Genomic DNA, 41,915 nt, shown 5'->3' with positions numbered 1-41,915 from the left:
GTGGGTCTCGACGTCCGCGTCGGAAGCGTTCCCGTCGGTGGACGCGTTCCCGTCGTCGGAAGCGTTCCCGCTGAAGTCGGAGCCGGCGAGCGTCGCCTCGGGGTCGATCGACGCGCGGCCGTCGGTCGAGCCGCCGTCGAGCGCCGTCGAGAGCCGCGCCTCGGCGGTCTCGGCGTCCGGGTAGCGCTGGACGTACGCCGGAACGCCGTCGAGTTCGCGGGCCCAGCCGCGGAACGTCTCGCTGGGCCGGTTCCCCGCGGGTGGGCGCTCCGCGAACGCGACGAACACCTCCTCGACGCGGTCCGCCGGCTGCGGGATCGGGCCGAGGCGAGCGCGCAGTTCGCGCCGGCGCTCGGGAGAGAAGGCGTCCCCGTAGATACGCGGGATCCGGTCGCGGTCGATCGTGTCGCGATCGTACGGTCGGTGCGCGAACGTCGCAAAGTTCCGGCTCGCGACGGCGAGTTCGACGAGCGTGCCGTTCGTGACGCGGCCGCGCTCGCGGTCGTCGGTCGGCAGGGGCGCGAGCAGCCGCCGGAACAGTCGGTTGTGGATCGGATTACGGGAGAACTCCGCCTCGACGTAGAGCGCGGTCCCGATGCTCGCGAGTTTGGTGCGGATCCGGTCGAGCTCCTCGAGGGCGCGGTCGACGTCGCCGCGGGGCGCGAACGTCCGCAGCGTCTCGACGTGGCGCTCGACGCGGCTGCGGATCCGCGGGCCGGGCGAGAAGTGGGGTTCCAGGGCCTCGCTCGCGCGGTCGACCGCCGCGCGGATCGCGGCCGCGACCGCGTCGACCTGTGCGGCCGTGACCGCCGCCTCGTCGTCGACGGTCTCGCGGACCGAGCGGACCGTCGCGACCGCCTCGGCGATCGCGTCGCGGTAGGTCGCCACCGCGTCCGGGTACTCGGTCGCGAACCACACCGCGTCGTCGACGACTTCGCGGGTCGCGGCCGCCAGCGCGGCGTTCGTCACCGGCGGGTCGGCGTCGGTGTCCGGCGTCTCGTCGGGAGGGTCGTCTCCGGCGGGGTCGTCCCCGTCGCCCGGCGCGTCGGCGTCCGCGGCGGCGTCGGGGTACTCGACGCCCTGGACGCCGAGACACCCGGCGGTCCCGACGAGGGCCGCGCCGACGCCCAGCAGGGACCGTCGCGTCCGTTGCATGACACGCACTCCCCGCGGCAGGAACTTAAATGTGGTACGCCGATTCTCGCGGCTGAATCCGCCCCGGGAGCGCGGCGGTCGGCCGCCGACGGTCCGAACCGCTCCGCGCGAGCCCCGAGCGCGTCCCTTTTGAGGCCGGCACCCCGAGCCCCGCGTATGTCAGCGCCATCGCGCAGCGACGTGCCGCCGACCTCGATCGGCGTCGACCTCCGGGAGGAGGGCGTCGTCGTCGAGTACCTCGACGGCCGGACGACCCTCTACCGGGGCGTCCCCGAGTCGGCCGAGGGATCGGTGACCGCCGGCCCCGGCAAGGAGACCCACGTCCTCGTCACCGACCCCACCGAGACGGAGGGCGTGATGACGTACGTGAACGACTACAAGACCGACGACGAGATCCTCGAGGAGTCCGGCGTCGGTCGCGTCATCGTCGAGGACGGCGACCGCGACGAGGTGTTCCCCGGCGTGATCGTCGGCCGCGACGGCAAGCGCAACGAGGTCGTGGCCGACCCCGAGATCGCCGGCGGGCGCGTGTTCGTCTTCGTCGAGGACGGCTGGACCGAGGGGAGCTACGAGATCGTCGCGGGCCCCGAAGACGGCCTCGACGCGCACCGGTGAGCCCGACGCCGACGGGACCGCTCCGATGAGCCTCGCGAAACCCTGGCGCGACCTCGACCGGTCGACGGTCGGGAGCGCGCCCGACCGCTACGCGCTGTACGAGCTCGGCGACGCCGACGGCGGCACGGTCGGCTTCGGGGCGGGCGTCCTCCGCGACGAGCTGAAGGAGGCGCTCGCGTACGGCGACGCGGCGAAGGTGCGGTGGGAAATAGCCGACTCGCTCGACCACGCCGAGCGGCTGCTCGCGGAGCACACGGACGGGTAACCGGCCCGCTCCTTGCGAGCGAGAACGACCGACAGACGAAAGTCCCGCGACCGCCGAGGGGTCGACATGAGCGACGAGGCCGAGACCGACGGCGGCGACGAGGTGCTCCGCGCCAGCGACATCGGCGGCGAGGGGCCCCCGATCGACGAGAAGCCGTACAAGATCGTCTTCGAGGCGAACAAGTGCTTCGGGGCGGGGAAGTGCGCCGAGGTCGCTGACAACTGGGTGATGGACGTGATGAGCGGGATGGCGAAGCCGGAGGCGTACTACATCGGCGAGGAGGACCTCGCGGAGAACGTCCGCGCGGCCGAGGCGTGTCCCGCGAAGAAAGAGGCGGGCGTGATCCACGTCGTCGACCGGCGGACGGACGAGGAGATCGCGCCGGACCCGCACGGCGACGGGACGCTCTCGGTCGACTGGTGAGGGCGGGTCCGGATTTCCGAAAGGGGTTTCACCCCGCCGCGGGTAGCCCGACTCGCGCGGGGGTGGCTGAGCCTGGCCAAAAGCGGCGGACTTAAGATCCGCTCCTGTAGAGGTTCGAGGGTTCGAATCCCTTCCCCCGCATTGCTGCTGCGAGCACTTCGCGAGCAGCAGCAATCAGACGAGAAGGGTTCGAAACAGCGAACGGAGCGAGCGCAGCGAGCGGAGTGAGTGAGGTTCGAATCCCTTCCCCCGCACTCCTAGGGCGAGCACTCCGCGAGCCGCAGGTGTTCGATTGGGAAGGGTTTCGAATCAGGGAGGTCGCGCGCAGCGAGCGGTGTGAACGCCCGGGAACGACCGCGATCGATACCGATCGCCGCCCGACCGACAGTCCGTCCCGAACGCCCGACCCAAAGGCGCTACACCCGCCCGATTATCGACCCCGAGAAAACCGTCGGTAAGACTTTTTACGCGAACCCGAGACGGGGTTCATGGACACGTCAGCGCTCGTGAAAGAACGGCTCGGAGTCCCGATTATCATCGGGCTCGGCGGAGCGCTGTCGCTGGTACACGTGTGGCACGCCGTGGGGGAAGAAGAGGACCTGCTGACGTTCGCGTTGGGGATCGGTGGTCCCCTTCTCCTCACCGGCGGCGTGTTGCTCGGCGGCGTCTGGCTGTGGAACCGGGACACGGACGGCCGACACGCGCTCCGGATCGGGGCCTGGAGCTGGCTCGGCGCGGCGCTCGTCGCCGGCGGCGCCGCGCTCCTCATCCTGTACCAACAGCAGTACGGCGTGACGATGGACGAGCAGCTGTTCGTCGTCATCGACGGGGCGTCCGGCGGCGCGTTCACCGGGTTCATCGTCGGCGTTTACGACGTCCGGCAGCGGCAGGCCGAGGCGCGGGCCACGGAGCTGACCCGGCAGCTGACGATACTCAACCGCGTCCTGCGCCACGACATCCGCACCAACGCCAACATCATTCAGGGGAACGCGAATCTGCTCACGAGCGACGCGGTCGACACCGACGAGAAGGCAGACGCCATCAAGCGACAGGCGACGGACCTCGTCGAACTCGGCGAGCAGGCGCGGGACATCGAGCGCGTCCTGATCGACGGGGAGTCCGACCGCGACGAGAGGGATCTCTCGTCGCTCGTCGAGACGTGCTGCGAGCAGGTCCGCCAGGACCACCCGTCGGCGGAGGTCGACGTCTCGCTGCCGCCGACGCTGACGGTCGCCGCGCACCCGCTGCTCGACTCCGCGGTGGCGAACGTCGTCGAGAACGCGGTCGAACACAACGATAAGCCGACGCCGCGCGTCGAGATCGAGTCCGCCGTCGTCTCCCGGGACGGAACCGACTTCGTCGACCTGCGGATCGCCGACAACGGGCCGGGGATCGACGAGGCCGAAGTGGAGGTGCTAAAACGCGGGTACGAGACCGACCTGGAGCACACCAGCGGCCTCGGCCTCTGGCTCGTCAGCTGGATCGTCGCGCGCTCGGGCGGGGAGGTCCGGTTCGACGAGAACGACCCGGAGGGGAGCGTCGTCACCCTCCGATTGCGGCGCGGCACGGATCGCGTCGCGCACGCCTCAGAGTCGAACGCCGCCGGAGCGGCCGCGTAGCGCGCCGCGAGGGGGACGCCGGACCGAGTTCGCGCGTCGACGAAGCCGAGGGCGAGGACGCCCGGCGCTCGCGACCGCGGCGCTAACAGCAGAACATGAAGGGGTAGACCAAGGCGACGCGGTCGCCCGCCTCCAGCTCCGTGTCGAACCCGTTTTCGTTCTCGTTGAAGTGGCCGTTCACGAGGATCCGGGCGTACGCGATGGTCTGTTCGCCGACCGGGTTCTTCGACCACGTGCCCGGCAGCTCCTCGGGCGTCGGAGCCCAACCGCTGTGGGTCGCGTCCGCCTCCGACTCCGCGATCAGCATGTCCTGGAGCTGCGGGTACTCCGCGAATAGTTCGTCCAGGAACGCGCGGAGCGTGTCGCCCTCGAAGGCGAACTCGAACTCGTGGACGTCGAGTTCCGTGCGCACGTGGCCGGTACACCGCACGGTGACGGTCGTCTCCGCCTCGGTTGCGGCAGCCGCCGCCTCGTCCGGGTCCGCGTCCATATCCGCTTCGGTCGGGGGCGACCCCGAGATCTCGCTGGTCTGAGCCATGTGTCGGCGTACACACCCCTCACCGGTAAGACGGATTGCGAACATGTTCGCTGAGATTCGCCCCGCGGCAGGGCGTGCGGCCGTTCGGGAGTCGTGCCGCGCACGTCGCAGGGGAGGGAACCCCGACGCACGGGGTGTACCGTCCGGGACTCACGAAAGAGGCGACTCCGGAGGAGATCGTGGGTGACGACGACCCGCGACCGACGGCGGCCGCTCCGGCCCGCCCGTCGGCCTCACTCGTCGAGCCGGTCGGAGCGCTCCGACCACCCCGTGGCGTCCGTCGCGAGGTCGCGGACCTCCTTCCGGATCCCCGCGTAGTTGTCGACGACGTCCTGCGTGGTGACGATCCCCTCCGGCGACATCCCGTCGACGACGACGAGCTTCTTTACCCCCTCCGACCGCATCCGCTTCGTCGCCGTCCGGAGCGTCGCACTGGGGCGGACCGTGACGAGCGGGGCGCTCGCCGCCTTCCGGACCGGAATCGTCGACAGCGGGTCGTCGGTGGCGTAGCCGGCGCGGAGGACGTCGCTCTCGGTGAGTATCCCGGCGGGCGTCCCGTCGTCGGTGACGACGACGCTGCTGACCCGGTTGCGGAGCATCCGCTCCGTGGCGTCGCGGACCGTGGCGTCGGCGTCGCAGGTGACGAGGTCCGTCGTCATCACCGCCTCCACGAGCATACGCTGGGTACTGCGCCGGCGCACTTGTAGGTGCCCCCGCCGCTCAGTAGTGCCAGGGGTAGTCGCGGAACGCCGGCTCGCGGCCCTCCAAGAACGCGTCGCGGCCCTCCTGGGCCTCTTCCGTCATGTACGCGAGCCGCGTCGCCTCGCCCGCGAACACCTGCTGGCCGACCATCCCGTCGTCGGCCATGTTGAACGCGTACTTCAGCATCCGCATCGCCGTCGGCGACTTCCGGGTCATCTCGTCGGCCCACTCTAGGGCCACGTCCTCTAACTCCTCGTGCGGGACGACCTCGTTGACCATCCCCATGTCCGCCGCTTCCTCGGCGGAGTAGGTCTTCCCGCGGAAGAACACCTCGCGCGCCTTCTTCTGGCCGATCTGCTTCGCGAGGTAGGCGGAGCCGAAGCCGCCGTCGAACGAGCCGACGTCGGGGTCGGTCTGGAGGAACTTCCCGTGCTCCTCGCTGGCGAGGGTCATGTCGCAGACGACGTGGAGCGAGTGGCCGCCGCCGACCGCCCAGCCGGGGACGACCGCGACGACGGGCTTCGGCATGAACCGGATTAACCGCTGGACCTCGAGGATGTGGAGCCGCCCCGCCCGCGCCTCGCGGACGAGGTCGTCGTCGTCGTCGCCCGCCTCGTCGTCGTCGCGGTACTCGTAGCCGGAGCCGCCCCGGACGGACTGGTCGCCGCCGGAACAGAACGCCCAGCCGCCGTCTTTCTCGGAGGGGCCGTTCCCGGTGAGGAGGACGCAGCCGACGTCGGCCTGCTTCCGCGCGTGGTCGAGCGCGGCGTACAGCTCGTCGACCGTGCCGGGCCGGAAGGCGTTGCGGACCGCGGGGCGGTCGAAGGCGATCCGGACCGCGGGGACGTCAACGGCGCGGTGATAGGTGATGTCGTCGAACTCGTCGGTGACGGACTCCCACGCGTCGGGATCGAAGATCTCCGAGACCATACCGGCCCGTACGTCCGGCCCGCTGATAAACGGCGTCGGATCGAGAGGAGGAGACGGTCGGTTCAGCAGGGTGCGCGCTCGGTGCGCCGATTAACGAAAACGGGAAGTCGGGGGCGGCGTCTGGGGCGGACGCCGGCGGCGCGGCGCACCCGTCGGGATCGGTCAGTCGTCCTGCGCGTGCGCACCCTTCGGGTGGCCCTTGTGCTGGAGGTTGCGGTTGTCGCGCTTCCGCGTCGCGGTCGCGGGGATGACCTCGCGGGACGGGTCGATCTCCGACCGCGGCATCCCGGTGTACCCGTGGTCCGGATGCTCGGAGCAGTGTGCCATCGCGTCGTGCGAGCCCTCCCACGGGCCCTCGTCACAGCCGTCCGCCGTACAGACGAACACTATCTCCTCTGACATGCTAACCGGGACTTCCCGACCGGTGTATAAAAATCTCGCACCGCGATTATCAGAGTTGATTCTCTGATGAGGTGGTAGCGTCGACCACCACCGCGGCGAACCGATCAGTCGCCCGCGGCGGGCGCGCCGAACAGCTCGACGCTCGTCCCGGCGTGCCGGCAGTCCTCGAGGGCGTGTTTGGCGGCGAAGCCGGCCTCGTGGGCGGACGCGCCGCGACCGACGCCGACCTGGAGCTCGATGTCGACGTCGGACTCGACGTGCGAGACGGCCGAGGAGAACGCCGACTCGGGGAGGTCGGGACAGACCGCCACGACGTTGTCACCGCCGACGAAGAAGGAGAGCGCGCCGTGCGCCTCGCGGAGGTGGCGCATCAGCGAGCCGAACGCCCGTTCGATGTTGATGAACGTGTCGTACTCGTTGAGCCGGTCGGTGTACTTCCCGGTCGCGTTCACCACGTCGAAGTGCGCGATCTGGAGGTCCGAGCGGTCCGTCTCGGAGAGGTACTCGCCGGCGAGCACTTCGGTCCGACTCTCGTCTTGGGCGCTCCCCGCGGTCTGGAGCCGCCGGTTCGCGGCTTCGAGGGCGTCGACGGGGCGCTCGGCAACGGCGGTGCCGAGGCTGACGCTGACCGGGTAGCGGTTGCCGATCGACTCCTGGAGGGTCGCGTGGGCCGCGCCGTCGACCCCGTTGGTCACCGCGATCATGTTGTCGAAGCGCGTAAAGAAGACGTAGGCGTCGCGGTGCCCGAGAAACTGGGCCACGTCCGCGAAGAGCCGCGACTGGAGCGTCTGGAGGTCCATCTCTCGGCGCGGCTCCGGCGTCGTCGTCCACGGCCCGTAGTTGTCGATCTGGACGAGGGTCACCTGGGTCGTCGTCACAGTGGAGACCGATACGGAGCGCTGCCGTTTTACCCTTCCGTTATCCCGAAGGTGTGAACGGTACCGTATTCGTGATCCTGGACGCCGTCGGGGACGGCCCCCCTCGCGTCCCCTCGTCCCCCGGGCGCAACCCCTACGGCCGTGGCGCTCGCACGTCGGGTATGGACTTCAGCGGGGCCGTCATCGACGTCGACGGCACGGTCGTGCGCGGCGACGATCCGATCCCGGGCGCTCCGGCGGGGTACCGGCGGCTCCGGGAGGCCGGGATCGAGCCGCTGTTCGTCTCGAACAACCCGACCAAGGCGCCGCCGGCGTACGTCGACCGCCTCGGCGCGGCGGGGTACGACGTCGACGCCGACCGCGTCTTCACCGCCGGCAGCGTCACCACGCGGTACCTGCGGGAGCACCACCGCGGCGACGACCTCCTCTGTATCGCCGAGGCGGGGCTGCTCGACCAGTTCGCGGCCGCGGGGCTGTCGACGACCGACGACGTCGACGCGGCGGACGCGCTCGTCGCCTCCATCGACCGCGAGTTCGACTACGACGACCTCTGTACGGCGATGTGGGCCCTCGAACGCGACATCCCGTTCATCGGCACCGACCCCGACGTGGTGATCCCGGCCCCCGAGCGCGACGTCCCCGGATCGGGCGCGGTCATCAACGCCGTCGCGGGCGTCGCGGAGCGCGAGCCAGACGCCGTCCTCGGCAAGCCCTCTGACACCGCGATCGAGATGGTGCGCGAGCGGCTCCCCTACCCCCCCGAGGAGTGTCTCGTGGTCGGCGACCGGCTCGACACGGACATCGCGCTGGGCGAGCGCGCCGGGATGACCACCGTCCTCGTCCGCTCCGGCGTCACCGACGAGGCGACCCTCGAGGCGTCCGCGGTGACGCCCGACCACGTCCTCGACCACCTCGGCCAGATCGACCGCGTCATCGGCTGAGCGCCGCCGCGAGCGCGGGAATAACGTTCACTGCGTGGAAAACAGTTATATGTGAGCGAGTGTACCGCACTCACATGAGAGAGGTTGACTCACACGAGGGCCGGACCGGAGACGACGAGGAGGATCCGGAGGAGTCGGTGCGCGTGCTGGAGGGACACGCGGTCCAGTTCAACGAGTACCGGTACTGACGAGCGGTAGCTTCTGCGGTTCGGACCGCGTTCGACTCCCCGCGACCACCCGACGGCTGTCGGGACCGTTAAGTGGGCGTCGCGGGTAGCCGAGGGTGTGATACGGAGGCTCCGACGCGCGGGTATCTTCGCCGCGGTCGCGGCCGTCGCGGCCCTCGCGCCGGCGCTCGACGAGGCCGCGGCGGTGCCGTTCTTCGCCGTCGCCGGGGCGGCGTTCTTCGGCGTCCGCGACGGCGAGTGGTTCGAGACGCTCGCGCTCCCCGGCGACCGCGAGGCCGAGCGACTCTACGGGTTGGTCTCCTTCGCGCTCGCCGGCGCGGGCCTCGCGCTGTTCGCGTCGCTGCCGCGCGCCCCGCTGCCGTACGAGGCGTTCGCGGCCGCGGCGCTCGCCGTCGGCGTCGGCCGCCTCGGGCGGACGCTCGTCTCCCGCCGGACCGGCGACGAGTTCCCCCTCGTCGCCGGCTACGTCGCGGCCGGGACGGTCGGCGCGCTCGTCGGGCAGATCGCGGTCCGGCTCCAGACCGGTGCGCCGGTCGACGGCGCGACGGTCCCCCTGCTCACGTTCCTCGCGGCCGCGGCCGCGCTGACGGCCGCGCTCGTCCGCTCGCTGGTGTTCTCCCGGGACGCGCACATCACGACGATACTCGTCGCGTTCGTGACCTGGGGGTTCATGGCCCTCGAACCGACCGTCGACGCCCCCCTCATCGTCGTCGGCCTCGCGGTGACCGGCGCGCTCGGCTACGTCTCCTTCGCCATCGGCACCGCCTCGGTCGCCGGGATGCTCACCGGCGTGGTCTCGGCGCTGCTCGCGGTCGTCCTCGGCGGCGTGGGGTGGTTCCTCACCCTCATGTCCTTCTACGCGTTCGGCGGGCTCGCCTCGAAGTACCGGTTCGACGAGAAGGCGGCCCGCGGGGTCGCCCAGGAGAACGAGGGGGCCCGCGGCACGGGCAACGTGCTGGCGAACTCGGCGGTCGCGCTCGCGGCGGTGATCGGCTACGCGGTCGCGCCGCACCTCGCGGTCCCGGCCGCGCCGCTCGGGTTCGCCTTCGCCGGCGCGACCGCGACCGCGATGGCCGACACGCTCTCCTCGGAGATCGGCGGCCTCTACGACGGACCGCGGCTGGTGACCACCCTCCGCCGCGTCGAGCCGGGCACGGACGGGGCGATCACCTGGCAGGGCGAGCTCGCCGGCCTCTCCGGCGCGCTGCTCGTCGGCGTGCTGGCCGCGGGCGGCGCGCCGCTCCTCGATCCCGTCGTCCCCGGCGGCGTCGCCGCGGGCGGCGCGGTCGTCGCCGCGGGCGTCGCCGGCATGACCCTCGACAGCCTCCTCGGCGCGCTGATCGAGGGGGACCGGATCGGCAACCAGACCGTGAACTTCCTCGCGACGCTCGGCGGCGCGGTCGTCGCCGTCACGCTCTGGGCGGTGGTGTGAGATGGCGGGCGAGCGCGACTCCGACGCCGGGGACGGACGCGACGGCGACGGGACGGACGCGGGCGGACCGAACGGAGACGGACGGGACGGTCCCGACCCCAGAGTCCGTCCGGGGCGCACCGCCGACGCCGACCGGATCCGCGAGCTCCAGTCGCACCTCCGCCAGCCGAGCCCGGACCTCTTGGAGTACGGGCTGGCGGTGGGGGCCGCGCGCGTCAGCGTCGCCGAGGGGCGCGTCGTCGGCTACCTGCTCCCCGTGGACGCGCCGAACCGGCCGGGGGTCCACGTCGCGGAGCTCGTCGTCGCGCCCGAGTTCCGGCGGGAGGGGCGCGCCCGCGGGCTCCTCCGCGCCGCGATCGCGGACGCCGACGGGCCGGTGACGCTCCAAGCGCATCCGGAGAACGACGCCGCCCTCGCGCTGTACGAGTCGCTCGGCTTCGCGGTCGTCGAGCGCCGGCCGGACGCGTACGCCGACGGCGACGCGCTCGTGTTGCGGCGCGGGTAGCGCAGGCACAAGGACTATTCGAGCGCCACGCCTCCGGACAGCCATGAGTGACGCCGACGCGGAGACGGGGTCGATCGAGGTCGACTTCGGCGAGAGCGGGCTGGTCCCGGCGGTCGCCCAAGACGCCGACTCCGGCGAGGTGTTGATGCTCGCGTACGTCTCGCCCGAGGCGCTGGCGCGCACCCGCGAGACCGGCGAGGCGCACTACTACTCCCGATCCCGAGAGGAGATCTGGCACAAGGGGAGCACCTCGGGCCACACCCAGTCGGTCCGCGAGGTCCGGGTCGACTGCGACGCCGACGCGCTGCTGTACCTCGTCGACCAGGCGGGCGGGGCCTGTCACACCGGCCACCGGTCGTGTTTCCACCGGACAGTCGACGGCGAGAACGTCGGCGAGCGCGTCTTCGACCCGGACGAGGTGTACTGACCGATGGCCGAAGCCGTCGCCGAGGACGAGGCGGACGACCCCGTCCGCGAGGCCGGGGAGGCGGCCGCGCGGCTCCGCGAGCGCTACGACGAACTCCGCCGGATCGAGTCGCGGATCGACGGCTACGGCCGCGACCGCGTCGAGGCGGCGGCCGACGCGTACCGCCGCGCGAACCGGATCCTCGACCGGTACGAGGAGGACGCGGTCGGGTCGGGCGACTTCGAGTCGTACGTCCGCTTCCGGGGCGAGTTCGGCGACGCGGTCGACGTCGACGACGACCTCCCCGCCGCCGAGGCGTTCGAGGCGGCCGACGAGGCGGTCGACAAGCGCCGCCTCTCCGACGAGGACTTCGCGACCGCCCGCGAGGCGCTGGAGCCGGCGGGGGAGTTCGTCGACCTCCTGGAGGCGTACGACGACGCGGTCGACGACTACCGGGCGGGCCGGAAGGCGGCCAAGGAGGCCCGCAAGCGGCTGGAGTCGCGGCTGGAGGAGCTCCGGGAGGTCGCCGACATGGCCGACGCGGACCTCGACGCGGACCTCGACCGCCTCCGCGGGCCGATCGATTCGTACGACGAGGCGGTGATGGAGGCGTTCCGGGAGTTCTTCAACTCGGCGTCCGCCCGCGAGGTGTTCGGCTTCCTCGACCGCGCGGACGCGACTCCCTTCGTCGACGTCGACGTGCCGCCGACCGACCTCGCGGAGTACGTCGAGACGCACGCGGCCGGCGAGGAGCCGCCCGCGACGCTGCTGGAGTACGCCGACTACACGAACTCGAAGCTCGACCACTACGTCGACGACCCGGGCGCGCTCCGCACGGCGGTCGCGGTCCACCGGACGTACCTCGAACGGCTCGACGGCGAGCCGCTGACGCTCGACTGGCCGCCGAAGCCGGGCGACGAGCTCGCCTACGAGATCGACGAGCTGGTCCCGCTCGTCGGGCGGATCGCGGACGACGACGCGGTCGCGACCCTCCGCTCGGTCCGCGAGCTCGCGCGGACCGACGAGTACGAGCGCCTCCGCCGCGCGGCGGAGGTGCGCCACGCGCTCGACGACGGGGACCTCGCCCTGATCGAGCGCGGCGAGGCCGACGAGCGGCTCGCAGAGGCCGAGCGGACGCGCTCGATCGTCGGCGACGTGCTGAGCGAGACGGAGCGGGAGTAAGCCCGGCTCGGCCCGCCGACGGCCGCGGAGTCCGGATTTTTAAGCCCCGTCGCGGCCGAGCGTGGGTATGACCCGATTCGACGCCGCGTCCGAGGACGAGCGGCTGAAGCTGTTCGCCGACGCCGCGGCCGCGCACCGCGCGCGCTCCGGCGACGTGATGACCGTCGACGTCGACCCCGACAGCGACGACACCGACGGCGGCGAGGTTCCGCCGTGGATCCAGCTCGCGGGCACGGAGCTAATTCTCGACTGTACCGACGAGGAGCTGGAGCGGCTGAAGGCCCTGCTCTCGGAGTTCCCGGAGTTCCGCATCGACGAGCTCGTCAGTCCGGAGGAGGCCGAGGGGACGAACGCGGTCGTCACCGCGCGGTCGGACGCGAACCGGGTCGCCGGGTTCGTCGAGCGCGCCTTCCGAGAGGTGTACGAGCTCGACGCGGAGTACCGGGCGTGGGTGACGGCGATCTGAGGCGGCGAGGTCGTCGCCGACCGCGGGTCACTTCGCGAAGTAGCTCGTGAAGTAGCCCGAGAGGAAGGAGCTGATCGCGACCGCGAGGAGGAGGTCGGTGGTGTCGTGGTCGCCGTCGTCGGCCGCGAACCAGGTGACCGCGACGCCGATGCCGAGCGAGATCAGGCCGTTCGCCGTGTCTTCTTTGACACTCATACGCCTCATTGGCGGCGGAGCGACAAAACCGATGCGGCGGGTCCGACGTCGCTCGGCCCGCCGCGGCGCGCGGGAGTCCCGCCGCCGCTCAGTGGAACCCGCGGTCGACGTCGTCGTCCTCGATCAGGTCGTCGAGCTCGCTGGTGAGCAGCTCCTCGGCCTCGTCGAAGGTGTCGGAGAGCTCGTCGAGTTCGTCGGGTCGTCCGTCGAACTCGTACTCCATCGGGCCGAACGCGGGCGACTCGACGGCCTCCATCACGTCCTCGAAGAGGTGGTCCGGGTCGGTCGGCGCCTCCGCGTGGACCCGCAGCGTCTCGGTGAGCCGGGTCGCCATCTCCTCGGCGTGGTCCTCGTCCTCCGGGGCGGACCGGACCGCGAACCGGCCGTCGCTCTCGGCGTCCGGGAGGAGCGGGTCGAGCCCGTCGTCGACCTTGCGGGCGACCTGCGCCCCGACCCCGCGGAGGTCGCGGGGGTTCTTCGCGTACGTCTTCAGGTGGTAGAGACCGACGCTCGGGTGGCCGAAGTAGAGGTCCTCCCCGAGGCCGCCGCGGCGGGAGCCGGCGACCGCGCGCCAGCCGTCGGGGTCGGTCGAGTCGCTCGCGACGTCCGCGAGGATGTCGTCCCAGTCTCGTACGCGCATGTCCGTCGCTAGTTCGGGAACGCGAGCGCAAGAGCGTGTCGGTGGCGGCGGGGCCGACTGGCGTTCGCGCCGCGACCCGTCGACGGCGTCCGTCGCCTGCCACCCCGCCCACCGACAGCGTTTTTCGGTGCGGCCGCCGAGCGGGGACGTGAACGTTCGGGGACCGATCGTCTCCGTCGGGGAGGCGCGGACGGTGTCGACGTCGTACGGCGAGCGCGACCTCCGCGAGGTGCGGATCCGGCCCGACCGCGGCGCGGGCGACCCGGTCGACGTGACGCTGTGGGGGAAGTGGACGGAGACGGCCGGGCACGCCGAACCGGGGATGGAGCTGCTCGTCACCGATCCCGAGGAAGACGAGTATCGGGGAGAGACGGGGTACGCGACGACCGACGAGTCGTGGGTCGTCCTCGAGCCCGACTTCCTCGTCGACGTGACGGGGATCCGCTCGTGGGTCCAGTGCCCGCGGATGTACTACCTGAACAAGCTCTCGGGGATCCCGCTCAACTACCCCGTCGTCAAGGGGACCGTCGTCCACGAGGTGTTCGGCGACCTGCTCCGCGGGATGGAGCTGGAGGCGTCGGTCGAGGAGCGCGTCGCCGAGGCCGGCCTCGAACTCGGCCTCCTCGGCTACGAGACCGCGGAGGTCGAAGACGAGGTGCGGCGCAACGCCGCCGCCGTCGAGGGGTGGCTCGCGCAGGGCACCCTAAGCGACGACGACACGTGGCGCTCGGAGTTCACGCTCATCTCGCCCACCTTCGGGCTGAAGGGGCGAGCGGACGCGCTTCGACGCGGCACGCCGGTCGAACTGAAGACGGGGAAGAACACCAAGCGGGAGCCGCGGTTCCACGACAAGGTCCAGGCGGCCTGCTACGCGCTCATGCTCGACGAGCGCGGCGTCGACCCGGACATCGGGACGCTGCTGTACACGAAGAACACCGCCTTGGACCGCAACGAGGAGTCGGGCGACCTCGCGCCCGCCAAGGAGTTCACGGTCGGGCGCGGCTTCCTGGAGTTCGTCGTCCGCGAGCGCAACGCCCTCGCCGCGATGGAGTGGCGCGGCCTCAACGACCCCGGGGAGCGCCCCACGGTGCCGACGGGGTACGAGGCCGACGCGACCTGTAGCTACTGCTTCGAGCAGGACGCCTGTATGGTCGTCTCCGGCCGGCTCGACCAGGAGTCGAAGGCGGGGCAGATCGGGACGGCGATCCCGGACGAAGAGCGCGACTACTTCGACCGCTTCTACGTCGCCTTGGAGGAGGAGCGCCGCGAGACCCACGCGGAGTACCGGAAGCTGTGGGAGCAGACGCCCGAGGAGCGCGCGGCCGACGACCGCGCGCTGATCGGCTTGGAGCCGGTCGCGCAGACCGAGATCGACGACGCCCGCTGGGAGCTCCGCGCCCGGAAGCCGGGCGACGCCGTCTCGAAGCTCCGCGAGGGCGACGTGGCGCTCGCGAGCGACGGCGACCCCGTCTCCGGTCACGCCGAGCTCGGTCGGATCACCGTGCTCGGGAGCGACGAGGTCGTCGTCGAGACGGACGAGCCCGTCGAGCTGCGTCGGCTCGACGTCTACCCCTCCGAGATCTCCGTCGACCGCTCGCTGACCGCGCTCCACGACGCCGTGCTGAAGGGGGACCCCGACCGCAAGGACGTGATCTTCGGCCGGCGAGACCCCGAGTTCCGGGAGCCGGCCGACCGCCCCGCCGACGCGCCCGACGCCTACATCGACAACAACGCGGCGCAGAACGAGGCGGTCGAGCTCGCGGTCGACGCCGAGGACTGCGCGCTGATCCACGGCCCGCCGGGCACCGGGAAGACGTACACCATCGCCCGGGCGATCCGCGCGCTGGTCGCGGAGGGGAACCGGGTGCTGCTATCCGCGTTCACCAACCGCGCGGTCGACAACGCGCTGGAGGCGCTCCGCGGTCAAGGGTTCGAGGACGTGCTCCGGGTCGGGACGGAGACCGGCGTGCGCGACGACATGCGGGACGTGCGGCTCGTCCAGCGCGGCGAGCCGAACGCGAAGGCGGCCGAGCTGCGGGACGCGTCCGTCGTCGCCGCGACGACCGCGGCCTGCGGTTCCCGCGTCATGCGCGAGTGCGAGTTCGACGTCGCCCTCGTCGACGAGGCCTCCCAGCTCACGGAGCCCGGGACCCACGCCGCGATCAACCTCGCCGACCGGTTCGTCCTCGTCGGCGACCACGAGCAGCTCCCCCCGGTCGTCCGCGCGGAGAACGACCTCCGGACCTCGCTCTTCCAGCGGCTCATCGAGGCGTACCCCGACGCGAGCGTCATGCTCGACCGCCAGTACCGGATGAGCCAACGGATCCAGGCGTTCGCCTCCGCGGAGTTCTACGACGGCGCGCTCCGCCCCGCGACCCCCGAGGTGGCCGGGCAGACGCTCGCCGACCTCGGCGTCGACCCCGACGCGCTCGCGCCCGACCTCACCGGCGGCGTCGGGTTCGTCGACCCGGACGGCGAGCGCGACGGCAACCGGAACGTCCGCGAGGCCGAGCGCGTCGCAGCGATCGTCGACGCCTACGTCGCCGCGGGCGTCGACCCGGACGACATCGGCGTGATCGCCCCCTTCCGGGCGCAGGTCGCGGAGATCGGCCGCCGGACCGACGTGACGGTCGACACCGTCGACCGCTTCCAGGGCTCCTCGAAGGAGGTCATCCTCGTCTCCTTCGTCGCGACCGGCGACCTCGACGGCCCGATCTTCGAGGACCACCGCCGCGTGAACGTCGCGCTCACCCGTGCGAAAAAGCAGCTGACGATCGTGGGCGACGCCGGCGCACTCGGCTCCGACCCCTTCTACGCGCGGATGCTGGACTGGGCACGGCGGTGAGGCGAAGGTGGCGACGCGACGGCGAGTCGAGAGCCGGCTCGGCTACTCCCCGTCCGCGTCCGTGACGATCCCCGGCTCCTTGCTCGCGATCACGACGATCCGGTCGGTGAGGTCCTCGATCGTGTTCGCGAGCTCGTCCAGCAGGATCGCGAGCTCGCGGTAGACGAGCGGCTGGTCGACCGCGTCGTCGGCGAACGCGGTCGCGATGGCGTCGTTGCGGAGGTCGTCGCACTCGCTCTCGAGCGCGCGGATCGACTCGATCCCCGCGGCGAGCGTCTCGGTGGCGTCGGCGCGCGCGAGCCCCCTGACGAACCCCTCGACCACGTCGCCGAGGACCGCGGTCATCTCGGCGATCCGCGTCGCCATCTCCCGCATGTCGGCGAACGGTTCGACGCCCGCGTCGGGGCGCATCATCGCCACCTCCTGGACGATCCGCTCGGTGTGGTTCGCGACCACGTCGAGCTCGTTGTAGAAGTCGAGCAGCGCGGACTCGTTGAAGTTGATCCGCGTGTTCAGCAGGCCGATGTCGTCGGGTCCGGCGTCGGTGATGAGCGCCGTGAGCCCGCGGACGAGCTCGTCGCACTCGCTCTCGACGGCGGCTATCTCGTCGACCGTCTCGTCGTACGCGCCCCCGCTCGCGTACTCGTCGAGCGCCCGCGGGAGGAGGGCGACGCAGTCGTCGATCCGGTCGAGGTACGCGACGGTCCGGGTCTCCAGCTGCTCCCCGAAGTCGGCGTCGGTGGACATGCGCGAACCCACGCGCGTCGGCGGTAAAGAGGTTCCCTCGCGTGTCTTCGATCGTGAGGGTTCGAGGGTCGCCCCCCTGTTCTCGGGAGCGTCTTATAGATCGTCGACCGCGTCCAGCGCCGCCCCGACGTCGGGGACGTCGAACCACCCGCGGTCGGTGTACGCGTTCGTGCCGGCCGCGTACAGCGCCGAGACCGCGTCGACGACCGCCGGCGGGAGCGGGTCGGGGTCGGCCTCGCAGAGCTCGCGCCAGTCGTCGATGTCGCGGTCGGCGACCGCGGCCTTCGCCTCGGTCACGGCCTCGACCCAGCCGGGGTCGTTCGCCTTGTACCACTGGCGGACGACCTCCTTCGAGATCCCGCGGCCGCCGTACGAGAACCGGTTCTCGTCGAAGGTGCCGACGACGTCCGCGACCCGGAGCTCGCCGTCGGCGTAGAGGCACTCGATCTTGCCGTCCTCGTGGACGAACCCGGCCGCCTCGGCGCGCTCGGTGACGACGCGGTTCACGTCGCGCGCGAGGGCCTCGAGCGCGTCGACGTCGGCGGCCCCCGCGATCGCGTCCGCCTCGGCGCGGGCGAGGTAGCGGTCCTGCTGTTCGTACTTCGTCGAGAACTCCACGACCGGCTCCGGGAGGTCGACCGGCTCGTCGGGCCACTCGCCGTCGGACCCGCCGAGGTCGTCGAGGCCGAGGTCGGCGGGCTCCGCGCGCTTCCGCAGGCTGGAGCCGACCGGGACCCGGTTGCGGAAGACGACCTCCAGCGGGACGAGGTAGTTCTCCCCGCCCGCGGCGTGGAAGGCGTCGTAGTCGTATCCTGCGTGGGTGCCCTCGTACGGCAGGTCGGGGACCTGCGTCAGGTCGATGGCCATCTCGGTCGGCGGCGCAGTCGCCTCGACGAGCGGGACGGGGTCGGGCTCGGCCCCGTCGTCCGCGGCGGCGCCCGGGTCCGCGACCCCGCGGTAGTGGGTCGGAACGCCCGCGTTATCCAGCAGTTCGAAGTTGAACGCGCCCATCGCGCAGAGGCTCGCCCCCTTGCGCGGGATGGCGTCGGGCATCTGCCCCCAGTCGAACACCGAGTAGGCGTCCGTGAAGACGAACCGCCCCCGACCGAGTCCGTCGGCGGTCGCCGGCTCGTCGACGCGGAACTCCTTGACGCTCGTCATGCGTCACACCGCGACCGCCTCCCACATGAAGCTTTCAGTTACGTGGTTACCTCGCCCGGTTTCGGATCAGTTCGATCCACGTCTGCGGATCAACTTGGCGACTCCGGCGCGGACCCGAGGGGTCGACCGCGGGGCGCTCGCATCGAAAGCGACACCCGGGTCGGCCTCCCAGCCCGTGGCATGAACGATGCGCGCGAGGTCGTCGTCCTCCGGTACGGCCATCGGCCGGGGCGCGACGACCGCATGACGACGCACGTCGGGCTCACGGCGCGGGCGCTCGGGGCCGACCGGGTGATCTTCCCCGACAACGCCGGCCAGTCCGCCGAGACGGTCCGGGACATCACGGGCCGGTTCGGCGGGCCGTTCGCGGTCGAACTGCGCGAGGACCAGAAGGCGATCGTCCGGGAGTTCGAGGGGGTCGTCGTCCACCTCACGATGTACGGCGAGCGCGTCCAAGACGTGGAGGGAGCGGTCCGCGAGGCGGTCGGCCTCGACGAGCCGGACGTGCTCGGGGAGGCGTCGCCGCCGCGCGACCTCCTCGTCGTGGTCGGCGGCGAGAAGGTGCCGTGGGCGCTGTACGAGCGCGCCGACTTCAACGTGGGCGTGACGAACCAGCCGCACTCGGAGGTCGCGGGGCTCGCCGTCTTCCTCGACCGCCTGTTCGACGGGGCGGAGCTGGACCGGGAGTGGGCGGACGCGGACCGGCGCGTCGTCCCGGAGGCGACCGGAAAGACGGTGGTCGACGCGGGGACCGAAAACGACAGCGCCGGGGACGACAGCGCCGGGGACGACAGCCCCGGGAACGACCGAGCGTCCGAGCGCCGCGACTGACCGCGGCTACTCGCCCGCGTCGCCGCGCTCCGCGTCTCGCTCGACGACCTCCGGCGTCCCGCTCAGGATGCCGCGGAGGCCGGACATCGGCTCGCCGACGCTGATCCCGTGTTCCGTGATCTTGAACTCGCGGATCGTCCGCTCGAAGTCGCTCGTCCGCTTTTTCAACACGCCGATCGCCTTGCGAAGCTCGCCGTCGACCTCCAAGTGCCGGAGAAAGAGGATGTTGTCGGCGAGGTAGCTGATGTTCTCCATCGTCGCGCGGAACTCCCCGGTGACGTTCCGCGTCTCGTCGATGAAGAGGCCGGTGACGCCCGCGTTCTTGAGGTAGCGACCGAGCGCGTGCATCTGCTGGAGCATCTGCTCTTTCTCGCCGCGCAGGGTCAACCGATACCCGGAGATACCGTCGATCATGACGATGTCGGCCCCCTCCTCCTCGACCTCGTCGCGGACCATGCGGGCGAACTCCTGTGGCGACCGCTCTAACGCCTCCACCTCCGTCACCTGAAGCGTCCCCTTCGCCAGCATCTCGTCGACGGGGATGTTGACCGCGCGCGACCGGGCGAGGAACGTCTCCCGGTTCTCCTCGAACAGGTAGATCACGGAGCGTTCCCCGCGGCCCGCGGCCTCCTTCATGAACTGGGTGCTGAGCGTCGTCTTCCCCACGCCGGTCGGGCCGCTCACGATGGTGACGGTGCCGCGCTCGATCCCGCCGTGGAGCAGCTCGTCGACCTCGGGGATCCCCGACGAGACCTGCTCGAACGCCAGCTCCTCGTCCCGCGTGCCGGGCTGGAGCGCGGGAAACACCTCCATTCCCGCGTCGGTGATCCGGTAGGCGTGGTCCCCGCTCTGCGTCGACGACCCCCGAAACTTGGGGACGCTGACCGTCTTGCCGTACGCCCCCGCGTCGAGCCGGACCGTCCCGTCCGTGATGAACTCGAGGTCGTCTGTCGGGAGCGACCGCGTGTTCTGGACGGTGAACAGCACGGTCGCCCCCCTGTCTTTCAGGAACCGCATGAATCCGACCACCTGCTTGCGGAACTGGTAGTCGTCCGAGAGGAGGAACCGGAGCTGCGTCAGCGGGTCGACCACCACCCGGTCGGGGTCGACCGCCGTCACGCCCTCGACGATCCGCTCGGTCAGCGGCTCTCGCTCGACCTCCGAGGGCGCGAACACCTCGTACGACTCGTCCTCGACGAAGGCGTCCGCGCCCGGGCTCAGGTCGAGGAACTCGATCGCGTCCGCGTCGAACCCCAGCGCGGCCGCGTTGGCCTTCAGGTCGCGGAGGTCCTCTTCGAGGTTGACGAACAGGGCCGTCTCCCCCTCGTCGACGCCCTGCTGGAGGAAGTGGAACCCCAGGATCGTCTTCCCGCTTCCAGCCTGGCCGCGGACCATGTAGCTCCGCGTCGGAACGAGTCCCCCAGACAGCACCTCGTCGAGGCCGGCGACGCCGGTCGACGCCCGCTCGGATAGCGACGGTGTCATACCGTGATACTCGGACCCGGCCGTGATATATATGGGGTAGTTCTTAGTGTCTCCCCGCCTCACCTACGGTAGATGGGCTCGAAGTCGGACCCGGGGTCCGGGGCGGGCGACGGCGACGAGGCCGCGGGCCGTTCCGACGGGGACGCGTCCGCGGACCGCGCCGCGCGCGACGACACCGCCTCTCCCGTCGACCGAGCGCCCGACCGCGACCGCGCGACGGTCCTCCTGCTGATGGACGCCGACCGCGACCGCGGGCTCCTGTCCGAGGCGCTGTCCGAGCGGTACGCGGTCCGGACGGCCGAGTCGCCGGACGCGCTGACGGACGAGTTCGACTGCTGTCTCCTCGACGCCGGGGCCTTCGAGGCCGCCGCGGACGCGGTCGACGCCCGACGCGAGCGCGCCGACCCCGCGTTCCTCCCGTTCGTGCTGCTGGTGAGCGAGGGGTCGCGGGCCGATCTCGGCCACGCCGCGTGGGAGCGCGTCGACGACGTCATCGAACTCCCGGTCGGACGCCGGGCGCTCGTGACGCGCGTCTCGAACCTGGTCGAGCGGCGGCGGACGTCGCTCCGGTTCCGGCGGACCGTCGCGGACCTGCGGCGCAAGGAGCAGGCGATGGACGAGGCGCCGGTGGGGATCACTCTCGCGCGGGCGGGCGACGGCGACGACAACCCCCTGATATACCACAACGAGAAGTTCGAGGAGCTGACCGGCTACGGCGACGAGGCGCTCGGCGAGGACTGCCGGTTCCTCCAAGGGGCGGACACGGGCGACGAGTCCCGGGCGAGGATACGGCGGGCGCTCGACGAGGACCGACCGGTCGAGGTCGACATCCTCAACTACCGGGCGAACGGCCAGAAGTTCTGGAACCGGCTCTCCATCGCGCCGCTGCGCGACGCGGCGGGCGAGGTGACGGGCTACGTCGGGTTCCAGTCGGACATCACCGAACGGAAGATCCGCGAGCGGCGGCTGGAGGTGATGGCCCGAGTGCTCAACCACAACCTCCGGAACAAGATGAACCTCATCGAGGGGTACGCGGACCTCCTCCGCGACGACCCCGACGAGGAGTCGCGGCGGCAGTCGCTGGACGTCATCGCCGAGACGGCAGCGGACCTCACGGGGATCGCGGGCGCCGTCCAGACCGTCGACGAGACGGTCTCCGCGCCCGGGCTCGACGCCCCGATGGACCTCCGCGACGAGCTGGTCGAGCTCAGAGACCGGCTCCGCAGCCGCTACCCGGACGCGGCGGTGACCCTGTCGCTGCCCGGCGACGGGCCGATCGAGACGACGGCCGTCGGCCTGCCCGTCGCCGTCTCCGAGGCGGCCGAGAACGCGGTGAAGCACAACGACGCCGCGACGCCGTCGGTCGAGGTCAGCGTCGAGCGCCGCCCGCAGGGGTGGATCGCGATCGAGGTCGCGGACGACGGCCCCGGGATCCCGGACCACGAGACGCAGGTCCTGGAGGCGGGCGAGACCTCGCTGACGCACGCGGACCGCCTCGGCATCTGGCTCATGTACTGGGTCGTCGCGAAGGCGGGCGGCGAGTTCGACATCGAGACGGGCGAGGACGGGACGGTGATCCGACTGGAGGTCCCGGCGCGGCCCTGACCGGGACGGCGTCGTCCGGACCGCTCGTCGTCCGGACCGCTGCCCTACAGCGTCCGCTTCGAGCGGAGCCGCGCGAGCCGCGTCCGCGCCTCTTGGCGGCTCGTCCCCCGGACCCGACCCGTCTCGGCGTCGGCCATCGAGACGAGCGAGAGCCGGTCGAGGAGCGGCGGCCAGTCGCCGGCACCGGCGGCGTCGCTGGCGAACGCGACCGCGTTCCCGAGCCCCGTCCGCTGCTCGGTCCCGGCGCGCGCGACCACGGCGTCCGCGGCGCGGCGCCCCCCGGCCACGCCGAGCCGGTCTCCGACCGTCGCGGGGACCCACGCCGGCAGGAGCACCGCCCAGAGCAGGACGCCGGCGGCCGCGTACGCCCACGACGGGACGCGCTCGCGGTCCGGCTCGTACCCGTGGATCCGGTTGACGCGGCGGTCGGCGGCGGTGCGGTCCCCGCGGCGTCCCACGAGCAGAGTCGCGAGCAGCGCCGCCGTCTCGACGGCCGCCAGCGCCGGGAGCGTCGCGGTCGCGAGCAGCGCCTGCCGCGACCGGAGCCTGACGAGCGCGTGCCGCAGGGCGGCGTCGCGGTCGGCCTTCGGCAGCGAGAGCAGCCGCGTCGACACCACCAGCCGCGAGCCGCGGTAGCCGTCCGCGACGGCGACGTTCGCGGCGTCGACGCGGACCGCGGTGACCGCCGGCGGATCGACGCCGACCTCGGCCGCGAGCGTCTCGACGCGGTCGGCGACGAAGTCGGCGCGGCGGTCGTCCAAGTCGGCGTCCGGGAGCCGCTCGATCCGTCGCTCGACGAGCGCGGGCCCGAGCAGCGCGGAGAGCGCGGGGCCGACGACCAGGGCGGCGAGGAATCCGCCCGGCGCGCCGAGCGGGACGAGCCCGAGCCCGCCGGGACCGAACAGCGCGGCGAGCGGGACCAGCGGTACCGCCGCCAGCACCGCCGGGACCGCGAGGAGCGCGAGGGCGCCGAGCCCGCGCCGCCCCCGGCCGTCGACCGAGTCAGTCATACGGGCGAGTGTGAGCCACGGCGCGTAAAGCTCTGCCGGACCCGCGGATCGATCGCGGGTGGGTCCGGCCCCGGTTTTCGGCCGAACGGAACGCGTCGCGACCGCGCCTTTCGGAGGTTTTAACCCGATTCCACCACCAGATTCCCGTAATGGCTTTTGAGGATCTACTGAACGACCCCGTCATCCAGAAGTACCTCCACGAGCTGGTGGGGCCGACGGGGATGCCGGTCGCGGCCGCGCCGCCCGACGGCGAGGTCACCGACGAGGAGCTGGCCGAGGAACTCGGCTTGGAGCTCAACGACGTGCGGCGCGCGCTGTTCATCCTGTACGAGAACGACCTGGCGACGTACCGCCGCGTCCGCGACGAGGACTCCGGGTGGCTCACGTACCTGTGGACGTTCCACTACGACAACATCCCGGAGAACCTCCAGGAGGAGATGTACCGGCTGCTCGACGCCTTAGAGGAACGCGAGGAGTACGAGCGCACCCACGAGTTCTACCTCTGTGAGGTGTGTTCCATCCGCTTCGAGTTCGGCGAGGCGATGGACTTCGGCTTCGAGTGCCCCGAGTGCGGCTCGCCGCTGGAGGCGATGGACAACGACCGGCTCCGCGAGGCGATGGACCAGCGCATCGCGGAGCTGCGCGACGAGCTCAACGCGGACGTGACCGCCTGATGGTCGTCCTCGCAACGAAGTGCTACGTCGAGGGCGACGCCCGCGACCGCGCGCTCGACGGCATGAACTCGCTCGTCGCCAACGACGTCGGCGAGCTCGACGCCGACTGGCAGGTCGGCGTCCGCGACGACGACTTCGTCCAGGTGGACGTGACCGGCGAGGACGCCCCGGTCGCGCGCAACGTCCTCGCGGAGACGTGGGGGGAGGTCGTCGCTCACGACGGCGGCCTCGAATCGGGCGAGACGTACGTCGGCACCCTCGAGTCGTGGGACGACGTGGGGTTCACCCTCGACGCCGGCGTCGACGTGTTCGTCCCCGCGGACGAGCTGGGACTCGGCGTCGGCTCGCCGGAGCAGGTCGTCGAGCGGTTCGGCCTCGTCCAGCACCTCCCGCTGCGGTTCGTCTACGGCGGGGATCCGGGCGACCCGGAGGCGGACCAGAGCCGGCTCGCCGACGCCGAGCGCGACCGCCTGTACGACTGGCAGCGCGGCGACGGCCGGGTGAACGTCAACTCGGCGACCCGCGGCGAGACGCGCGCGACGGTGAACCGCGCGGGCCACGCGCAGGACATCGTCACCGTCGACCGGCTCGGCCTATTGGAGCAGAGCATCGTCTGCGCGGAAGGGACCGACCCGCCGGGGCTGCTCGCGGCCATCGGCTCGTACCTCCCGGCGGAGATGCGCTGCGTCGTTTGAACGGAGGACATACGTGAACAGACGCTTCGCGCTCGCGGTGGCGACGGTCGCGCTCCTCGCTGTCAGCGCCGGCTGTCTCGGTTACGCGACCGGCGGCGGCGAGGTGACCAACGAGACCCTCGACGCCGAGCCGCCGCACGCGTACGACTTCGACACGGACCGCGACGCCGCGTTCAACCTCACCACCGACGCGACGTACACCGTCGTGTACGCGGTGGGCGACCGTGAGGAGATCCGGCTGTACCGACAGACGCCGTACGCCGGCGACCAGCCGCTGGAGTTCGAGGCGTTCCGCTACCAGTACCCCGACGGCGAGGTGATCACCGGCAGCGAGTTCCGCGAGCGCGGCGGCGAGATCGAGCGCACGACCGACGAGACGTGGGTCCGCTTCGCCGACGACATGCGCGGCGGGAAGGCCGCGTTCTCCGGGGCCGGGTCGCCCCGCCGGTTCAGCATGCGCGCGTACGTCGAGGGGTCGTACGCCGTGACGCTGCCGCCGGAGTTCAGCACCGAGGTGCCGGTCGTCGGGCACGTGTCGCCGCGCGACCACGGGGTCGAGACGGTCGGCGACCGCGACCGGATCGTCTGGGACGAGGTGACGCGCGGGTCGATCGTCGTCCAGTCGTACCGCGAGGGCGACCTCGTGGTGTTCGGCGTCATCCTGATCGTCGCCGCGGTCGCCGCGGTCGCCGGGACGCTCTACTTCCGCCGCCAGCTGGAGGCGCTCAGGGAGCGCCGGCGCGACCTCGGCCTCGGCGTCTACGAGGACGACGACGACGACGGCCTGCTCTGACGGGGGCGACCGGCCGCCGTCGCCGCGGCGTCGGCCCGCGCCGCGGTGCTTTTCTACCGCGCCCCGCTTTCGTCTGGTATGAACGCCGCCGTCGTCACCGTCGGGGACGAGCTCCTCGTCGGCGACACCGAGAACACGAACGCCACCTGGCTCTGCGACCGCCTCGACGCCCGCGGGGTCGACGTCCGGCGGGTGACCGTCCTTCCGGACGAGGTCGCCGAGATCGCGCGCGTCGTCAACGAGTACCACGCCGAGTACGACGCGGTGATCGTCACCGGCGGCCTCGGGCCGACGCACGACGACGTGACGATGGACGCGGTCGCGGCCGCGTTCGGCCGCGACCTGGCGGAGAACGAGGAGGCCGCCGCGTGGCTCGCCGAGCGGGGGTACAGCGGCGGCGACCTCGCGGCGGAGACGACGCACCTCCCCGCCGACTGCCGGCCGCTGCCGAACGAGGCCGGGGTCGCGCCCGGCGCGGTCGTCGAGTCCGTCTACGTCCTCCCGGGCGTGCCGAACGAGATGAAGGCGATGTTCGAGCTGGTCGAAGACGAGTTCGCGGGGACGCTGACCCACGTGCTCACGGTCGACGTCGACGAGCCGGAGAGCGAGCTGCTCGACCGGTTCGCGTCGCTCCGGGAGCGGTTCGACGTGCGGGTCGGCTCCTACCCTGGCGAGGTCGTCAGCGTGAAGATCACCGCCGAGAGCGAGGCGGAGGCGGAGCGGGCCGCGGCGTGGGTCCGCGAGAACGCCGACGCGATCGAGGGGACCCCGCTCGAAGGGGCCGGGACCGAGGGAGACGAGGCCGAGTAGGAGGGGTCGGGGTCGGTCGGGGAGGGGTCGGGGTCGGCCGAGGGTCGGGTAGAAGGGGTGGGAGACGAGACCGCCTGACGAGCGCCGCCCGCCGGTCCGGTCAGCGGTACAGGTACGCGACCCACACGGCGACGAGGGCGAGGCTCGCGAGCAGGACCGCGCCCGCGGTGGCGCTGATCGGCAGCGGCTCCGTCACGGCGGCTTCGAGTAGCATAGCTCGGAGTTCTTCTGGGGGCGTCTTAAGCGTTGATTCTCGCACGGCCGGCGCGCTGTCGCGGTCGGGTCGTGCGGGCGCAAAAGCGGGACCGGAAGGCGTGGGCGTGTGGCAGCTACCGCGGGAGGGATCCAGTCCCGATGAGACGAGCAGGTCACCGATGGCGGGCTCGTTCCACCGGCGCCTTCTCCTACGGGGTGACACCGATTGAGTCCCGTGTCTCGGTGTTGCGGGATTTTATATGTCGGCCCACCGGGCCGCCGGCGTCGGGAGTCGCCGCGCCGCGGGCGGACGCGTCTCGCTTAAGGGGCCGGCGCGGCGAACGTCTGACATGCACGTGGGGATCGCGGTGAACCCGGTCGCCGGGATGGGCGGCCGCGTCGGACTGAAGGGAACCGACGGCAAGGTGGCGGAGGCGGTCGAGCGCGGCGCGGAGCCGCGGGCACCGGACCGCGCGCGGCGGATGCTCGACCGCCTGGCCGCGGTCGCGCCCGACGCCGTCGTCTCCGTGGCCGCGGGCCCGATGGGCGAGTCGGCCGTCCGCGACGCCGGCTTCGACCCGGTCCGCGTCGTCGACCCGTTCAGTGGCGAGACGCCCGACCCGACGGCGACGACCGCGGCCCACACCGCGGCGGCCGTGCGGGCGTTCGCGGGAGTGGACGACGAGGCGGGCGACGCCGACGAGATCGAGCCCACGGACCCCGTCGACCTCGTCCTCTTCGTCGGCGGCGACGGGACCGCCGCCGACGTGGCGACGGCGCTGGAGGGCACCGAGGTGCCGATGCTCGGCGTCCCGGCGGGCGTGAAGGTGTACTCGTCGGTGTTCGCGGTGTCGCCGGAGGACGCCGCGGAGGTCGCCGCGTCGTTCTCGCGGACCGAGCGCCGCGAGGTGATGGACATCGACGAGGACGCCTACCGGGAGGGGGAGGTCCACCCGCAGCTTCGGGGGGTCGCGCACGTGCCCGTCGCCGACGACCTCCAGTCCTCCAAGCAGACGGCGAGCGGGACCGTCGAGTCGCTGGCGGAGGGCGTCGCGGCGGACATCCGCGAGCGCGACGGCGAGGGCGTCACCTTCGTCCTCGGCCCGGGGTCGACGGTCGGCGCGATCAAAGACGAGCTCGGCTTCGAGCCGTCGCCGATCGGCGTCGACGTCTGGCGCGACGGCGAGGCGGTCGTCCGGGACGCGACGGAGGCGGAGATCCTCGACGCGCTCGGCGAGGAGAACGTGATCGTCGTCTCGCCCATCGGCGGGCAGGGGTTCGTCTTCGGCCGCGGCAACCCGCAGATATCGCCGGCCGTGATCCGGCGCTGCGACCTGCGGATCGTCGCCTCGCGGGCGAAGCTCGACGACGTGCGCGCGCTCCGCGTCGACACCGACGACCCCGACCTCGACGACGAGCTCGCGGGGTGGGTCCGCGTCCGCGTCGGGAAGTTCGAGACGCGGATGATGAAGATCGTGTGAGTCGCATCCCAGAGCGCCGCGGAGCGTCGACCGCGTTGGGCTCCACCGAGACGGACAGCTCTTTGTCGATCGCCGCGCCGGGGGCCGTATGGGACGCGAGAAGCAGCGGATGCTGGCCGGTGAGGCGTACGACCCGTCCGCGCCCGAGCTCGTCGCCGACCGGCGGCGCGCGCGGGACCGCTGCCGCCGGTACAACGCCACCGCCCCGACGGAGACCGAGCGCCGCGAGCGCCTGCTCCGAGAGCTGTTCGGCGAGGTCGGCGACGACGCGACCGTCGTGCCGCCGTTCCGCTGCGACTACGGGTACAACGTCAGGGTCGGCGACGGCTTCTTCGCGAACACCGGCTGCGTCGTCTTGGACGTCGCGCCGGTGGCGTTCGGCGAGAACTGCCTGCTCGGGCCGAGCGTCCACGTCTACACCGCGACGCACCCGATCGACCCCGCGGAGCGCGCGGCCGGCCGCGAGTTCGGCGACCCCGTCACGGTCGGCGACGACGTGTGGATCGGCGGGCGAGCGGTGATCGCGCCCGGGGTCTCCGTCGGGGACGGCGCGGTCGTCGCGGCCGGCGCGGTCGTGGTCGACGACGTGCCGGCCCGGACGGTGGTCGGCGGCAACCCGGCCGAGGTGATCCGGCGCGTCGACGACAAGAAGGAGAGAGACGGGGAGCAGAGAGATAGGAAGGAGGGAGACGGGGCGTCGGCGCCGGGCGACGGAGAGTAGTCGGCCGGCGTCAGTCCAGCGCGTCGGCCAGCGCGGGGGCGGCGCTGACGACGCTACAGCCCCGCTCGACGGTGTCGCTGCCGAGGATCCGGTCGACGCCGGCGGCGCGGAGCTTCGTCACCGCGTTGGCCACGAGCACCGGGTGGACGCAGGCGGTCAGCACCCGGGCGGCGCCGCGGTCGGTGAGGACGGCGACCGACTCGCTCATCGTCGACCCGGTCGCGATGATGTCGTCGACGACGACCACGTCCCGGTCCCCGACGCTCGCGTCGGAGGGCGACACCGCGACGGCGCCGGTCTCGCGGTCGCGGTGCTTCTCGAAGAAGTCCGTCTCGCCGGCGCCGTACGCGTCGCGGACGGTCGCGGCCACGCCGATGGCCCCCTCGTCCGGGGAGAGGAAGAGCGGGTCCGCGAGGTCCGTCGGGAGCGGGTCGGCGAGGGCGGCCGCGGCGTCGACCGCCTCGACGGGGACGTCGAAGAAGTCGGCGACGCTCGCCTCGTGGGGGTTGACGAGGTAGACGCGGTCGGTGCCGGTCGAGATCGCCCGCGCCATCGCGCGGGCGGAGACCGGCTCGCCGTCGCCGAACGACGCGTCCTGCCGCGCGTAGCCCATGTACGGGATCACGGTCGTCACGTCCGTCGCGCCCGCCTCGCGGACGGCGTCCTGGAGCTGGAGCAGTTCGACCCACGCCTCGTCGGAGTCGGTCGTGGCGACGATCACGGCCTCGTCGGCGTCGAAGTCGGGCACCGCCGCGAGCCGCTCCCCGTCGGGGAACCGGTCGTAGGTCGGCGTCGCGAGCGCCCGGCCCGTCTCCGCCGCGAGCGCGGCCGCGAGCTGCTGCGAGCTGGACCCGGGTACGATCATGGGCGACCGTTCCGCGGACTCCGGTAAACCAGTTTCCTTACCGCGCCGGCCGCCGAGCGCCACGCGAGCGCGACCCACACCGGCCGCACAGGGGCGGATATTTACGGACGCGGCGGATACGACCGCCCAATGAGCGACACCGAAGCCGGCGCGCGCGTCGGGCTCCCCTGCCCGTCGTGTTCGCCCGCCGAGCCGACCGTCCACGAGGTCCTCAGCCCGGGCGGGCAGGCCACCGTGCGCTGTACCGAGTGCGACCACACCCACAAGACCGAGATCCCCGAGGAGGAGACCGTCGCCGTGACGATCGTCGTCTCGCAGGACGGCGACTCGTTCACGACGACGATGGACGTGCCGGCCGAGGGCGACGTAGGCACCGGCGAGGAGTTCGTCGTCGACACCGACGATGCGCTGATGCAGGTGCGGATCACGGGGATCGAACTCGGCCCCGAGAACCGCGTCGAGGAGGCGGACATCACCGACGTGGAAACGCTGTGGACCCGCGCGGTCGACAACGTCGCGGTCCCGGTCACGCTCCATCCGAAGGACGGCGACGCGGACCAGACCCGGTCGCTGCGCGTGAACGTCCCCGGCGACTACGAGTTCACCGTCGACGAGACGGTGGAGTTCGGCGAGGAGGAGTTCACGATCGAGGGGCTCCAGATCCGCGAGGACGCGCCCGAGTACCGGCACGAGAAGCTCGACCACCCCGGCGACCTCGCCTACGCGAAGGACCTCAAGCGGGTGTACGCCCGCGACGAGACGCTCACCGCGTGGTCGGCCTGGTAGGGCCGAGCGCCGTTCCGCGTCTCGACACCCTCGGCGACCCCGGTTCCCTCCGCGGCGATCCTCATACTAACATAAACAATTATGAAGGATACGCGCGTTGCGCCTACCGTGCCGCCCGTAGTACACGACTGACGCACGCTCGACGGCGGGGACGACGACCGGTCCCGGCGGTCCGAGCACGCGCGAGGCGACGCCGACCGAACAGGCCACCGACCGATCGGGTCCATCCACGGAATCGACCGCGAGCGACGACCTTCCGACCGCCGCCGAGGCGGTCGCGCAGGCGGCGGCGACGTTCGACCCGTCCGACACCCGGCGGATCGCGAACGGAACCGACCGCTGGAACGAGTACGCCGGCTCGTCGCACTGACGGCGCGGCCGGATCCTTTTATTCGCCGGCCCGACTAGCGACGAGCGGCCGATGACGAACTACCGCTCCGAGCCGGACTCGGCACCCGGCGACGACGAGCCCTATGAGTACCGAGGCTGACTTGCTATCCACGCATTTTCGAAGCGAAGCGAACGAGCGGCAGCGAATTTTGCTTGTACCCGCTGAGAGAGGAGGGCTACCGTCCGGAGTTCGATGGTAATATTGGCTCGGAGCGGGTTCAGCGGGGCACCCTCGATGACACGCCGCGCCTGTCAACAGACCTAATATAGCTCAAGTAGCAGCCGGTCGTATGGCAAGATCGCACGCCGCAGCGACGGCCGGTTCTGACGGCCGACCCTCCGCGCGGGACACGCGGCTCCGACTGTGGAACAGCGTCATGGCGGTTCTCCACTTCCTACAGGGGGTACTGATGGTCGTGTTGGCCGCCGAGGTGCTGTGGCCGGTCACCCGCACCAGGTACGGTTTCAACCCCCAGACCGAGACCATTTTCCCGGAGACGGTCGCGTTCGTCGACGCCAACCTCCCGTTGCTCGTGGCGGGGTTTCTCTTCATTTCCGCGCTCGCACACGCGGCTATTGCGACCGTGCTGTACGACCGGTACGTCGACTACCTCGACAGGGGGATGAACCCCTACCGCTGGTACGAGTACTCCGTGAGCGCCTCGCTGATGATCGTCGTGATCGCCATGCTGGCCGGCGTCTGGGACCTCGGGACGCTTACTGCGCTGTTCGGACTCATCGCGGTGATGAATCTCGCCGGGCTCCTGATGGAACAGCGCAACGAGTCGACCGACGACGTCGACTGGACGCCCTACTGGGTGGGGACCCTCGCCGGTCTCGTGCCCTGGGTCGTCATCGCGATCACGTTCGTCGGAACCGTGACGTCCAGCGGCGGGGAGTTTCCGGAGTTCGTGATTTACATCTATCTCTCTATCTTCGTCTTCTTCAACCTCTTCGCGCTGAACATGGCACTACAGTATCTGGAAGTCTCCCGTTGGAAGGACTACCTCTTCGGGGAGAAGGGCTACGTCCTGCTGAGTCTGGTCGCCAAGTCCGCCCTCGCGTGGCAGGTGTACTTCGGCACGCTGAATTCCCCGATCTGAGCGTCGAAAGCGCAGGGCTCCGGGGGAGCCCCCGACGGAGTCTCGGCGTCTGCTGTCGAGCGATTCTCCGGAGCGATACGGTCACCGACTGGACGGGCCGGCGGATCTATCCAGATAGCCCTCCTGTGGAGAGATACCGGATCGTGAGTATCGAGGCCAGCCCTGTACTCCCGCATCCGCGAGGCGGGGTTTTCCATCTGTTACCCGCGAGCGACGAGAGGTATCACGCCGATAACGGCCGGACGTCTATGTAGCTCCGGCCGTATCTACGGGTAGAGGATGTCGGACCGGAGCGCGGTCGACGGGAGCGTGAGCGTCGTCCTCCCGACCCGGCGGTGGACGACGGCCTGCGACGAACTGGTCGAGCAGGTCCCGCGGGACGGCGAGTTCATCATCGCGTGCGACGGGCCCGACGATCCGGTGGTCGAGGACGCGGCGGGCACGCCGGCGGAGGTGGTCGTCGCCGGCGAGCCGGAGGGGTGTTCCGCGAAGTGTAACGCGCTCGCCGCGGGCCTCGAACGGGCGACGGGCGAGCACATCGTCTGTACGGACGCCGACTTCGAGCACGGGCCGAGGTGGCTCCCGCGGGTCCTGCGTCACCTCGCCGACGCGCCGCCCGATCACGTCGTCTCGAGCGCACCCATTCTGGTCAGCGAGGGCCCGCTGCTGAAACCGCTGGAGGGGCCGGGCGCGATCGGCGCGGCGCTGACGACGCTGCTGGACACGACCGCGTGGGGCGGGACGATGGCGTTCCGCCGCGAGGCGGTCGACGTGGACGAGTACGCCGCGGACCTCCGGCGGACCGTCAGCGACGACGCCCTGCTCACCGACCGCGTCGAGGGCGTCGAGTCCGTTCCGGACCTCGTCCGACAGATGCCGGTCTCCGGGACGCTCGAGGAGACGCTCGACCGCCAAGTGCGCTGGACGCGGACGGCGCTGTACGTCGACCCCGGCGGACTTGTCTTCGGCGCGCTGGTACAGCTCGCCGTCCTGGTCGGGACGCTGCTGGCCCCGCTCGCGACGGTGCCGCTCGTGACGGCCGCCGCCGGCCTCGCGTACGCCTACTTCGGGGTCAGGCGGTGGACGTTCGTGCTCGCCGTCCCGGCCTACGTCGCGTCGCTCCCCATGCTGGCCTACGGGCTCGCGCGGACGGAGTTCGACTGGCAGGGCCGCCGCTACCGCTGGACGGGACTGTACGACGTGGAGGTCCTCGATCGCGACGCGGAGTGACGGCTCCCGCTCTCTCGCCCCGCGGTGGCCCCGAGACGCGACGACGGAGAAACGGTCCCCGACGGGCGTATCGGCGGTCTGACGACGCCGGTCGGTGCGTGGGCGTGCTCGTCTGCCGGTCGTGCCAGCGGGCCTAGTGCTTGAAGACATAAGCGTCATTACGGGGAAGACCCCATAGATCGAACCGAAGTCGAGCATGGAGTTACCGTTCCCCGAACCTGACGGAGTGAACGTTATACATGTGGACGACGACTCCGGTCTGGTCGACCTCGCCGCGGAGTGCCTCGTCTTAGAGGACGAGTCACTCACCGTCAAGACGGAGACGGATCCGACGGCGGTCCCCGACCGGCTGGAAGCGGAGCGAGTGGACTGTGTCATCAGCGACTACGAGATGCCGGAGATCGACGGCTTGGAGCTGGTCGACCGCGTCCGGTCCGTCGACGACTCGATACCGTTCATCCTGTTCACCGGTCGGGGGAGCGAGGCCGTCGCGGCGGAGGCGATCGAGAGCGGCGTCGACGCGTACGTTCAGAAGGAACGGGGGCGGTCGAAGTACGCCGTGTTAGCGAACCGCGTCCGCTCGCTGGTCGACAGGGCGCGGGCGACCCGCAGGGCGGAGAAACTGAGCGAGACGTACGAACTCGTCGCCCGCACGGCGACCGACGCCTTCTGGCTCCGCGACATGACGACGAGCGCGACGCTGTACAGCGACGGCATCCGGCAGTTCGGCTACCAGCCCGGCGTCCGCGAGGACGGCTTCGAGTGGTGGCTCGAACGCGTCCACCCCGACGACCGCGCCGTCGCACGGGGCCTGAACGAACGCCAGGCGGCCGGGGAACCCTCGGCGTTCGACGACGTGGACGCGGAGTACGGCGAGTTCGCGCACGAGTACCGCTGGCGGACCGCCGACGACGAGTACGTGCCGGTGCGCTCGCAGGGCATCGTCCGGTTCGAGGACGACGAGCCGGTGGAGATGGTCGGCGCGATGGTCGACGTGCGCGCGTCAGGAGCCGAGGGCCGGAGCGACGAGGCCGGCGAGCGGTGAGCCCGCGGGGTCCGTTCCGGCCGCCGCAGACGGTGGTCGAGCCGCGCGTCCGGATCCCCGGTGTCACGGGGATTTTACGCCTCGCAGCCCTCGTTTCGACCGAAATGTCCGACTCCGAGTACGCGCTTCAGGCACGGCTCGAAGCGAAGCCCGAGAAGGCCGACGAGGTGGCCGAGTTCCTCGAAGGGGCGCTCCCCGCGGCCGAGGCGGAGGAGCAGACGACGACGTGGTTCGCGCTGCGCTTGGACGAGACCACGTTCGGCATCTTCGACACGTTCCCCGACGAGGCGGGCCGGCAGGCGCACCTCGACGGCGAGATCGCGGCGGAACTGCTGGACCGCGCCGACGAACTGCTCGTCGAGGACCCGCAGATCGACGAGATCGAAGTGCTGGCGGCGAAGCACTCGTAGGTCGTCCGAGCTCTCGGCGGGGACTGGCGCGCGCGCGGCCCCGCCCGTTCCGAAGCCGTCATGCCGCTCGCTCGTGAACGGCGGGTATGGACGAGCAATCGACCGACGAGTACACGCGGCTCGTGGCGGAGAACGGGCTCGCGCTCCTGTTCGCGAACCGGGTGCGGGCGCGGGTCGTCGCGACGCTGTTCTACGCGTCCGAGCCGCTACCGGTCGAACGGATCGCCGCGGGCGCGGGCGTCGACCGGAGCGTCGTTCACGAAGCGCTTGACGAACTCAAACGGTTCGGCATCCTGAAGATAGATCGAGTCGAGGGTCGCGACCCCGACCACTACGCGCTCGACGAGTCCGACGACCTCACCGAGGCCCTCCGGACGGTCGCGGAGCTCGCGACCGACCGCTACCATCAGCCCGAGATCGACATCCCGAGCGACGAGGAGTGAAGCGTTCGACGGCGCCGGAGCGATTCACTCGATCCGGATCGTCGTCTCGTCGTACACGCCCTCCTCGGCGGCGTTGGCCACGTCGAGGCCGGCACCGATCGTGTGTTCCCCGCGGTCGACCGGTTTCCACTCGGTCTCCGAGACCCGGAAGCTCTGCGCCCACCGACGGGTGAAGCGCCTACGCTCCCCGCGGTCCAGCGTGAACTGTGCCGGCGAGTCCGGGAGCGGCTCGGGGACCTTCGAGGCGTCGCGGTGCCCGTCGACGTGCCACGTCCAGGGGACGGGCGACCGCGTCTCGACGGTCACGGGGACTGGGAGCGGGTTGCGGAACTCGACCGCCACCGGCACCGGCTCCCCCCGCTCGTAGGCGGTCGTCGGCGTGCTGACGCTGACGGAGACCGCCCACCGGTGAACTCGCGCCGGGAAGAGCCACCGGGCCAGCGTCGCCGCCGGGAGCGTCTTGGCGGCGCGCGGGTGGTGGCGCTCGGCGGACTCGTTCGGCCGGAACGGGTCGTCGTCGGAGCGGTCGACGCCGTCCCGTCGCCGTGATCGAGGCATGACTGAGGGTACCCGCCCGCGGGAATAAGGGTGTCGTCGGGGGCGCTCCGGGCCGATGGGGGCGACGGAGCGCGGTCAGTCGTCGCTGGTGGCCGACCCCGCCGCGGAGCCGTCGTCCGTCGGCGTCCCCCGGGTCGGCCCGCTCTCGTAGGCCGGATCGAAGAGGTGGCAGGCGACGCGTCCGGCGTCCGTCTCACGGAGCACCGGCTCGTCCGTCGAGCAGGGGGTCTCGAACGTCTCCTCGAGGAGGGACGCGGCCCGGGCGAACTCCTCGTCCGCGACCAGTCGGAGCGCCTCCTGGACCACCTCCTCCGCCTCCGGGTCCGACAGCGTCGGCGGGAGGTCGAGCTCGTCGCGGAGCGACTCCATGAGCGCGGCCTCGCCGGCGTCGAACGTCTCGACGGCGATGTCCGCCTCGCGGGTGCGGTGCCGGAGCGACATGACCGCGCGCCACTCGGACTGCTCGAAGTCGTAGTCGGCTGGCGGGATGACGCGGGGACACCGCGTGTGGAACTTACAGCCGGAGGGGGGATCGATCGGGGAGGGGACCGACCCCTCCAGCAGGATCCGGTCGCCCTCCCACAGCGGGTCCGGCTCCGGGATCGCCGACAGCAGGGCCTCGGTGTACGGGTGCTGGGGCGGCGCGAACAGCTCCTCCGGGGAACCGATCTCGGCGATCTTCCCGAGGTACATGACCGCGATCTCGTCGGCGATGTGCTCGACGACGGAGAGGTCGTGCGCGATGAACAGGTACGCGATCCCCAGCTCGTCTTGGAGGTCCTCGAGGAGGTTGAGGATCTGGGCCTGGACCGACACGTCGAGCGCCGAGACCGGCTCGTCGCAGACGATGAAGTCGGGGTCGACGGCGAGCGCGCGGGCGATGCCGATCCGCTGGAGCTGCCCCCCGGAGAACTCGTGGGGGTACCGGTTGGCGTGGCTCGCGTTGAGCCCGACCCGGTCGAGCAGCTCCTTGATCCGGGCGTCGCGGGAGACGCCGCTCTCGATCCCGTGGATGTCGAGCGCCTCCCCGATGATGTCGTTCACCGTCAGCCGCGGGTTGAGGCTTGACTGCGGGTTCTGGAAGATGATCTGCATCTCCTTCCGGAGGTCGCGGAGCTCCGAGTCGGAGAGCGTCGTGATGTCCTGCCCCTTGAAGTACACCGAACCGGCGGTCGGCTCGCGGAGCCTGAGGATCGAGCGCCCGATACTGCTTTTCCCACAGCCGCTCTCGCCGACCAGCCCGAGCGTCTCTCCTTCGTTGATCTCGAAGGAGACGCCGTCGACGGCCTTCACATTCTGCTGTCGGCCGAGCAGCCGATCGATGAAGTCGCTCTCGGACTCGTAGTACTTCTCGAGCCCCTCGACGCGGAGGAGCGGCTCCGAGCCGCTCATCGGTCGCTCACCCCCGCCGAGCTCGGCGCGTCGCCCGGTACGGCCGGGTCGTCCTCGCCGCGGACGGTCACCTCGTAGTCGAGCTCGCCCGAGAGCTCGCCGGTGTGGGCGAGACAGGCCGCGGCCTGCGCGTCGCTGTTGATCGGGTCGGCGGGCTCGCCGGTCTCGACGTCGACGAGGGGCGGCTCCACCCGGGTACACGACTCCTCGGCGTACGGGCACCGCGGATGGAAGTTACAGCCGGGCGGCATCTCGATCAAGTCCGGCATCCGCCCGGGGATCGTCTGGAGCCGGTCGCGGTCGTCGCCGATCCGCGGGATGGAACTCATCAGCCCGACCGTGTACGGGTGTTGCGGGTCGTAGTAGACGTCCTCGACCGGCGCCATCTCCACCGGGTGGCCGGCGTACATCACCATGACCCGGTCACAGAACTCGGCGACGACGCCGAGGTCGTGGGTGATGAGCTGGATCGCGGTGTCGAACTCGGTCGCGATCTCCTCTAACAGTTCGAGTATCTGCGCCTCGATGGTGACGTCGAGCGCGGTCGTGGGCTCGTCGGCGATGATCAGGTCGGGGTCACACGACAGCGCGATCGCGATCACGACGCGCTGTTGCATCCCGCCGGAGAACTCGTGTGGGTAGTCGCTGTACCGCTGGGCGGCCGACGGGATGCCAACCGACTCCAGCGTCTCGATGGCCCGCTCGCGCGCCGCCGCCTCGTCGAGTCCGAGGTGGTAGCGGATCGCCTCGGAAATCTGCTCGCCGACGGTGTATGAGGGGTTCAGCGCGGTCTCCGCGTCCTGGAAGATCATCGCGATCTCGTTGCCGCGGAGCTCGCGCATCTCCTTTTCGTCCATCTCCAAGAGGTTCCGCCCCTTGAATCGGATCTCCCCGCTCTCGATGACGCCCGGCTCGTCGATGAGCCGCATCAGGGCGAGACTGGTGACGCTTTTCCCGGCGCCGCTCTCCCCGACGACGCCGAACCGCTCGCCGGCCTCGACGCGGTAGGAGAGGTCGTTCGTCGCCTTGACGACCCCGTCCTCGGTGTAGAACCGCACGTTGAGGTCCTCGACTTCGAGCATCGCCATCAGCGGAGTCCCCCGGTGTCGGTGTCAGATTGGTCGCCCTGCGGGTCGAACGCGTCGCGGACGCCGTCGCCGACCAGGTTGATAGCCATCACGAACACGAAGATCGCGAGGCCGGGGAACAGCCCGGCCCACCAGCGGCCGCGAGCGATCGCGTCCTGCTCGACGTTGAGCATGACGCCCCACTCCGCGCTCGCCGGGGACAGGCCGAGCCCGATGAACCCGAGCGCCGCGGCGACGAGCACCGTGGTACCGATGCTGAGCGTCGCCTGGACGATCACCGGCGCCATCGCGTTCGGGAGGATATGCCGCGTGATGATCGACCGGTCGCGGGAGCCAAGCGCCTTCGCCGCCGTGACGTACTCGTTCTCCTTCACGCTGAGGATCTCGCCCCGGATGATGCGGGCGTACGGGAGCCACCCGACGACGACTAGGGCGAGGATCATCTCCCAGTAGCCGCGGCCGAGGACGGCGATGACCGCGATCGCGAGCACGATGAACGGGAACGCGTACAGGAGGTCGACGAGCCGCATGATGATCTCGTCGACCTTCCCGCCGTAGTAGCCCGCGATGGAACCGAGCGGGATTCCGACGAGCAGCGCCATCGCGACGGCGATGAAGCCGATCGAGAGGCTCCAACGGCCGCCGTACATCACCCGCGAGAGGATGTCGCGCCCGGCCCAGTCGGCGCCGAACAGGTACAGTCCGGTCGCGGTCCCCGAGAAGAGGTTCTCGAGGGTCGGTTCGCGGTAGCCGGTGAGCACGTCTTGGTTCGCGGGGTCGGCCGGCGCGAGCGAGAACGGCTGTACCGTCTGTCCGGCCAGCACCGGGAATCCGTTCGGGAGCGAGATGGGACGGGAGAACACCGCGAGCAGCACCATGAAGACGATGGTGGCCGCGCCGAACAGCGCGAGGCGGTTCCGCTTGAACCGCTGCCACGCGTACTCGAGGCGCCCGCGTCCCGCCTCCGACTGGAGGTCGGGTTCCCACGAGGAGAGCGGGTCCCGGGACTCGACGCGCTCAACGTCGAAGCCGGAGACCCGTATTCGTCCGCGTTCCGTCGTCCGCTGTGAGGTTTCGCTTGACATTATCTAGTATCGGATTCTGGGATCGAGGTACGCGTAGAGCACGTCGGCGACGAAGTTCGCGAGTATCACGGCGACGCCGATGAGGAGGACGATCGCCTGTATCACCGGGAAGTCGCGGTTGCCGACGCGGTTGACGAGGAGCCGCCCGATGCCCGGGTACGAGAAGACGATCTCCACGACGACGGAGCCGCTGATGATGAACGCGACCTGGATGGCTGCCACGGTGACGACCGAGATCAGCGAGTTCCGGAGGACGTGTTTCTGGACGACCGTCCGCTCGGGAAGCCCCTTCGCGCGCGCCGTCCGGACGTAGTCTTTGTCGAGTTCCTCCACCATCGAGGACCGCATCAGCCGCATCAGCAGAGCCGTGGAGCCGGTCCCGATGGTGATCGCCGGCAGCAGGGTGTACACCAGCATGTCGTAGCTGACGATCCCCTGACTGGTGGGCGGCAGGATGGGGAACAGGTCGAGCCAGCTCGCGAAGACGAGGAGCAGCAGCAGGCCGAGCAGGAAGTTCGGGATCGCGATCCCGAGCAGCGCGAACACGCGGCTGGCCTGATCGATCTTGGTGTTGCGGTAGTACGCCGCGATCACGCCGGTCGGGATCGCCGTGGCGAGCGTGACGCCGAACGCCATGATCCCCATCACGAGGGTGTACGGGAGCCGCTCCATGATCTCGCTTATCACCGGGTCGCGGGTAATGATGGACCGGCCGAAGTCGCCCGTCGCCGCGCTGGTGACCCAGTCGATGTACTGGATGTACACCGGCTGATCGAGGCCGTACTCGGCTCGTATCTCCATCTCCGTCTCGGGGTCGAGCTCGGTGAACAGCGTGATGAAGTCGATCGGGTCGCCGGGGATGGCGTGGACCATCCCGAAGGTGAGCAGGGAGATCCCGAGCAGTAGCGGGATGGTTATCAGGGCGCGTTTAATGACGAATCGTTGAAGGCTCATCGAAGTGAAATGGGGCTATCGGGGTTCGAGACCGTTACTCCGACGGGTACACGATCTGGTCGAGGTGCGGCTTGTACAGCGTGTTGTACCGGTTGCTCGCGTTCGGGTGCGGGCTCCACTGGTCGATCGATTCGACGTTGGCCGGGTTGAGGACGTCGATCACATCGCCGGTCCACATGTTCGCCATCGGGACCTCCTCCGCGACGAGTTCCTGGAGGTCATCGTAGATCGGGCGCCGGTTTTCGGCGCCGAGGGTGGTCTGCCCGTCGATGAGGAGTTGGTCCATCTCGTCGCTCTCGTAGAGGTTCCAGTTGAACCCGTCCGGAACGTGCTGGCTGGAGTGGAGCAGCTGGTAGGTGTGACCGTCGGGGTCCGAACCGCCTGTCCAGCCGATTCCGACGACGTCGGTGCTGGCCGCGGCGCCCTCGGGATCGAGGAGGAACGGAACAAGGTCGTCGAACGCGCGGACGTCGAGTTCGGCGTTGAAGTACTCGGTCTCGTCCATCGTCTGCTGGATGATCTCCATCCAGCGCTCGCGGGTGCGGTTGACGTTGGTGATGAACGAGATGTCGAACGGCGCCTCGATGTCCTCCTCTTCGAACGCCTCGCCGATGAGGCGGAGGCCCTCCTCTCTGTTCTCCCCAACGTACTCGTCGAGGAGTCGCTGCTCTTCCTCCTCGTCCCAGAACGCGCCCAGACCGGGGCTGATCGGGGCCGCGAGCTCGGTCGCAAAGCCGCCGAAGACGGCCTCGATGACGTCGGACTTCGGGAGGAGCCGGGTCATCCCACGGCGGAGCTTCTGGTTCGTGAACGGGCTCTGGTTGACCGGATAGGTGATGAAGTCGAAGCCGACGGAGCTACCGGTGACGACCTGGCCGGTCTGGTTTTCCCACTGGTCGAGCTCGAACGGCGCCGCGTTGTCGATCATGTCGAGCTCGCCGTTGGCCATCGCCTCCTCCTGAGAGACCTGCTCCGGGATGACGCGGATCGTGACCCGGTCCCACGGCGCGGTGCCGGGGTAGTCGTCGCCGTCGTACCAGTAGTCCTCGTACGGGACGAGGACGGCGCGGTCCTCCGCGGAGAACTCCTCAAGCTCCCACGGGCCGGTCCCGAGGGTCTGCTCGGTGAAGTCGTGGTCGTCCTGCTCGGGGTTCTCGCTGATCGCGTCCGTCTTGCTCGTGAGGATCGGGACCGCGGCGAGGTCGTTCAGGAACGGCGCGTGCGGGTCGGTCGACGTGATCTCGATCTCGTAGTCGCCGAGGACCTCGACGTTCTCGATGAACGAGACGTCGGCGTCGTTCGTCGTGCCGCTCGTCCGGTTAATGGAGAACTGAACGTCCTCGGCGGTGAACTCGTCGCCGTTGTGGAACGTGACGCCCTCGCGGAGGGTGAATCGGAAGGTGGTGTCGTCGACCTGTTCGTAGCTGGAGGCGAGCTCGCCGCGGACCTCGGAGTAGTCGAAGGTCAGCGCGACCAGCCGCTCGTACGCCATCGTCCCGACGACTGAGTTCGAGGTCGCGTCGGTGATGATCGTCGGGTCGAACGTCCCGGGGTTCGCCCCGGCCGACGCCACGAACTCGTTCGTTCCGTCGCCGCCGTCGGACCCGTCGGACCCGTCGGACCCGTCGCCGCCGTCGCCGCCGACACAACCTGCGAGGCCGACAACGCTCGCACCGCCCATTGCGGCGAGAACCCGTCGGCGAGTCGCTGCCGATTTCGTCTGTCCGTTGTCAGAGTGAGACATACCAACACGTACACGTCGGTCGTTAAAAACTATTCTATTCAGTACATTAGGTCGTCATCCGTACAGTAATTGACCGATTCGGTGACAGTTGGACATATTGACATGATCGTTCACTATTGTCTGGCGAAGCGCAACCGAGCCCCACCTTCCGGTGGCAGATCGTTCGGTCGGGGGCGAACAGACCGGATAGATCCGGATCGATGTTTATCTGCCGGGCGACCGGATCGAGAGTATGGAGCCAGACTTAGATCGGTTCACCTCGCGGCGGTCGACCGTGTACGGGGAGC

44 protein-coding genes and 1 tRNA gene are annotated in these 41,915 nt (G+C 70.7%); 26 read left to right on the top strand and 19 right to left on the bottom strand.

The window, feature by feature from the left end; translation table 11 throughout:
* Window positions 1–1,155 (bottom strand): hypothetical protein (locus tag Q0116_RS04005; protein ID WP_297885732.1); only part of this gene is annotated, 1,155 nt, incomplete at its 3' end.
* A 156-nt stretch (window positions 1,156–1,311) separates the two neighbouring features.
* Between Q0116_RS04005 and Q0116_RS04000 the strand changes: the two genes are divergently transcribed.
* From Q0116_RS04000 to Q0116_RS03980, 5 genes are all read left to right on the top strand, one after another.
* A complete protein-coding gene (locus tag Q0116_RS04000) occupies window positions 1,312–1,770 on the top strand; it encodes a DUF5796 family protein (protein ID WP_297885730.1) in 459 nt (152 codons plus the stop codon).
* 25 nt (window positions 1,771–1,795) lie between these two features.
* Window positions 1,796–2,035, top strand: a complete 240-nt coding sequence (locus Q0116_RS03995) for a hypothetical protein (RefSeq protein ID WP_297885728.1) — start codon at window positions 1,796–1,798, stop codon at window positions 2,033–2,035.
* Window positions 2,036–2,101: 66 nt separating this feature from the next.
* A complete protein-coding gene (locus Q0116_RS03990) occupies window positions 2,102–2,458 on the top strand; it encodes a ferredoxin (RefSeq protein WP_297885726.1) in 357 nt (118 codons plus the stop codon).
* Between the two features lie 56 nt (window positions 2,459–2,514).
* A tRNA-Leu gene (locus Q0116_RS03985) sits at window positions 2,515–2,599 on the top strand.
* Between the two features lie 347 nt (window positions 2,600–2,946).
* A complete protein-coding gene (locus Q0116_RS03980) occupies window positions 2,947–4,077 on the top strand; it encodes a sensor histidine kinase KdpD (protein ID WP_297885724.1) in 1,131 nt (376 codons plus the stop codon).
* Between the two features lie 82 nt (window positions 4,078–4,159).
* Here the strand turns inward: Q0116_RS03980 and Q0116_RS03975 are convergent, their stop codons facing one another.
* The 5 genes from Q0116_RS03975 to Q0116_RS03955 form a co-directional block, all read right to left on the bottom strand.
* On the bottom strand, window positions 4,160–4,615 hold the full coding sequence (locus Q0116_RS03975) for a MoaD/ThiS family protein (protein WP_297885722.1): 456 nt from the start codon (window positions 4,613–4,615) through the stop codon (window positions 4,160–4,162).
* A gap of 233 nt (window positions 4,616–4,848) precedes the next feature.
* Complete coding sequence (locus tag Q0116_RS03970; protein ID WP_297885720.1) at window positions 4,849–5,292, bottom strand: CBS domain-containing protein; 444 nt, start codon at window positions 5,290–5,292, stop codon at window positions 4,849–4,851.
* A 43-nt stretch (window positions 5,293–5,335) separates the two neighbouring features.
* Window positions 5,336–6,247: a 1,4-dihydroxy-2-naphthoyl-CoA synthase gene (locus Q0116_RS03965; RefSeq protein WP_297885718.1), complete on the bottom strand. Its 912-nt coding sequence runs from the start codon at window positions 6,245–6,247 to the stop codon at window positions 5,336–5,338.
* A 162-nt stretch (window positions 6,248–6,409) separates the two neighbouring features.
* Window positions 6,410–6,649, bottom strand: a complete 240-nt coding sequence (locus tag Q0116_RS03960) for a hypothetical protein (RefSeq protein WP_297885716.1) — start codon at window positions 6,647–6,649, stop codon at window positions 6,410–6,412.
* A gap of 104 nt (window positions 6,650–6,753) precedes the next feature.
* Complete coding sequence (locus Q0116_RS03955) at window positions 6,754–7,527, bottom strand: GTP cyclohydrolase III (protein ID WP_297885714.1); 774 nt, start codon at window positions 7,525–7,527, stop codon at window positions 6,754–6,756.
* 161 nt (window positions 7,528–7,688) lie between these two features.
* Here Q0116_RS03955 and Q0116_RS03950 point away from each other — a divergent pair, with 161 nt between their 5' ends.
* From Q0116_RS03950 to Q0116_RS03925, 6 genes are all read left to right on the top strand, one after another.
* Window positions 7,689–8,468, top strand: a complete 780-nt coding sequence (locus Q0116_RS03950) for an HAD-IIA family hydrolase (protein ID WP_297885712.1) — start codon at window positions 7,689–7,691, stop codon at window positions 8,466–8,468.
* Between the two features lie 285 nt (window positions 8,469–8,753).
* Window positions 8,754–10,088, top strand: coding sequence for a DUF92 domain-containing protein (locus tag Q0116_RS03945; protein WP_297885710.1), 1,335 nt, complete (start codon window positions 8,754–8,756; stop codon window positions 10,086–10,088).
* Between the two features lies 1 nt (window position 10,089).
* Entirely contained in the window at window positions 10,090–10,593 is a 504-nt protein-coding gene (locus Q0116_RS03940; protein ID WP_297885708.1) for an N-acetyltransferase, read from the top strand.
* Window positions 10,594–10,636: 43 nt separating this feature from the next.
* Complete coding sequence (gene hisI, locus Q0116_RS03935; protein WP_297885706.1) at window positions 10,637–11,020, top strand: phosphoribosyl-AMP cyclohydrolase; 384 nt, start codon at window positions 10,637–10,639, stop codon at window positions 11,018–11,020.
* Between the two features lie 3 nt (window positions 11,021–11,023).
* Window positions 11,024–12,181 carry a hypothetical protein gene (locus tag Q0116_RS03930; RefSeq protein ID WP_297885705.1) on the top strand — a complete coding sequence of 386 codons (1,158 nt, stop codon included), beginning with the start codon at window positions 11,024–11,026 and terminating at the stop codon, window positions 12,179–12,181.
* Window positions 12,182–12,248: 67 nt separating this feature from the next.
* Window positions 12,249–12,647, top strand: a complete 399-nt coding sequence (locus tag Q0116_RS03925; protein ID WP_297885703.1) for a hypothetical protein — start codon at window positions 12,249–12,251, stop codon at window positions 12,645–12,647.
* A gap of 27 nt (window positions 12,648–12,674) precedes the next feature.
* Here Q0116_RS03925 and Q0116_RS03920 read toward each other — a convergent pair whose 3' ends face one another.
* Window positions 12,675–12,842 (bottom strand): hypothetical protein, encoded by a 168-nt coding sequence (locus Q0116_RS03920; RefSeq protein WP_297885701.1) that lies wholly within the window; start codon window positions 12,840–12,842, stop codon window positions 12,675–12,677.
* A gap of 88 nt (window positions 12,843–12,930) precedes the next feature.
* A complete protein-coding gene (locus tag Q0116_RS03915) occupies window positions 12,931–13,482 on the bottom strand; it encodes a hypothetical protein (protein WP_297885699.1) in 552 nt (183 codons plus the stop codon).
* Between the two features lie 148 nt (window positions 13,483–13,630).
* Between Q0116_RS03915 and Q0116_RS03910 the strand changes: the two genes are divergently transcribed.
* Entirely contained in the window at window positions 13,631–16,327 is a 2,697-nt protein-coding gene (locus Q0116_RS03910; protein ID WP_297885697.1) for an AAA domain-containing protein, read from the top strand.
* Window positions 16,328–16,369: 42 nt separating this feature from the next.
* On the opposite strand, the gene Q0116_RS03905 is transcribed toward Q0116_RS03910, so the two are convergent.
* A complete protein-coding gene (locus Q0116_RS03905; protein WP_297885695.1) occupies window positions 16,370–17,074 on the bottom strand; it encodes a DUF47 domain-containing protein in 705 nt (234 codons plus the stop codon).
* 93 nt (window positions 17,075–17,167) lie between these two features.
* Complete coding sequence (locus Q0116_RS03900) at window positions 17,168–18,235, bottom strand: phosphoribosylaminoimidazolesuccinocarboxamide synthase (protein ID WP_297885694.1); 1,068 nt, start codon at window positions 18,233–18,235, stop codon at window positions 17,168–17,170.
* A gap of 180 nt (window positions 18,236–18,415) precedes the next feature.
* Here Q0116_RS03900 and Q0116_RS03895 point away from each other — a divergent pair, with 180 nt between their 5' ends.
* On the top strand, window positions 18,416–19,066 hold the full coding sequence (locus Q0116_RS03895) for a tRNA (cytidine(56)-2'-O)-methyltransferase (RefSeq protein ID WP_297885692.1): 651 nt from the start codon (window positions 18,416–18,418) through the stop codon (window positions 19,064–19,066).
* A gap of 6 nt (window positions 19,067–19,072) precedes the next feature.
* Here the strand turns inward: Q0116_RS03895 and Q0116_RS03890 are convergent, their stop codons facing one another.
* Window positions 19,073–20,551, bottom strand: a complete 1,479-nt coding sequence (locus Q0116_RS03890; protein WP_297885690.1) for an ATPase domain-containing protein — start codon at window positions 20,549–20,551, stop codon at window positions 19,073–19,075.
* A gap of 72 nt (window positions 20,552–20,623) precedes the next feature.
* On the opposite strand from Q0116_RS03890, the gene Q0116_RS03885 reads away from it, so the two are divergent.
* Window positions 20,624–22,156 carry a PAS domain-containing protein gene (locus Q0116_RS03885; protein WP_297885688.1) on the top strand — a complete coding sequence of 511 codons (1,533 nt, stop codon included), beginning with the start codon at window positions 20,624–20,626 and terminating at the stop codon, window positions 22,154–22,156.
* Window positions 22,157–22,200: 44 nt separating this feature from the next.
* Here the strand turns inward: Q0116_RS03885 and Q0116_RS03880 are convergent, their stop codons facing one another.
* Window positions 22,201–23,166 (bottom strand): hypothetical protein, encoded by a 966-nt coding sequence (locus Q0116_RS03880; RefSeq protein WP_297885686.1) that lies wholly within the window; start codon window positions 23,164–23,166, stop codon window positions 22,201–22,203.
* A 149-nt stretch (window positions 23,167–23,315) separates the two neighbouring features.
* Here Q0116_RS03880 and Q0116_RS03875 point away from each other — a divergent pair, with 149 nt between their 5' ends.
* From Q0116_RS03875 to Q0116_RS03850, 6 genes are all read left to right on the top strand, one after another.
* A complete protein-coding gene (locus Q0116_RS03875) occupies window positions 23,316–23,840 on the top strand; it encodes a transcription factor (protein ID WP_297885684.1) in 525 nt (174 codons plus the stop codon).
* Entirely contained in the window at window positions 23,840–24,535 is a 696-nt protein-coding gene (locus tag Q0116_RS03870) for a DUF2110 family protein (RefSeq protein ID WP_297885682.1), read from the top strand. Before Q0116_RS03875 ends, Q0116_RS03870 begins: the two co-directional genes overlap by 1 nt.
* Window positions 24,536–24,548: 13 nt before the next feature.
* A complete protein-coding gene (locus tag Q0116_RS03865) occupies window positions 24,549–25,328 on the top strand; it encodes a DUF5803 family protein (protein WP_297885681.1) in 780 nt (259 codons plus the stop codon).
* Window positions 25,329–25,406: 78 nt separating this feature from the next.
* The gene (locus Q0116_RS03860; protein ID WP_297885680.1) at window positions 25,407–26,138 is read left to right on the top strand and encodes a competence/damage-inducible protein A; all 732 of its coding nucleotides are present in this window, start codon (window positions 25,407–25,409) and stop codon (window positions 26,136–26,138) included.
* A 545-nt stretch (window positions 26,139–26,683) separates the two neighbouring features.
* Entirely contained in the window at window positions 26,684–27,814 is a 1,131-nt protein-coding gene (locus Q0116_RS03855) for an ATP-NAD kinase family protein (protein ID WP_297885678.1), read from the top strand.
* Between the two features lie 88 nt (window positions 27,815–27,902).
* Window positions 27,903–28,535, top strand: a complete 633-nt coding sequence (locus tag Q0116_RS03850; protein WP_297885676.1) for a maltose acetyltransferase domain-containing protein — start codon at window positions 27,903–27,905, stop codon at window positions 28,533–28,535.
* A 10-nt stretch (window positions 28,536–28,545) separates the two neighbouring features.
* Here the strand turns inward: Q0116_RS03850 and prs are convergent, their stop codons facing one another.
* Window positions 28,546–29,400, bottom strand: a complete 855-nt coding sequence (prs, locus tag Q0116_RS03845; RefSeq protein WP_297885674.1) for a ribose-phosphate diphosphokinase — start codon at window positions 29,398–29,400, stop codon at window positions 28,546–28,548.
* Between the two features lie 129 nt (window positions 29,401–29,529).
* Between prs and Q0116_RS03840 the strand changes: the two genes are divergently transcribed.
* The 6 genes from Q0116_RS03840 to Q0116_RS03815 all read left to right on the top strand — a co-directional run bounded on the left by Q0116_RS03840 (window position 29,530) and on the right by Q0116_RS03815 (window position 34,807).
* Entirely contained in the window at window positions 29,530–30,186 is a 657-nt protein-coding gene (locus Q0116_RS03840) for an HVO_0476 family zinc finger protein (RefSeq protein WP_297885673.1), read from the top strand.
* A 680-nt stretch (window positions 30,187–30,866) separates the two neighbouring features.
* Window positions 30,867–31,679 carry a heliorhodopsin HeR gene (heR, locus tag Q0116_RS03835; RefSeq protein ID WP_297885672.1) on the top strand — a complete coding sequence of 271 codons (813 nt, stop codon included), beginning with the start codon at window positions 30,867–30,869 and terminating at the stop codon, window positions 31,677–31,679.
* Between the two features lie 279 nt (window positions 31,680–31,958).
* Complete coding sequence (locus tag Q0116_RS03830) at window positions 31,959–32,909, top strand: glycosyltransferase family 2 protein (RefSeq protein WP_297885670.1); 951 nt, start codon at window positions 31,959–31,961, stop codon at window positions 32,907–32,909.
* Between the two features lie 241 nt (window positions 32,910–33,150).
* Complete coding sequence (locus Q0116_RS03825; RefSeq protein WP_297885668.1) at window positions 33,151–33,954, top strand: response regulator; 804 nt, start codon at window positions 33,151–33,153, stop codon at window positions 33,952–33,954.
* Window positions 33,955–34,058: 104 nt separating this feature from the next.
* A complete protein-coding gene (locus tag Q0116_RS03820; RefSeq protein ID WP_297885667.1) occupies window positions 34,059–34,364 on the top strand; it encodes a putative quinol monooxygenase in 306 nt (101 codons plus the stop codon).
* Window positions 34,365–34,450: 86 nt separating this feature from the next.
* Window positions 34,451–34,807, top strand: a complete 357-nt coding sequence (locus tag Q0116_RS03815) for a GntR family transcriptional regulator (protein ID WP_297885665.1) — start codon at window positions 34,451–34,453, stop codon at window positions 34,805–34,807.
* 24 nt (window positions 34,808–34,831) lie between these two features.
* Here the strand turns inward: Q0116_RS03815 and Q0116_RS03810 are convergent, their stop codons facing one another.
* From Q0116_RS03810 to Q0116_RS03785, 6 genes are all read right to left on the bottom strand, one after another.
* On the bottom strand, window positions 34,832–35,365 hold the full coding sequence (locus tag Q0116_RS03810; protein WP_297885663.1) for a hypothetical protein: 534 nt from the start codon (window positions 35,363–35,365) through the stop codon (window positions 34,832–34,834).
* 75 nt (window positions 35,366–35,440) lie between these two features.
* On the bottom strand, window positions 35,441–36,757 hold the full coding sequence (locus Q0116_RS03805; RefSeq protein WP_297885661.1) for an ABC transporter ATP-binding protein: 1,317 nt from the start codon (window positions 36,755–36,757) through the stop codon (window positions 35,441–35,443).
* Window positions 36,754–37,845: an ABC transporter ATP-binding protein gene (locus Q0116_RS03800; protein WP_297885659.1), complete on the bottom strand. Its 1,092-nt coding sequence runs from the start codon at window positions 37,843–37,845 to the stop codon at window positions 36,754–36,756. Before Q0116_RS03800 ends, Q0116_RS03805 begins: the two co-directional genes overlap by 4 nt.
* Window positions 37,845–38,930: an ABC transporter permease gene (locus tag Q0116_RS03795; RefSeq protein ID WP_297885658.1), complete on the bottom strand. Its 1,086-nt coding sequence runs from the start codon at window positions 38,928–38,930 to the stop codon at window positions 37,845–37,847. Before Q0116_RS03795 ends, Q0116_RS03800 begins: the two co-directional genes overlap by 1 nt.
* Before the next feature lie 3 nt (window positions 38,931–38,933).
* Window positions 38,934–39,884 (bottom strand): ABC transporter permease, encoded by a 951-nt coding sequence (locus Q0116_RS03790; RefSeq protein WP_297885656.1) that lies wholly within the window; start codon window positions 39,882–39,884, stop codon window positions 38,934–38,936.
* A gap of 34 nt (window positions 39,885–39,918) precedes the next feature.
* A complete protein-coding gene (locus tag Q0116_RS03785) occupies window positions 39,919–41,565 on the bottom strand; it encodes an ABC transporter substrate-binding protein (protein WP_297885654.1) in 1,647 nt (548 codons plus the stop codon).
* Window positions 41,566–41,915 lie beyond the last annotated feature (350 nt).

The organism is uncultured Halorubrum sp., from assembly GCF_937146585.1.
GTDB classification, from domain to species: Archaea; Halobacteriota; Halobacteria; order Halobacteriales; family Haloferacaceae; genus Halorubrum; species Halorubrum miltondacostae.
The sequence above is the reverse complement of the archived record's forward strand: the minus strand, read 5'-3'. Positions and strand labels throughout refer to the sequence as shown.

Excerpts from the sequence above, each read along its gene's own strand:
- Q0116_RS03960 (WP_297885716.1), bottom strand. The coding sequence starts at position 6,649 with ATGTCAGAGGAGATAGTGTTCGTCTGTACGGCGGACGGCTGTGACGAG.
- Q0116_RS03840 (WP_297885673.1), top strand. The coding sequence starts at position 29,530 with ATGAGCGACACCGAAGCCGGCGCGCGCGTCGGGCTCCCCTGCCCGTCG.
- Q0116_RS03980 (WP_297885724.1), top strand. The coding sequence starts at position 2,947 with ATGGACACGTCAGCGCTCGTGAAAGAACGGCTCGGAGTCCCGATTATC.
- Q0116_RS03965 (WP_297885718.1), bottom strand. The coding sequence starts at position 6,247 with ATGGTCTCGGAGATCTTCGATCCCGACGCGTGGGAGTCCGTCACCGAC.
- Q0116_RS03800 (WP_297885659.1), bottom strand. The coding sequence starts at position 37,845 with ATGGCGATGCTCGAAGTCGAGGACCTCAACGTGCGGTTCTACACCGAG.
- Q0116_RS03920 (WP_297885701.1), bottom strand. The coding sequence starts at position 12,842 with ATGAGTGTCAAAGAAGACACGGCGAACGGCCTGATCTCGCTCGGCATC.
- Q0116_RS03785 (WP_297885654.1), bottom strand. The coding sequence starts at position 41,565 with ATGGGCGGTGCGAGCGTTGTCGGCCTCGCAGGTTGTGTCGGCGGCGAC.
- Q0116_RS03810 (WP_297885663.1), bottom strand. The coding sequence starts at position 35,365 with ATGCCTCGATCACGGCGACGGGACGGCGTCGACCGCTCCGACGACGAC.
- Q0116_RS03850 (WP_297885676.1), top strand. The coding sequence starts at position 27,903 with ATGGGACGCGAGAAGCAGCGGATGCTGGCCGGTGAGGCGTACGACCCG.
- Q0116_RS03940 (WP_297885708.1), top strand. The coding sequence starts at position 10,090 with ATGGCGGGCGAGCGCGACTCCGACGCCGGGGACGGACGCGACGGCGAC.
- Q0116_RS03815 (WP_297885665.1), top strand. The coding sequence starts at position 34,451 with ATGGACGAGCAATCGACCGACGAGTACACGCGGCTCGTGGCGGAGAAC.
- Q0116_RS03925 (WP_297885703.1), top strand. The coding sequence starts at position 12,249 with ATGACCCGATTCGACGCCGCGTCCGAGGACGAGCGGCTGAAGCTGTTC.
- Q0116_RS03870 (WP_297885682.1), top strand. The coding sequence starts at position 23,840 with ATGGTCGTCCTCGCAACGAAGTGCTACGTCGAGGGCGACGCCCGCGAC.
- Q0116_RS03860 (WP_297885680.1), top strand. The coding sequence starts at position 25,407 with ATGAACGCCGCCGTCGTCACCGTCGGGGACGAGCTCCTCGTCGGCGAC.
- Q0116_RS03805 (WP_297885661.1), bottom strand. The coding sequence starts at position 36,757 with ATGAGCGGCTCGGAGCCGCTCCTCCGCGTCGAGGGGCTCGAGAAGTAC.
- Q0116_RS03990 (WP_297885726.1), top strand. The coding sequence starts at position 2,102 with ATGAGCGACGAGGCCGAGACCGACGGCGGCGACGAGGTGCTCCGCGCC.
- Q0116_RS03995 (WP_297885728.1), top strand. The coding sequence starts at position 1,796 with ATGAGCCTCGCGAAACCCTGGCGCGACCTCGACCGGTCGACGGTCGGG.
- heR (WP_297885672.1), top strand. The coding sequence starts at position 30,867 with ATGGCAAGATCGCACGCCGCAGCGACGGCCGGTTCTGACGGCCGACCC.
- Q0116_RS03795 (WP_297885658.1), bottom strand. The coding sequence starts at position 38,930 with ATGTCAAGCGAAACCTCACAGCGGACGACGGAACGCGGACGAATACGG.
- hisI (WP_297885706.1), top strand. The coding sequence starts at position 10,637 with ATGAGTGACGCCGACGCGGAGACGGGGTCGATCGAGGTCGACTTCGGC.
- Q0116_RS03890 (WP_297885690.1), bottom strand. The coding sequence starts at position 20,551 with ATGACACCGTCGCTATCCGAGCGGGCGTCGACCGGCGTCGCCGGCCTC.
- Q0116_RS03930 (WP_297885705.1), top strand. The coding sequence starts at position 11,024 with ATGGCCGAAGCCGTCGCCGAGGACGAGGCGGACGACCCCGTCCGCGAG.
- Q0116_RS03975 (WP_297885722.1), bottom strand. The coding sequence starts at position 4,615 with ATGGCTCAGACCAGCGAGATCTCGGGGTCGCCCCCGACCGAAGCGGAT.
- Q0116_RS03905 (WP_297885695.1), bottom strand. The coding sequence starts at position 17,074 with ATGTCCACCGACGCCGACTTCGGGGAGCAGCTGGAGACCCGGACCGTC.
- Q0116_RS03855 (WP_297885678.1), top strand. The coding sequence starts at position 26,684 with ATGCACGTGGGGATCGCGGTGAACCCGGTCGCCGGGATGGGCGGCCGC.
- Q0116_RS03820 (WP_297885667.1), top strand. The coding sequence starts at position 34,059 with ATGTCCGACTCCGAGTACGCGCTTCAGGCACGGCTCGAAGCGAAGCCC.
- Q0116_RS03915 (WP_297885699.1), bottom strand. The coding sequence starts at position 13,482 with ATGCGCGTACGAGACTGGGACGACATCCTCGCGGACGTCGCGAGCGAC.
- Q0116_RS03790 (WP_297885656.1), bottom strand. The coding sequence starts at position 39,884 with ATGAGCCTTCAACGATTCGTCATTAAACGCGCCCTGATAACCATCCCG.
- prs (WP_297885674.1), bottom strand. The coding sequence starts at position 29,400 with ATGATCGTACCCGGGTCCAGCTCGCAGCAGCTCGCGGCCGCGCTCGCG.
- Q0116_RS03875 (WP_297885684.1), top strand. The coding sequence starts at position 23,316 with ATGGCTTTTGAGGATCTACTGAACGACCCCGTCATCCAGAAGTACCTC.
- Q0116_RS03900 (WP_297885694.1), bottom strand. The coding sequence starts at position 18,235 with ATGACGAGCGTCAAGGAGTTCCGCGTCGACGAGCCGGCGACCGCCGAC.
- Q0116_RS03880 (WP_297885686.1), bottom strand. The coding sequence starts at position 23,166 with ATGACTGACTCGGTCGACGGCCGGGGGCGGCGCGGGCTCGGCGCCCTC.
- Q0116_RS03885 (WP_297885688.1), top strand. The coding sequence starts at position 20,624 with ATGGGCTCGAAGTCGGACCCGGGGTCCGGGGCGGGCGACGGCGACGAG.
- Q0116_RS03895 (WP_297885692.1), top strand. The coding sequence starts at position 18,416 with ATGAACGATGCGCGCGAGGTCGTCGTCCTCCGGTACGGCCATCGGCCG.
- Q0116_RS03830 (WP_297885670.1), top strand. The coding sequence starts at position 31,959 with ATGTCGGACCGGAGCGCGGTCGACGGGAGCGTGAGCGTCGTCCTCCCG.
- Q0116_RS03970 (WP_297885720.1), bottom strand. The coding sequence starts at position 5,292 with ATGCTCGTGGAGGCGGTGATGACGACGGACCTCGTCACCTGCGACGCC.
- Q0116_RS04000 (WP_297885730.1), top strand. The coding sequence starts at position 1,312 with ATGTCAGCGCCATCGCGCAGCGACGTGCCGCCGACCTCGATCGGCGTC.
- Q0116_RS03950 (WP_297885712.1), top strand. The coding sequence starts at position 7,689 with ATGGACTTCAGCGGGGCCGTCATCGACGTCGACGGCACGGTCGTGCGC.